Here is a 57,671-nt window from a genome sequence, read left to right on the forward strand (position 1 = left end):
AGTAAGTCGTCGCCATCAAAGCCCGACAGGATATTGATCGCCCCGTTGCCGGACAGGATATTGTTGCCGCCGTTGCCGGATCCGTTGATCGCAAGCCCGCCGGTCAGGGTGAGGTTCTCGACATCCGTTCCCAGCGTGAAGGTGACGCTGCTGTTGACGATATCGACACCGTCTCCGCCGGCCTCGTCCACGACATCGCCCGCATTGTCGACGCTGTAGACATCGTTCCCGAGACCGCCCGCCATCACGTCCGCGCCGGCACCGCCATCGAGCGTATCGGCGCCGCCGCCGCCCAACAGCCGGTCGGCACCGCCAGCGCCCTGCAGTGTATCGGCCCCGTCCAGACCGGTCAGGGTGTTGGCTCCGGCGTTACCGGTGAGGATGTTGGCATCCGCATTCCCCGTGCCATCGACCGCCGCCACGCCGGTCAGCGTGAGGCGCTCGACCCCGGTCGCCAGCGTGAAGGTGACGCTGCTGTTGACGGTATCCACCCCGTCGCCACCGGTCTCGTCCACGACGTCGCCGACGGTATCGACGACGTACGTGTCGTTGCCGAGGCCGCCAGACATCATGTCCGCGCCCGCGCCGCCATCGAGCGTATCGGCACCGGCCCCGGCGATCAGTTGATCGTCGCCGTCCAGACCGAAAAGACTATTGGCCGCCGCATTACCGGTAAGGACGTTGGCGGAGGCATTGCCGCGCCCGGTGATCGCCGCGGCCCCCGTCAGCGTGAGACGTTCGAAACCGACCCCGAGCGTGAAGTTGACGCTGCTGTTGACGGTATCGATGCCGTCGCCGCCGATCTCGTCGAGCAGGTCGGCAGCGCTTTCCACGACATACGTATCGTCGCCCAGCCCACCCGACATGATATCGGCACCATTGCCGCCATCAAGCAGATCGGCCCCCTCGCCACCGATCAGGCGATCGATGCCGCCGAGGCCGATCAGCGTGTCGTTCCCCGCCAGCCCGGTGAGCGTGTTGGCGCCCGCATTGCCGGTCAGGACGTTCGCGGCGGCATTACCGGTTCCGCTGAGCGCGCCGCCAGTGAGCAGCGTTAGATTCTCGAGGCCAGCGCCGAGCGTGAAGGTCACGCTGCTCCGGACGAGATCGGTGCCGTCGCCGCCCGTTTCGTCCACGACGTCGCCGACATTGTCGACCGAATAGGTGTCGTCGCCCAGGCCGCCGAGCATGACGTCGCCCCCCGCGCCGCCGTCGAGGCTGTCCGCGCCGTCGCCACCGATCAGCTGGTCGTTGCCGCCAAGCCCCGACAGGATGTCGTCGCCGGCAAGTCCCGACAGGACGTTTACGCCCGCATTGCCAGTCAGCGTGTTGCGGTCGGCGTTGCCGGTGCCGTTGATGGCTGCCGCGCTGGTCAGGGTGAGGTTTTCGACGCCCGCTGCAAGCGTGAAGGTCACGTTGCTGGTGACGACGTCGATGCCATCCCCGCCGATTTCATCGACCACGTCGCCGACGTTGTCGACGACATAGCTGTCATTCCCCAGCCCGCCGGACATCGCGTCCGCGCCGTTCCCGCCGTTCAGCACGTCGTTCCCCGCACCTCCGACCAGGGTGTCATTGCCATTCAGACCGGAAAGCGTGTTTGCCTCGTCATTGCCGGTCAGGATGTTCGCACCGGCATTCCCGGTACCGTTGACTGCGGCAGCGCCGGTCAGCGCAAGGTTTTCGAACGCCGCGGCCAAGGTAAAGGTGATGCTGCTGCGAACGGTATCCACGCCATCGCCGCCCGTCTCGTTCACCACGTCACCGAGGTTGTCGACGACATAAGTGTCATCTCCCAAACCGCCGGACATGCTGTCGGCACCCATGCCGCCGTCGAGCCAGTCGGCACCGGCATCGCCGTTCAGCGTGTCGGCACCATCCAGCCCGAACAACTGGTCCGCACCCGCCAATCCGCTGATCGTGTTGGCGGCATCGTTGCCCGTCAGGACGTTGTCCGCACCGTTGCCCGTCGCGTCGATCGCCGAAGCACCAGTGAGCGTCAGGTTTTCCACGTCCGACCCGAGCGTGTAACCGATGCTGCTGTGCACGGTGTCGGTTCCTTCACCGACTTTTTCCGTGACGCTGTCGCCGGCATCATCGACGATGTAGCTATCGTCCCCTGCGCCGCCGGACATGGTGTCTGCACCCGCGCCGCCATCGAGCAGGTCGTTCCCCGCGCCACCAATCAGCCGGTCGTTTCCGCTCAGGCCCGACAGCACGTCGTCCCCGCCAAGACCGAGCATGAAATCGGTGCCGGACGTGCCGGTCAGCATATTCGCGCCGTCATCGCAGACGATCGCGTCATCGGGGATCGCAACGGGGACCGTCGGATCGGAATAGACGATCCCCTCGGACTGGTTCGCCCCCGTCGAGCTGAACCCGCGGTTGTCGGTGTAGCTTGTCGCGACCCGCAGTGCCTCGCCGACATAGTCGACCGTGACCTGATAGCTGTCCCCCGTGGCACCGGGAATGTCGGTCCATACCCCGTCGACGAGATGCTGCCATTGGCGGGAGAAGGTCGACGTACCGTCGTAATCGATGAACGATCCGGTCGTCACCGTCAGGAGCTGGTTGACCTTCGGCGTCGTGTTGTCGATCGCGAACGTGCCGACGTGGTGACGATTGATCTCTGCCGTGCTGTCGGCGAACTGGATGCGCTCGATGTTGCGCAACATGTCGTCACCTTCGTCGCCGACATTGTCGACCACGTTGACGCGCCCGTCGGGGCGAAGCGTAATCGTGAAGTCGGACCGGTTTCCGATATAGACGGCAGTGTCCAGTCCCTCGCCGATCGTTGCCGCACCCGTTGCATATCCATTGACGGTCTCGCGATAGACGATCTCGCGCGACGCCACGAGCTGGCCGGGATTGATCGTTCGATCGATCAGACGCGCCTGGATTTCCCGCAAGGAGTCCACACGGAACAACTCTTCGCCGGTGCCATCCTTGTTGGCGCGCACGCTGATATAGACGTGCATATAGGCATCGCCGTCGATGATATCGTTGCCCGCCTGCCCTTTGATGACGTCGGCACCACCACCACCGATCAGCAGGTCATCGATGGTGTCGCCGTCGATCACCAGCGCGTCGGGGTTGCTTGCGTCCCAGGTCTTGAAGTCGAGCAGTTCGCGCAAGCCCTCGATCCGGCGGACCCCGTCCTCGTACAGATCATTGCCGAGGATGCGCGGGTTGGCGTCGCCAAGCAGATCGGAGAAGTTCGCGCCCGTACCGACCAGCCCAAGCGGGGTCTGCTTTCCGGTCAGGATGTCGTCATGCTTCCAGCCGGACAGCGCCTCGACCAGATCGTTCCGGTCGCGCAGCGTGAACGCCTGCTGGTTGACCGCTGCGCTCAAACCGAGGTCCGAATTGGCGTTGCTGGCATCGCCCTGATGGATCGACCAGTCGAAGCCCGCCATGCCGTTGTTGCGCTGGATCCCGGCGCCCTGGAGCATGATGTCGTCGCCGGTTTCCCCGTCATAGTCGGTATCGTTACCCTGCCCGTCCATGATGTCGTGGCCGATGATCGGGCTGTTGAAGAACAGGTTCGAATTCTCGCCCGTCAGGCTGTCGAAACCATCGCCGCCCTCGAGCCAGTCATCGCCCTCATTCCCCATTAGATTGTCGCTACCGCTCCCGCCGAGCAGGAAGTCGTTGCCGCGCCCGGCGAACATTTCCTTGGCGTCGGTGCCGCCGACCATGAAGTCGTTGCCCCCCCCACCGAACATGATGTCGAGGCCGGGGCCCGCACTGACGACGTCGTTACCCTCGCCACCGCGCAGGAAGTCGTCCCCGAACGGATCCTCGATGACATCGTCGCCGTCACCGCCGAAGACTTCGTCCGATTCCGATCCGGGGTTGAGGTAATCGTCGCCACCGTCGCCCCACAGCGTGTCGATCCCCTTGTCGCCATATAGCGAGTCGTTCCCCTCGGTGCCGCCAAGCGTGACATGCTCGCCGCCGCTGTACTTGAGCAGCCCGCCATCGCCGAAGCCGTCGCCGTTGACGTCTGCGCCGGGCGCAATGCGCACGACCTTGGGATCGATCGCCTGCTGGAAGCCATCGGACCATTGCGGGTCGTAGGTGCCGCCGGCCAGGAAATCGCCGTCCTCACCGATATGGGTGACCTGCCGCGTCAGCGGATCGAGTTCGAGCGTATAGTCGGCGGTATCGAACAAATGTCCGGGAACGTGCGTCGAATGAACATCGCCGAGGTTGGTGTTGCGCATGACCATGTCGGAAAAGGTGTTCTTTTCCAGCTCGTTGAGCAGGTTCATCCCTTGCGTCCGGCTGAGATAATACATCCGGTCGCCGTTCTGCAGATCCTCCATCTGATGCTCGAACACGTAGTTGAAGGTCGAACCCAGCATACCGCCGAATTCCATCTTCTCCTCGGCCAGACCGCCGATCCACAGGTCGACCAGGTTCAGCCCGGTTTCATGCGCGTTGACGCCGTTGACGCTGTTCGGCGCCCAGCTGCCCTTGCTCTGCAGGAAGTCGAGCCGGTCTGCCGGTACGTGGATCAAGTGTTCCTCGACGCCCATCGCGGCGTTGGCATGAACCAGGATGTCGGAACCGCCCATCACCAGCAGCGTCGCCGCAGCGCGCTTCCCTTCGAGCGTCAGCTCACCGGTGATCAGCGGATGCGTGCCATAGGCCGCGATGAAGTTGACGATGGAAAGCGGGGTCTTGATGTTCTGCGCGAAGTCCAGCCAGCTGGTATAGGGCTTCAGTTGGGAATCGTTCGTCGCCGCATAGAGTTGCGCGCGCACCACGTTGAACGCCGCGACACCGGCATCGCGACCGCGTGCGATGTTGAGCGCGGCCAGATCGAGCGGCAGACCGACGAGGAAATTCCGCAGCGAATCGACCACGAATTCGTCGATCTCATTCCCTTCAACGCGCGTCATCCCGCGAATGATGTCACCCGCCGCGGTCGCCGCGTCATAGATGCCGGTCGTCGGATCGAGGCTGGCCGATATGAACGCCTGGGGATTGAGGAACGCCTCGACCAGGGAAAGAGACTCGGTGGTCAGCGACGGATCCGAAATCTCGATCGTATCCGTCAGCATAGAGTGCCCGAAACGGTACACCGCGTGCGCGAACTCGGCCGTGATGGCGGGATCGACATCGGCCGTATTGCTGAAGATGAAAGGGTCGATGTTCGGCTGAATCTTGCGCGCGAATTCTTCGAAAACCATATGCTGATATTGCATCTCGGTGCTGAAACGCCCCGCCTGGAACAGCCTTTCGCCATCCCAGTTCAGCGCATCGATCGCAGCGGCCTTGGCGCTGCCGCTCAACGCGTTGATCGCGTCGAGTTCAGCCTGCGTGATCGCGTTGCGCGTGGTCCCCGTGGGCAACAGCCACTCGTTGACCACCGCCACGTCGCCGGAGGCGATGATCGTGTCCTTGTCGGCCTCGACCACCCGATTATGCTCGGAGTGGAAGACGGAGTGGACCGCAGTAAGCCCGATGTTCTCATTGCCGCGCCCATCGCCGGTGATGTAATGCGCGTCGAGCATTTCATTGTCGTACGTCAGCGGATTGTTGTCGTCCGCGACAAGGTCCCTGGCGTCGATGACGCCGTCGAGGTTGACGTCTGCAAGATCGTCGACGGTAATCCAGCCGTCGTGATTGGCATCGCCGATCAATGCGGCACACGCCGCCAGATCGGCCTCATCCGAAACGCCGTCGCCGTTATAGTCCAGCAGATCCGTATCCGCCGTCTGACGCACGGCCGGCGTGCCCGGATTGTGATCCATATCGACGAGGACGGGCTCGGCATGATGCGCGATGTCGTTGAGGAAGGCGGCGCCCGCAGAATAGGCATTGGCCGGGATCGATACCCCTTCGCGGGTGCCTTCGAGCAGCGTGCCGTCCTTCAACATGATCTGCGCATAGCCATTGGGCCCGGGAATGAACTTCCCGTACGGATCGGTCAGGAGCAACGGCACGTTGAGGACGTCGTAATCGTCGAGCTTGATCCCCAGCATCGACAGCGCCTGTGCCTTCGTGTCCGCCCAGGTCGCGATCCCGCCAATCGCCCCGTCGAGCAGGCGACCCGTCGCGATGGCATGCGAGTCCTTGATCCCGTCCCCGTCGCTGTCGACCGAAAACGTGTACTCGCGAAGGAAGACCTGATGCGATGCATGCGACGTATAGGTCTGGTTCTGGTCGATGAACGGCGTGGTGGTGTTCACCGTCTCCGTACCGCCCCGGACGGGATTGCCGTTCGCGTCATACTGGGTCGATCGCGTCAACGGCATGAAATTGGGCCCGCCGGGAACGTACGACGGATCGTCGGGCTGGAGCGGAATGAAGACCGTGCCGTTGCCGCCCTTGGTGATGAGATCGAGCCCGTGATCGAAGAACTGGCCGAACAAGGTCATCCACGCGTTGAACGAAGGCGAGAGACCGATGTCGGGCGATAGATTGGGGATCAGCGACAGCTCTTCGTTCGTCGGAATATAGCCGTTCGGCGGCGGATTGCCGTCATGCGCATCCGCATAGGCGGACTGTGCGTGCGCGTTGACGTACCACGCCGCGATCGCAGCGGGATTGGTGTTGGTCATATCGACGATGAGGTTGCTGATCAGCCGTGGATCGGCATCGACCACGCTGCCCGGTGCGCCATAATTCGTATTGGTCAGCGTCGGTGCACCCGGGCCGGGGGTGAACGTGCCCCCGTCGTTCAAATTACGGAACACCGGGGTGGTCAACCGCGGCAAGATCTGATCGGCCGCGCCAAGCAGAGCATTGCCCGGCAGCAGGCTGTTGAAGCTGCCATCGACCGTCCGCAAACCATAAGGGATGAGTTGCCCTTGCGGACCCATGATGCTCAGCAGCGATTCACCCGCGGCATGCCGCTCAGCGATTTTGATTTGCGCCAGAATGAAATTGAGATCGCCAAGATCAACAGTAAAATCACCGGACATAGCAGCACCTCTTCTAAAATGGTGCGCTTGCCGTACTGGCCTTGATCGAGTCGCCCCCGGGACCAATATTGCAAGACACCGTGGTCTTGCCCGGATGATCCTATCGTGGTGAACGAATGTTAATTGTGCAGATGGACATACGCTGTTTACCCGCGGTCTAAGCCGCCTCTTAGGCAGAACGTATTAGGCTGGCGGCGGAGGCCTGACGCCCGGACGAAGGATTTCGCGGGATGTTTTGTGGCGGCAAGCCGCGTGGCCCATCCTTTCGGAACGTCGGCTGCCGTTTTGCGGCAATCCGGCCATTGCCGTGACCATAACGATATTGGTGAGCGCCGAAACGGGGTCGAGCCGACGCTAATGGTTGCTCGATCGCGTGGTTTCGACGCAGTATTGCGGCGTCGCAAGCCCGTTGGAGGCGTTTGCGGTGCCGCCACCCGCCCCGCGATCGTCAGGCCAAATGCGCAAGTCGCCGTATCGCCTGTTCCAGGTCCGTCACCGACCAATCATGCATCGCATACCCTGCCACGCGCGTGTCGGGTGCCAGAAAGTAGATCAGCGACGAATGATTGATGCTGTGGCCAACTTCGCCGCGCCGTGGCGGAATATGCTCGCGCGCCACGACAAACGCCTGCGTTGCCGCGTTTAATTGCGCGCGCGTCCCGGTCGCGACGACGAGCCGACCGTCAAAGGCTTTGGCGAGCGCACGCATCGCCGCGATCCGGTCGAGGTCTCCGTGGCCATGGTGATGCCCCGAATGCCCCTCCATCGCCGCGGCGGCACCCGGCCGACGAAAGCGCATCACGCCCAACGGCGGCACGTCGATGTCAATGAACACGGCACGCGCGGCAATGCCCGATTGCCGCAGTTTTTCCGCCGTTCGCACCATCTTGGGAATGGCGACGGGGCAGCTGGCACGGCATCGGCTGTACCCGAAAAACAGCAGCGTCCAGCGTCCCCTGAAATCGCTTTGCGCTATGCGGTTCCCGGCAACATCTGAGAATTCGAATGCCCCGCCCATCTTCGCAACGCTTGGCATCACGGCGTGATCATGCCCGCCCGAAACGTCGCGCGCCTGCTTGTTCGAAGAGCTTGTCATGACACGACAATCTGCGTCTTGGCCACGCCGCGGCCGTAATCCTGCACACGGCGGGTAATCCAGTGCAAAAATTCGATCTTCACGCCGATCACCCCGGGCCGCGTAGCTTTGAACAGGAAATCCAGCCGCGCAGCGCTGGTAAGTTCGATCGGGGTGTTCGCGGGAAAGACGATCGGCGCATTCCACGCTTCTTTGCCGAGCCGGTGCCCGTCACAACTCACGCAGGTAACGGTTGTCTGGAACGTCACGCGCAAGATGCTGTAACTGGCGTTCAATAGTCTGATCAGGACGGTTTCGCCGATTCTAGCCGTTGCCGCGACTTTCTGATCGGTCAAAGTGTAGTTGTTGAACACGCCGTTGATCAGAAAATATTGCGGTTCGAAGCGGTTCATCCCGACATTTTCACCGCATTGCCCGGCATCGTGGTTTTGGCCGATCACATTGTGCCAGCGAATGTCCATGTCGTCGCACACCCAGAGCCGCTCGACCTGATAGCGCTGGTTCGGGGCATTCTGCACGGGGGACGAGTATAGATAACCCGGCCCCTCCGGCGGGTCGACGATAAGGCCGCCGAACATGCCCATTTCGAAATGCAGCGGCGTGTTGCGATGACAATGATAGAAGTATGTGCCGGGGTTCGAGGGCTTCCATTGATAGGTATATTCGTTCTTGACCTCGAACGAGACGTGACCGACGCCATCGTTCATCGTCGACGGCTCGATGCCGTGGTGATGGATCGTGTGCTGGTTTTTCGCCGTCAGCAGCTTGACGTGGACGACCTGTCCTTCGCGCACCCGGATCAGTGGCGAGGGATAGGGCGTCTTCACCGGGTTCGCCGGGTCTTCGAACGCCCAGTAGCGCAATCTCGCCCCGTTCGGCGCCGTCAACTGTCCGCTGCTCACAACCTGGCGAACGAAGCTGATGTCGGGCGTCAATCGATCGGGCGTCGGCGGGCTTTCCTGAAAGACGTTGCACCCGAACGTCTGGAAATTGGTGTCCCCCTTCACACCGGTCTTGGTCCAGTCGATCCCCGATGAACTCACGGTATCCGCGCACATGATCTGTTTCCACTGTCAGAAAGTGTAGATCGGGCTGGTCATTTTCCAATGCGTGACAAGCCCTTGCGGGTAGTTCCCGCCACCTGCGGTTTGCGACATCTCGGTATGGCAGTGCATGACGTAGCGCAGCGGGAACGGCTCCTGCTTCGGCGGCCAGACCGGGATGTCCGGCGGGCGTTCGAACGGCAGCAGCATGTCCTTGCGATCCATCGGCCGCATGATCCACACGTCGCGTTCGTAAACATTGGTCTCGCAATACGGCACGCCGCTCGCATCCGGCTCGGTGCATTCGAACAGGTGGTTGCCGTGGATATGCGCCGAATGCGTGCAGAGCCCGGCGTTCATCACCCGCAACAGCGTCGGCTGGCCCTGTCGCCCAACCGGTTCGATCGCCTCTGCGGCCGCCAGGTCGGCACTGGCGGTGCTGGTATGGACCGCCGTATCGAAGCCGCTCAAGCCGTTGATATGGAAATAGTCCGGCAGAAAGGCGTCGATCAGCGCCTGTCCGGAAATACGAACCCCCGCTGCTGCACGCGCGTTGATCGTCGAATCCGTCTGGGAGAACAGCCACAGCTTGTCGCGGGCTGGATCCTGCGGCTTCCAGCTGTCCCCCGGAAAGCGCGGATGGCGGCCGAAGGCGTCGAACACCGCGGCAATCTGCGGCGTATGCATGGCCCGACTGAACGGTGTGGGCGACCCCGCGACCGTCGTACCGAGCGCGGGATCGACGATGAAAGCGCCATGCAATCCCAGGATACGGTTGAGCGGCGCATCGTACGGGTCATGATACAGATAGGAGCCGCCAACCGGCGCGGCAAAGCTGGGGACCAGGCGGGTCTCCCCCGGTGGGATTGCCGCAATCGTCGCCTGCGGGATTCCGGTGATCGCAAAGCCGTGCGGGACGATGTCGTTGTTGGTGATACTGATCGAGACGAGATCGCCTTCGCGATACCGAAGCGGCGGCTGCGCCTGACCCGTGGTCAGGAAATAGAACACCATGTAGACCATCTTCCCGTCGATCATTTCCTTCTCGACGGGTTCGATCACCAGCTGGCGCTCGGCGACCGTGGTGGAGAGTGTCGACAGGGACATCGGCGACGGCGGCGGCGTCACGACGGCCAAGGGCGTCGCCTGTGGTGTGATGAATTGCTGCGCCGCTGCCGCGAGCGTTACCGTCGTGGCTCCAGCGCCGATCTTTATGAAATCCCTGCGATCCATCGTTGGCCCTCGCGGCGTGCGGAAGAGACGATGAATGATCGACCCGTCATCCACCCCCTCCGTGATGCGCCGCACGCCCCTGCCCGATCAATTAGGCCAACCGGGCTAGTCTACCGGTTAGATAACTAGGCCCGCATTCGTCTTCGTGCACCTCGCTGTCAGGCGCACGACCGCAGCACCAAACGGGTTGCGCCCTAATAGGCCCGGGCATGCACCGATGCCACGGCACCAGCCCGGCTATGCACGCCCAACGCTTTGTAAAGTCCGCATAAATGAACCTTAATCGTCCCCTCCGACAGCTTCAGCCGGTACGCGATTTCCTTTGTGGAAGCCCCGTCCACCAGAAGCTCGAGGACTTGTTCCTGACGCCGCGTCAGCAGGCCTTTGGACCGATCTTCCGATTGCTCGGGGACGGACAGGTTCGCAACACTGTCGGGCAGATAAATGTGACCTGATACGACCATATGAATCGCTCTGGCGATTTCGTCCATCGGCGTCGTTTCCAAAACGTAGGCGTGCGCGCCGGCGCTGACCAAGGCCAGGATCTTCATCCGCTCCTGGCTTTGGCCTATCACGACGATCCGCAACTGCGGATAGGCGAGCCTCAGGCTGCGCAACGTGGTATGGCACTGGCCTTTGATAACATCCGAGTTGACGATAATAAGGCTCGCCGCGCTGGAGTGCGCAAGACAGTATTGCGCATTACTCCAGTTCGACGCTTCATAAACCTTGTCTATCAATATCCTCCGACGCATCAGGTCGGATATTGCGAACCGGAATATTTCCGCTCCACTCGCGACGATTGCACACGGCAAATCGCCTTCATTTTGAAGCATCGCAACGTTTTTCATGGTGCCCCCATGGTTTATTGCTGCTGACACGCCCACCATAGCTGTGCGGGTTTGTATGCTAAGCAGGCGTACCGATTAATAGCGCATCGGGGGCATGAGTTATATATCGTCATAATGGCGTAAGGCGTCCAGCAGCTGGACGAAAACGTCTGTGGATGGCGCGCGCCCGCTGATGCCACCACGGTGCGGACGCATCCTTGTTCCGATCATGATCGTGCGGTTCGAAGTTCAGGCTGCGGAGACGCTCTGTGCTGCAAATATGATGTCCTACAGCCCGGTGTTGCTTATAGGATGAGCATTCGCATTGCGGAGTCCGGAGCGTGTATGCTCAAGCGCTTCCCGCAATCGATGCTGCGTCGTTCGATACGCCCGAAACTGCGGTTTTCGGGCGACGAAGCGACACCGATCGGCAGCAAACGGCCTGAGACTGGCGGCGATTTCACCATGAACGGACGCATTTCGACAGCAAACGCAAAAAGGCCCCGGACGCGGATGCGTTCGAGGCTGTGTGGTGTAGTTGGTTGCGGGGACAGGATTTCACCGCTGTAGAACCCGCTTTCGTCTGTTTGGCGAAGTTTTGATGCCGTTGCGGCTGTGACCAAAATCACAAAACCCGTTTCGCGTCAGATGCATACTTTCGTGCAGCAGGCTATGCATCATCATGACGTGGTACACGAGCTTCCTTTGGCACCTTGCGCTCAATTTTCGGCGCTAAGGGTGACGTTCCAGCGCTGCCTTCAGAGGCTTGGCGCCAAACCCAGCACCGAGTGAGATCCCACCACGGCTGCTATTGGCAGGTGTGCCAATCCGTATCCCAAAGGAGGATATTGGTCGGTGGCTTTTCGCAGCACCAATTGGGATGCGGTCGTCCACTGTCGCAGTCAAATGGGAACATCGGCAAAGCCAGTCGGCAAAGCGACCAAGGCGCACGTCGGCCATGCCGATCGCACAGGCCAGTCCATCGCACGACGGCTGGACAATCACGTCGATTGATCCGCTGACAGTATCACGTCTCGACACGTTCCACCGCTTCCCAATCGGAGGGGAATTGCCTACACCATAAGCGTGGCAGGGACGTGACGATGCGCCCCGATCCCGCCGGGGCAGGCGCGATCATCGGAGCCATGGCGTGTCGGACGCCCGCTCATCGACCGATCCCTAGGCAAGTGGATCGGTAGCTCCGCTGTGAGGCAACCGCCTTGCGACAGAGATAATTGGAAAGGGGCCGAACCTTCTCCTTCACCCGCAGCCGATCGGGCTGCTGCTGATGGAGCATCTTTGTGCCCGCTCATGTTGTCGCGGATCAGCGGTTGAATGCAACGGTAGCGTTGCCTTTTCCCCCTTCTCCGAAAAGTCGCATTTCCCTTCCCCACGCTTCCCAAAAAATAGGTGTCGAAATGTCTCAGGTGTCATCCGACACCTTTGACGCTCAACATGAGCGGTACAATTCAATATCTAATTTCGGGGAACATGCGGGTTTCCCGGGAGATAAGAATAAAAAGGCCTTTAGCTGCGCAATCATACTCGTAGCTGGCCCAAACTCCGCGCCAGACTCAGGTCTGGGGACATCGTGCCGGGGACCATGCGCCCGGCATGGAAAAGAACAGCAAGTCGTGTCGTGTCCACCGCGCCGTGCGCCGGGCCGTCTGTCGCTATGCTCTGTCCGGCCCTCGGTGGAACGACAGGACTTGGCAGGAGGGGGCATCCCCCTTCCCACACCCTCCCCCGGAAGAACGCCAGCATCCATCCCGGCTACTGCCCCGGCTCAATGGTCCCAACCTCAGGTTTGGGGAAAGGCTTGGCTGCCCCAGACTCAGGTTTGGGGAAGCCCTCGCTGGCCGCAAACTCAGGTTTGGGGAGATGCCCGATGAGCGGCACCTCCGGATCGGAATGCCGTCAGCGGCACCGCGACGTACGTATTCGGCTGCGGAATGAAGATGAACTGGGTCAGTTTGATCAATTGGTCGGCGACGCGGGTTTCCACGGTCCCCATGCGCGCGGCGACTGGCTTCGCCATCATCTGCCAGGCGTGGTGGTACGTCCTACGCCCCCCTCCCCCGCGCCAACGGTCCACAAGTGGGTAGATACGATCGCCGCCCTGGACGGATTAGCGAGCCAGATCGCGGCACTACCGGCGCTACTCGAGCGCATACAGACCGGCACGCTCCGCTTCGATGACGCGGATCGCCTCCGCGCGACCTTTCCGGCGATCGTCGCCCGGCTTCTCGAGAAAGCCGACAAGGCCATCGGCGACATTCACGCCCGGATCAACGAGCGATGATCATCAAGGTCACCCGTGGAAACTCCGCTGACGGGCTGCTCGTCTATCAGCGGCGGCTCGACCGTACACCTGCGGAACAGGCAGGCGTCCGCCTCTTCGACATGCACGGTATCTACAACATGGCGAACGCTGCCGCCGTTCTCGACCGTGCGGCAGCGCGCAGCGGTCGCAAGAACCCGATCGTCCATATCATCATCCGCGCGGAGCGCGGACTCAGCGATCCTGAGTTGCGTATAGCGATGATGGCTGCGCTGGAAGAAGCCGGACTGGCCACCAACGCCTGGATCGCCTTCCGTCACGACAACGATGACGACGACCCTGGTGACCACATGCATATCGCTGGGGTGGCGGCCGATCTTGAAGGCAATCCGCCACCCCGCTTTTTGAGATCCGTGTCGCTCGAACGAAAGGTAACCACCGAGGAGGCCGCCGGCCTACCATCAGGCGATGCACGTAGCCGTGCCTGGGACAGCCAACTGCGCCGACGACTGATGGCAACGGCGCGGCATCTCGAAGACGATTTCGACCTGCGGCCGCTTGCACGGGACCGTGCCACCTTGAACAGGCCGGTCCGCGACACGGCCAGGGTCAGCCGAGGCGCCGTCGATCGTGAACAGCGCACCGGCATTCCTGCGCTGGCCGACCTGCTCGATACGCCCGCGACACAGGCCGCATTGGATGAACCGGATTACACTGCTCGAGCCACGGCGCTCGCCAAGCTCGATCTCGAATTGCGGCCATTCTTGCGAAAGAATGGCGATATGGCGGGGCTTCGGCTTTACCGCATCTCCGACCCGAACCTGCATTGCCCAGTGTCCGCATTGGGCGGGGCCTTCAGCCACAAGGCACTCGATCGACGATCCCCTGTGTCTTTCGCAGACTGGTACCAGCACCACACACCCGCGGCAGAGACTGCTCCGGCACCAGCCATCGACAAACCCGCGTCCTTGAGGTCGCGCTACGCCGAATATACCCGTCAGGTCGCGGCACAGCAGATCCGTCTTCGCGAGGAGCGCATCGAGGTGATAGCGTGGCGCAAGCGCGAGCGCGCCAAGGCGTTGGCCCGGCGGAAAGCCGCTGCTCCGATGGCCGGAACTCGAAGCGCGCGTGTCCACCGCGCCGCAGCGGTTGCGAGCTATCGCCTGGAATGCCAGCAGATCGACCGCGAAGCCAGGGGACAACATGCCGCGCTGGATGATCGTCGGGTACGCCGACTGGACTATATCAATTGGCTGGCGGGGGAGGCGAAAACCGATCCAGAGGCGGCACGCAAACTCGCTGCTTTCCGAACACGCGAGGCGAAGACGCCCCTTGCCCCCATCCCGGCCGTGTCCACCGCGCCGATGCCAATCCAACATGCGGCTCCCATGCCGCTCTCACCGGCCGAGAAAGCGGTGCTGGTGGCAGAGCAGGAACGCCTCATGCGTGCCGCCGATGAATTCAGCGCAGACGGAGCGGTCCTGAGCCGGCACAGTGACATCGAAGCACTCGCCGCGCGGCTGGATGCGATTGGCGTCAAGATGATCGTCGATGCCGATCGTCAGGACCGCCGTGTCCGGGTCAAGCGAGACGCGGTACAAATCGACGGCGTGACGATGACGGCGAAGCCGAAGAGAGCGCGGGCATCCTCTGTGCTTACGCAGGCGAAGCTGACGGAGCAGGCGCAACTCGGCGAAGAGCGCGATCTCCCCATCGCAATACATTCCGTGCAAGGAATTGCCCCGCGCGCCGGCGAAACGCCGGCGTCCTTAGTAGACCGCTTTTATCAAGAGCGGCGGCTGACGCGCTGGATGACGCCAATGCAGGATGTCGCCATTCGAAACGAATGGGCGGCATCGAACGCTGAACTTGTCCGTCAATCCACGCCGCCTGCTTCAACCTCGGCGCCTGATATGACGTTCGACCGGCCGGCGATGCCGCCCAGCCCCCCGCCGGGCATGCCGGTCGAAGCACATTGCGCCATCATACCATCGACAACGCCGCAAACCGCTCTGCTCGCCGATGGGCGTTCTGTGGTGCCTGAAGCAATTGCAGCCAAGCAATATGCCCATGTCGATGATGCCATGGCGATAATAAATGCGCAGCGTCCGGTAACCACACCGGCACGACCGGCTACATCACCCGCAAAGGACGCCGCAACGGCATCGCCAGAACATACGCCTTCGTTGATCCCGCACGTCACCCAGCCTGCGCGCGTCGCAGCATCACCACAGGCGGCGAAGCCGATCGTGGCCACTTCGCCAGCCCCGCCCGGCATCATGCCGCCTGTCCAAGTGCACGTCTCCGTGCATGCCGCCCGGCCAGTCGACACACGCAATACCCAGGATGCTCATCTGATCGCACGCTGGCTCGTCGCCACGGAGGCGGCCAGCGCCGATCCAACCTGCCGACGGGAGAGCGAAACGCTCGCCGCGCGGCTGGTCGCTCGTGATCAGCTTGGGATTTTGGATGCGGAGATGCAGGCGCAGGCCGTACGGGAAGCCGACGCCTATCGGGCTCGACTGGCCGAAGAAGCTCAAGAGGCGGAGAGGCGTCAGAAAGAGCTGCTTGCCCTGCCCACGCCAACACCTCCGTTCGCCAGGACGCCAGCGGGGCCGGCATCGTCGCTGGCGGACGGGCCAGCAAAACCCACCAAACCGAGACGCCCCGCAAGGCTACAGCATATCGGCAAGATCAGCGATCCATGGCAACGATCATGATCGACCCCCGCCGTGCCAAGACGAGGGCGATGCGATCGTTACATGGTGATGTACCACTTGCCCTCGACGCGGCGGACTTTGCCCGAGTCCGCCTGCGTCGAACCGTCGCCATAATGGGTGACGGTGGTCACCACGGCATGATCGGCGTGGACTGTATCGACCTTCTCGACCGCGACCGATGTCACACCGCCCTTCGCCTGCGCTTTCCGGGCCTTGTCCTGCAGCAGCGGCGCGATGAGGATGCCGGCAGTCGCCTTGACCTCCGGGTCGACCTGCTCGAGCGCCTCGGTGGTCTGGCCGCGTCCCGCGGCTTCCCTGGCGGCGCGGGCAGCGTCACCCGGTCCTTGGCCACGAGCAGTCAACGCAAGCAGCATTTCCGCTACGACAAATGCACGCGTTCGCATCGCCGGCATCTCCTTCCTCATGTCGGCCATCACAGCGCCGGCTTCCTGGGGCGAGCGGCGAATAAGGCGTCGGCGGCCTGCTCGACGAGCCTGCCCGGCTGCTGGCTGGACCCTTCCGGCGGCGCGATTGAGACCGAGCCGCCCCGCGGGCCGAGGTCGGCGCTGGCGCGGAAGCCGCTGCTTCCTCTGCTCCAGCGCGCGGTGAACGTATCGCCCGTCTGCTCCTCTCCGGGCTTGCCCCATTTATCGAGCAGCATCCGCCGCCACTGGGCAACCGCGGTGCCCGACGGCGAGAGATAGACGATCGAGGACAGGTGCGCCCCGTCCGGCCAGACCAGCGTCCTCAGCATGTATCGCCCGCCCGCATCATCTTCGAGCGTCGCTTCACTCAGCACGCTGCGCCTGGTCGGCACACCGCCAGTACCGCCATGGATGTTGACGGCACTACGGACCTGCGTCTCGAAGTCGACATAGCGGAGCACGTTCCTGATCGTGAGGTAGCGGGCCGCAATCGCGGCTTCGGCGTCCGCCTGGGTCATGCCGAGGCGGAAGCCGCCTAGATCAAAAGTCGCGACATCACGGTGACGGTGCGGTCGGCCGCCCTGGTCAGTCCGACGACGGTCGGGGTCGCAGGCATGGCGATCTCAGGTTGCTTCGGCCCGTTGCCCAGCAGGCTCGGGACCTTGTCGAGCAATCTCGTCAGCGGCGCGCGTTGGGCAGCGACAGGCACGGCGGTCAGCCCGATGAGGAGCGCGATGGTCAAACGCATGTTTGGTCCTTTCTGTGTAGATGTCGGATGGGGTCAGAAGCCGGTTTGCCAGCCGACGAGCGCGGCGACGGAGCCGTCGCTGACGTCGTGCAGGACGCCAAGGCGCAGCGGCATCGCGGTGCGGCTGACATAGCCGGCGGTCAGTTGAACGCGGCGCGGTCCGGCAAGGCTGGCACGTGTGACGCCATAGGTGAGCGAGCGATTGGCAAGATCGTAGCCGCTGCCGAGCGTCAGCTCCGCCGCGCCCGCCTCGATCGCGAGCGGCTGCGCGATCCCCAGCGTCAGCGTGCCGCCGGGCACCATGCCGGTCGCCTGCACGCCGATGCGGGTGCCAAGGATCGGGGTCGCGCCGGTGACGAGCGAGGCGGCGTCGATCTTCAACCGGGTGACGCCCAGCGAGCCATAGCCCTCCAGCGTCCAGTTATCGGTCACGCCGATCCACTGGCGCGCCCTCGACCATGACCGTGCGGGCGCTGCGTCCCAGCCGCAGCCCACCGGCACCGGTCGGCATCCCCATCAGCGTGCCGTCCTCGTCGATGAACGAAGCGCGCAAATCGAAACCGCCACGGCTCCAGCCCAGTGTCATCGCCTGCGCCGCGCTGCCCGACGTGCGGCCCGCGGCCATCGTCAGCCGGAGCCGTCCGCTGCCAAGCACCCGGTCGACGCCGACGCTGGTCCCGGCCTGTGGCACATAGGCGAGCACGCCGTCCGCAAAGGGGGCCAGACCCATCACATCGGCCTGAAGCATGTCGGCAGTGTTCCATGCAGCATGCACGCCCGTGGTGCCGTCGGTGCAGCCGAATGTCCCGGCGGTCGCCGCGCTGCGGACCTGATCCGCCCCGGGACCGAAGCGGACGCTGGTAAAGCCCATGCTGCCGCTGAAACCGCCGAACGCCAGGCTCGCCTGCCGGCCCATCTGCTGGACGCGGCGCGCGATCCGGTGGTCGGCGGTAACCTGGGGCTGGACGACGAGCGCGGCGATCGAGTCGGCGAAGTCGCGGCCATAAGCATCGAGCACTGTGACATGCGATAGCGCGGTCTGGAGCGCGGCGGTGCCGAAGGCACCGGGCACGATCATCACCGATCCCGCCACGCTGGTCTGGGTGCTGCCGTTCGACAATGTCGGATCGACCGGCGCCAGCGCCGCCTTGAAGTCGACCAGCCCCATGCCGAACACCTCGTTGGATCCCGGCGCGCCCAGGTCCCAAGCGGTGTGGAGGATGACGTCGCCCGCCTGCTGCCCAGTGAGTTGCGGCCATTTCAACAGGATATCTGCGGCGAGCGCCGCCACGACCGGCGTTGCCGAACTGGTGTCGGAGAAAACGCCGACCGTCCCGTCGACCAGCGTCGTGACGTTCAAGCCGACCGCGACGACGGTGCGGTCCTTAATCGTGCCGACGCGGTTGGAATATTCCTCGATCTGATACGCATTGAGAACCGGCGACAGCGAGCCGACCAACAGCGCTGCCTTGCGATTGTCAGCGGCGATCCACTGCGCGTTGTAAGGATCGGCGCGAAATTGCCGGCCGAGTTGACGAGCAGACCGCCAGTCGCAGCGAGCCGTTCGGTCGCGGCGGTCCAGCCCGGGCTGCCGCCGACCAGCGACGAGCTAACGATCTTGATGCCCTTGTCCGCCGCGTAGCGGATCGCCTCGTCGGTGTGCGACAGAATCTCGGTTTGCGTCTTCTCTTCCCAGTCGGCGACGCGCAGCGCGACGATGGCGGCGGACAGGGCATAGCCAACCGTGCCGGAGCCATTTCGCCCGGCGGCGATGATGTTGGTGACCGCGGTGCCGTGGGTGATGGCGTTGGCGCGGGAGTTGGTGTCGGGCTGGGCGTGGGCGTCACGCCCGATGTCGGCGGTGGCGCCACGCTGCCCGCGCTGCCGACCCCGCCGCCACCGCCGCAGGCGGCGACCATCAGCGCCAGCATGCTTGCCGATGCTAACCTTATTCCCGGTCGCACCGCCTTCATCCCCCGATGAGGGATGCGCGCCGGACAGCCGGCGGCACACCGTGAAATGGCGGGGTGCCGGCCCTCTGGAGACTGGATGTTCGAAACCTGTAGTAAAACAGGCGCGGGCGCCTTTAGCGGGGTGGCCTGGACATACGCGTCCGTCACCCGGTCACAAAGAGCTTTGCGACCGTTTGTTGGTCTTGCGACCGGCTTTTACTGCGGGGTTTCGACGGCTCCGGTTCGCGGACAAACCTCCGCGAACCGCCTTAGGCTATAAGCCAGTCCTTAACGAATTGCGACAGTCGCGACGTGTTTGACGGAAAGGGCTGCCATGCCGGCAGCATGGAAAAGGCGCCGGCGGCGCCGATCCGTGACGACGGAGGAAGCGAAGGGCTTGAGAGAAAGGAAAAATAGATCGGCAACCGCCGGTCAGCCCCTTTCAACCTCTTCATAGTCGGCCGGTCGATCGCACCGGTTATCCCCAGCCTGCACGCCTGTCCGTCCGTTTGCATTAGCGGGCGGCGGGCAGGCGTGCGTCCGGAGTCATCCAATCATGCTACCCACACCTACGATCACTGCGTTGCACCTCGTCCCCCTCGACGTCGGCCATCATGTCGGCATCGAGCGACAGATGCCCGTCGGGGCGGCCGTTTTGACCGCAACGCTGCGCGGACCGCACGTCCACTTCGCCCTCGATAGCTGCATCCTGCGACCGTCCGACCCCACGGACACGCTGATGGATTGGCTCGACCGGTATGTGATGCGGGACGACGTAACCATCGCCGGCTATCAACTGAACGACGCCGTTGCCTTGCTCGACCGCTTGCCCGGGGAGGAATGGTCGCCACTCCTGCGCGCATTGGCAGGCTGCGGCCAGCAGCACGCGCTCGATATGACCGCCCGTAGCGGCGAAGAGCCGGTCACGTTCCAGCAGGCCTGCGCCTGTTCCGGAATCCTGTGTGCGCCTGTCGATGCCAATAGGCGCTTCGCCGACTGGATGCGCTCCGACGTGCGTGGCTTGGCGCACGACGCAGAGGTCGATGCGCTCGCGACCTTCCGTCTGGTCATCCGCCGTCTGGCGGTCCTGAACCCCATCGCGCGAGGCATCGTCGGCGCCATCGCCGACCATTTCGCCACCTGGCTCGAACACGCGGATCATCCCGCCGCGCAGGCCCATGTCGCCGATCTGCTGTCCGTCACCGACTGATCCCCACCGGCCGCCACGCGGCTTGTCTCCAAGGAAATTTCCATGTCTCTCATCGATCTATCGATCGAAGCGCGTGGCTACGCGCCCGCGTCGATCGCACTCGCCGTAAGAACTATCGGTGCCTGTCCCGCTGCCGGTCATCGACCGGATGCCCGCATCCTCTGCGGTCTCGGGCTGCTCTCCGTCACGCCAAATGATGGTGGCGGCTTTATCTTCACCACCGACGCCCGGTGTCTGGGCGAAGCCGACGCGGTCGCGGAGCTGCTCGACTGGCTGGAGCCGCGCATCCCTGCAAGCACCACCGTCATCAGCTGGGATAATTGGGGCAGCGTCCCGCGCCGCCTGCTGGCGCTCGCCGATCCGGCGCGGCATCCGAACATCATGTCCGCCGCCGCCGACACCGCTGGTCGCTGGCGGGACATGCCGCGTGGACACACGTGGCATCTTCGCCAGACACGCGCGGCGCTGCTGCCATGCCTGTGCCCGCTGGGCACCCGCGTCGATGAATGCGACGGGGCCATGCCGGCCTATCTGCTGCCGGACCCAGTCATCACCGCCACCGAATTGATCGGCGAGGCGATCGCGGGCTGGCGGACCTGGGCAGCTGGCTTCGGGGATTTCGACGATGCCGACCACCCCGCCCAGGCCACGCTGCGTGCGCTCGACCGCTGGCGTGCCGGCCAGCCCGCCACCCGCTGATCCCACACCGCCCGCCCCAACAATCCGGACCCCGCGTCCGACAGGAGACTGCTCATGCATATCGATCCCGCCCGCATCTGGAAGACCGACACCCCCGGCTATGTCGTCGTCCTCGATGCCGAATGCCGCTACGACCATCAGGTGCACGGCCGCTATCTCGCCGCCGAACGCTGCACTCCCGCCGAGATCGCCGATCTCCACCCGCGTGACCGCCGCCACGATCCCCGCGCCACGCCGCGCTGGCCGTGTCAACAGATCGTCGCGCTCAGTTGGCTGGTCCTGACCGACGGCGATGATGGCCTGCGTCCGATCCGCATGGAGACGCGGGGGTGTCCCGAGCATGACGAGGCCGGGATCGTCGCCGCCTTCCTCGACAACATGGAGCGGCTGGGCCGCGTCCAGCTCACGACTTGGGGCGGTTTCCACGCCGACGTGCCGCAGATCCTCCTCGCTGCCGCGGCGGCAGGACTGAAGCTGCCGACTTCCTTGACCGCCCTGCACGCGCCGTGGCGGCGCGAGGCGTCGGGCCACTGCGATCTCATGACCGAGATGTGTGCCGGCGCCAAATCCCCGCATCTCGCCGAGATCGCCGCCAAGCTCGGCGTGCCTGCCAAGCTCACCTGCCGGCCGGATCAGGTCAGCCGGCTTATGGACCAGGGCAAATGGTCCTCGGTCAAGGCGGTGGCGGAGGGCGACGTACTGACCACGACCATGGTCCTGATGCGCTGGAGACATCTGCTGGGCGGCAGCGTCTCAGCACTCGACGCGACACGGCGACTGTCCGCCTTCATCGCAGAGCATTGCGCGCACCGGCCCTACGCCGCCGACTGGCGGCGATACGGCGACGAAATCATGCGTGATGCCTTTGCCCGCGAGATCGCGAAGGTAGAAGACCAGCTTCCGCTTCCCTGCGGCTGACGGTGTCTCGCGCGCTACCACCCCATCGAATATTCAGCGCGCGCACTGGGACCAGGGTGGCTGATGCATTCAGCCACCCATGGCCCATAAACATATATAAAGGCATTTCCGCTGAATGCTGAATCCACACCGTCGCGCTCATCATGAGCACGACTATGGAGCGAAAGAGCGATCAGCATGAGCGCGGTGAACGGCAAGCAAAACGATCCGATGCATTCGGATCGCCGGACCGCAGCGGCGCAGGCGGCGCCGCCTAGACATTGGGACTCGCAGCCTGAGACCGACAAATGGCTGGCCAGCCACCATTTCGAGGACGCCACCCCGACGATCCCGTTCCGGATCGACGGTTGGCTGGCCGCGCGTGGTCCCGCTGTCTGGTTCGGCGCCGGGTCGACCGGCAAGACCCAGCTCCTTCTCTGGATGGCGGCGATGATCGCCAGCCGGCCTGAGCATCGCCAGCCGACCTGGCTCGGCGGCACGATCAACGGCACCGGCCATGTGCTGATCCTGACCGCCGAGGACGCGCGGTCGCAGATCGTCGGCCGCCTGCGCGACATCGTGCAGAACACGATGCACCAGGATACCGCAGCGGCGGCATCGACCTGTGCGCGGCTGCACGTCATGCCGTTCCTCAGCATGACCGAAGCCGAGTTCGGTCACCCCAACGCCAGTCTCCTGCGGTTCGGCGAGGACCGCGTGTGGCGCCCGTCCGGCGTCATGGAAGAGGTCCGCCGCTACATCACCGAGTGGAACGCCCGCCATGATGATCCGGAAGACCGGATCGTCGGCGTCGTCATGGATTCCGCCACCAGCATGGCGGGCTTCGACGGCATGGAGGGCGAGGCCACCACCAATTTCTTCTTCTACCTCGGTCGCCTGTGCGAGGCGCTCGGCATCTTCTTCACGATCATCGGCCATGTCCCCAAGGCCGCCTTCGTTCCACGGAAGGATCCGTGGGGCAGCGCCGCATCCCGCCTGCGCGGCGTCGCCATGTGGACGACGGCACCGCGCATGGCGGTCGAGGTGCGCCTTCTCCAGGAGTGGCGCGAGAAGGGCGGCCCCTATTACGAGGAGGAGGCCCTTCGTGATCTGTTCCCGCACCTCGACCGCAAGGACTTCCTCGTCATCTATGCCGCCAAGGCCAATCTGCTCGGTGTGTGCCGCGAGCCGCGCTATATCATCCGCGACGAGCAGGGCGCCTTCAGAGAGGTGAGCCCTCCGGTTTCCGTCGACAGTGATGCCGCTGGCGACGACAAGCCGTCGCATCCTTCGCTTAGGAAGAAGCCAAAGGCCCCGCGTCCGGCGTCGGCTCGCTCCGACCGATCCAAACGGTCCGACGAGGATTATGCACCGGGCACCGAGCTCGTGATGCGCGTCATTACCCTCACCTATCCCGACCTCGTCGCCGGTCAGTGCGTGGCAGCTGACCGCGTCATGAAGAAGCTGATCACGCTGCATGCTGAGCAGCCCTTCCCCAATCGTGAACTCGTCACCAGCGCCTCAGGCGGCGGCAAGAGAAAAGCACGTGACGGTAGCATCGCTTGGCACTTCCAGCGGCTCGAGAAACGCGGTGTCCTCGAAAAGCGCAACAGCCGACACTTCTTCGTCCATCGGCCTACAGCCCAGACAGACGGTCTGTAGGCCCCTCCCCTTCTTTTCTCAGCGGACTTCACAGCTCCAATGACGCAAGGTCCGCAAGGCTACGGACCTGTCCTCTTCCCTCTTTTCCTCTCCTCAACGTCGCCCCTCAATCGATCGATTTTTGAAGATTGGCGAAAGCCAAGGAACGGAAAAAGAGGAGTTAGAAAATGTTGAATTTCGCACGTGAACTGCTGGAAGCATCGCTGAGAGACAAGTTCGATGCGGCACTGGGTTCGTTTGATCTCGCCAATGGAACTCCCGTCGCGTCCGCTCTCGTTTCGGCGATCATGGTCGATCTTCGCCAAAGCCGGTATGAAGATGGCATCGAGATCATCGATGCCTTGGCTGAGGATACGATCTTCGACCTCGGTTTCTACCTGGCTGAAGCGATCGCCCATGAGGATCAGCAATTCACACTGCCACTTGGCACCAGGGTCAAATCGGACAAGCCCGGCTCGATCCACATGGGCGGGGAGATCTGGGTGACCGAGGCGGGCAAAACCGGCCTCTTTCCGCTCGAAACGGTACGACGGGGTGCGCACGGCCCAAACCTCGAACTGCTGCGCGCTTCCATATCGCAAGCCGTCCGCGGCAAGCCCTGGCAACGGATCGGCCTGCCTTCGCCTGTCCTCATCGCCGATAGCGAAGCCCGGCATCTGCTCAAATTCCCGCCCTTTCAGGCGGCCGGTGGCGTTGTCTTGCAACGCTGGGCAGATGAAACCGGGGCATCCCGCTTCGGCGCGGCGACGCCGGAGCAGATCAAGGCCTTCGCTACCTCGATCGTTGCCGACATGAAGACGCTCTGGAAACGCCGGAAAGCTGTCGCCGCACAGGCCGCGGTCGCGCGGGGCATCGCCGAAGCGAAGATTCCGAGTGACGCGGACGGAGTCGCCATTCGCGCCATCGCCATCGACTTCGAGCGTCATCGCAAGGATGAACACCTGTCCTTCTACGTCGAGTTCGACGGAATCGACGAGGCTCATCGGCCCGGCATCGTCCTTGATTACATTCCTGCCGTCATCGAAGGTCAGTGGCGGCGTGATCCCGTGCCATACGGCATCGATGGTCGCCGCGCCGAGCGCGATGCCTTGCGCGCCCTCGGAGCGGATGGCGAGATCGACCTGCTCGCGGAAGCGGTGGTCCGCTATGCACTAGAGGGTCCGGCGGCAGTTCTCGCGCGCCTGGCTGCCGACCTCGAAACGGATGTCGCCTTCACCACCGAGGCAGGCCCTGTCTACGCTGTCCTGTTCTGGCACGACGGCTGCATCAAGGCCGAGATCACGGCGCCGGACAGGATCGTGCAGTATGGCGACATACTCGAATGGTATGAGGGCGCATTCGACGACGCTGCCGCCCGTGCGTTGGTCGGTTCGGCGCTCACACCATTGGTGCCGCTCCCTTTCGATGTGACCTGCCTCATCACCGACGCCGCTCCCCTATACCGGGGCGGGGTCAAGTTGAACCTCAAGGGCGGGCGGTCACTCGTCAACTGTGCCACCGGGCATATCTGGGGACGCTGATCGAAAGGCGGGACCGGCGGTTGCGTCGGTCCCGCCTTCTTTATGGCGGCGGGCCTAAGGAGGCCACCCGCTGGCCTTCCTGCGGCAGGATCTGACCTGCCGCCGCATCACACGCTGCGCCGATCTTGCGAACATCAAGAACGGCCAGCACGTCGAGGTGGCCGGGATCATCCTCGTCCGCCAGAAGCCGGGATCGGCCAAGGGTCTGCTGTTCATCACCATCGAGGATGAGACGGGGATCGCCAACGGCATCCTGTTTCCCGACCGCTTCGAGGCACAACGCCGCACTGTGATGTCGGCCGCGATGTCGGGATGAAGGGGCGCGTGCAGAAGGAGGGACAGGTGATCCACGTCATCTGCGACCGAAACATCGACCATGGACCGTTGCTCGCGCAGCTCTGGCAAAGGGATTTTCCGCATGCGACCAGGCGTGATGACGGCGCGCGGCATGCGGGCTCGCCGGACCGTGGCGATGCCGGCTGGAAGCCCGGCCTTCGCGACGGCTATTGGCCGCCGCATAGCACGGGCATGGATCCGGAAGATGTCGTGCGGGTGAAGGCGCGCGACTTCCACTGATCGGTGTCTCGCCATCAGTGAATCATCATCGACCCGTCGCTTCATATCCTCCGCGCCACTGCTGCACAGTCCAATAAGGGGAAAGTCGACACGATCGAGGTGCGGCTCGTGCTGCGCTGCCTAATGGCGCATTACCCGGAACGATGGCCACTCGACATGTTCTGGAACTCGACCGGGACGGATCACGATATCGGGCGGGCGCAAGGCTGTACCGCGGCACTGAATGGCATAGTCCGGCAGATCGATGGCGGCAGTCGCCTGTCCTGCCCCACAATCGGTAATACAAAGCCTCCCGCCCGCCTCTCAGATTCGGACATCTGTTCATGTCTATCTTCGCGTCATCAGAGGCTCGGCTTGCAATGAGGGCGTTGAAGAGAGATTGAGTGAGCCGTCCACTTTAAGCGTCTGCAGACGTCATGAGGCGTTCAGGCGCAAATTGGACGTAGCTGTCAGCGGGACCTCGAAAAGCCCGGGTCCGGCGGAGGGCCCCTCCGCCGAACAATGCGCCCCTCAGTGCTTGTTAAAATAGCCGAGCGGTCCACACCTTCGGAAGGTCCCCGCCGACCGGGACTTAATGAGCGTGAACCCGTCACTGCCATTCTGACGCAAATTGAGGGTCCGCGTATATGGGTCAGTAGGGCTGCCATCGCCGGCTGCGCGACAGGTTTCAACAATCGTCATCACGCCAGCTTGCTTCCTCGTGATCCTGTCCGTGCATTTGCTGGCATGCGCATAGGAGAAACTTCGTCCATCAAAGCTCATCGTTGAGGCATTGGGCTGCTCGTCGCAGGCGAGTCCGGCCGCCCCATAATCGCCTGCCTTGAGCGTTATCGTCGCCGCATTTGCAGAGGCAGCAAGCATCAGGATTGTAGCTGTGGCTGCACAGGCGGACATTCGCATCAGTTACCCTCCTCATGGCCGCATGATAGTGGCCGATACACGCGGCGCTATACCGCACGATGATAGGCCGTCGCCATCGCTAGGCGAATGACTAAGGTATCATGCAGCGGGTGCGGCGGCTTTTCTTATCGAAAACGTCCGCCCCGGGCGGAAGCCGCTCAGCCCCGCCGTGACGACCTATATTCGGTTAGTCGCGACGCGTTAGTCGCTTCTCAAGATCAGCCGCTCATTCAGGTTCAGATTGTGGACCGGCTCGGGCTGATAGCGACTAAACATTTGCTAAATGACCACCATCTGACGATGGGGGACAGTTGCTTTGCGAAGCTCAGGGGTCGGCGTTGCGTCAGACTGGAGTTACCAGTTATCCCCATACTCGTGCGGTTAAAGCGTCATAAAACGCTACGGAAAGCGGCCACCTTTCCGATCGGAGCGAAGCCAGTGCCTCAGCACGCGCTATGATGACACCGTTCTCCGCTTGCAGCGGGTCCCCATAGATCCCGACGTATAGCTTCTTGAATCGACCCCGGCCAATACGGGTCAGTATGTGGTCGTCATTCTGCGCTAATGAGTGGCCGAAGACGAACATACAGTGCGTGCCAACCTGAACGTTTGCCGTGAACTGCTTGAAACATTGGTAGAGATACGCGTTGTGCCGGATCTTAGTCTTCTTTTGAGCACTGGTTCCCTCTGCGACAAAGAGAGGAAACGCATCATTTGCGAGCGCGTCGCGCGCTTGATCAATTAGGGGCACGCCTTTTCGCACCCATGTATACTTTACGAGATCCTTGCCGGTGTCGAAGAGGTGCAGAGCCCCGTGCAAAAACATCACGCAAGCGCCGTGCGCGTTGGTCTCCCCCTGCCACACTACATATTCGGCGTCGGGCTCGTCCTCGTCGTTGCCAAAGCCATCGCTGATCGCGAGCCTGATCGGTTCCCCGAACGGCATGTCGTCGTGCATCAACGTCCAGTAAAGCAGAAGGTCATAGTTGAGTGTGAAGACCGAGCCAGCCTTTGGGCCGGCCAGGAAGTTGGCCAAAAAAAGTCGACACGCCCAGAACTTATCATCGTCGATTTCCATCGGCACATGCGGGTGGTTGCCGGCGATGGTCTGTACGAGGATTTCCTTCAAGATTGCGGCGTGATCCAGCATTGTCGCGGGCGCGGCACTGCCCTTGCCGAGATAGGCGGGCAGAATATGAGCCGCGTTCTCGAGTGCGCGGATGGCCGCCTCGAAGTCCTGGGTCCGCAGGGCCTCAAACACCTCAACAACCTCGGGCGCCGTCGAGAAATCTGCCTGCGCGAACAGCGAACCGTAGTGAAAGATGTCGGCCCGACACGCGATGCTGAAGCCATTGCCGATCAGAAGATGACGCTTCGCAAATTGGTTCGAGTCGGCGATCGCTTCGGCGAACGTCATCAGCGGCATTACTTCTCCCCATCGTCGGCGCGCCGGCCCGTCTGCCGCTCACGCATGATTCGTTGCAAAAGCGGGCCAGTCAATGGCGTCGGTGGTAGGGCTAACTAATTCCCCTTCTTACCAATCGGACTGATGCGAGTTTTCCCCCGTCTTATGTCATTGTTGAGCTTCCCTGTTCAGTCCTGATTGCCATCGATGCGGTGCCCTACCACCCCGAATTTTTGAAGCTCCAGTGACCATCAGCACCTTCCGCCACGACCCACGAGTGGACATTCAAGTGCCCTAAGCCGCCTTCCACCTCCGGACATTCGTTCATCCGGTTAGACAGCGGTTTTTGGGAGTTTCCAGACCGGCAGCTTTGCCGCCCGATAGCTGCCAGTCGGGTTTGGAGAACAGCCGGCGAGCCGGCCGTGCCTAAACGTCGCGACCCGAGCGTCGGCGATCATTCCGTTGATCGCAGGCTAGATTGTCGCATTATGGTGGCGAGCGAATGTACAGCTTGATAGCATCTCTCATGCCAACCAACGCCACGTGCATCGTTTTCTCTCTAGTACTTGGCACGCTGGGCGCGTTGGCAACGGCCAAGGAGCCGCAGCAGGCGCGAAACGTCCGCTTCGCCGGGCCGGTCGAACGGGTGGCCGCCACTAGTCTGACCGAGTTATCGTCGAGCCTAGAGCAATTGGCGGCGATCGACCCAAGCAATCCGCCAAGCGACACTGGCACCAGGCAGACGCTCAGTCTGTTCGGCCGGGAAGACCTGATCGCAGCGACCAGCGCGTATTATAAGCCCAACGGATGCGCGCCGTCGAAGACGGCGGTGGACGTTGTGCCCGAGATCGAGCGACGCGCACGGCAGACCTCGATCGTCATCGTCACGGAAAGCCACGAGCGATCGGAGCATCGCGGCTTCAGCACGGTGCTCGCGACGCGCTTGCGGCCGCTGGGGTACAATACGCTGGCGCTGGAGGCGCTGTCGCCATCCATGCCCGACACGACGGCCCAATACCTGCCGTCATTCGTCCAACACCCGGCGCTGAAGTATTTTGAGGATGGCGACGGGCATTATCTGTCCGAAGCGGGATATGGCCGGTTAGGCCGGCGCGCCAAAAAGCTCGGTTATCATCTTCTAGCGTACGACTTCATCGACGAGCATCCGGCGGCTGATGCTACGACGGAGCAGCGGATCGCAGCGCGCGAGGAAGGAGAAGCACGCAACCTAGCTGCGTACGTCCACGATCATCCGGGCGCGAAACTGCTGATCCACGTCGGCTATGCGCATGCTGCGGAGGTGCCTGGCGCGGATGGCACACAGTGGATGGCTGCACGGTTGAAGAAGAAGACCGGGATCGACCCGCTCACCATCTCGCAGACTGCCTGTAGCGGGGGTGGCGGCACTGTGCGGCTATCAGCTTTGCCGGCCGATAAGCCGCCCGGAACCTTTGATCTGGTCGTCGATCATCCCAATGCGCACTTCTTTCGCGGACGCCCCGTATGGCGGCAGCAAGCGGGCGACCAGGCGGTGCGCATCCCGCAGAGGCTCTATCCGGCGCGCGGCTGGTGCGTAGTCGAGGCGCGCCCAGTCGATGAGCCGACCGCGTCGGTGCCGATGGACCGCGTCGCGATCCGCGCCGGCGACGATGTTGCGCTGATGCTACCGCCCGGACGCTATCGATTGCGGGTCATTAATCTCGAACCTACGCCAAGATCACCAGCATAGAGCGGACGGCGCTGAGCGGTGAGAGCGCCCATTTTAAATGTTAGTCGGATGGTCAATTTTGGTGGAAAGTTGACGTGCGCGATACAGTAGATGCGCACTCCATTTTGAGGAACTAAGGCGATGGAAGAGGGATACGACTGGTTAGGGTTGTATCACGATGCAGACGACCCCCGCATCGTTGTGCCCAAGCGAATGAAGGCTTTGGGATGGACCGTCAACGTCGGGCATCGAAGGGGGCAAGTGCTGTTTGCATTCGTAGGGCTCGCCATCGTGATCGCCGCCGCAATACAGTATAGATAGCTGAGCCTAAGTCAGCAGTTGGGCGCTAGCCGACGGTCCGTTTGTAGCTGTCAAGACCCATAAGTGGCCATTCGCGCACCCTTCCCCGCTTCCTAACTGAAGACATTCGTTCACCTGCGCTCTGACGGCGCCTGGCGCATGATCGTCCGTCATGAATGCCGTGAAAGGTGAGACGCGGTCGTTCGACGATCATGGCGCGCTTCCTCGCGTCCGGTTTCTGCTCGCTGCGGGCACAAGCAGGATCAACAAGACGATAACGATCGTGAGCGTTACTGTGGCCAGCGGACGATCGAAATCCGGTCCAGATTTTGGGACCGGAGAAAATAAGCCACCAGGCCGAGGCCCCGCCCCCCGAAGTTGCGACGTTCAGGCACGGCCAGCGCACCGACTGTTTCTCAAAGCGGACTTGCAGCTTTTGGGCGGCTAAGCGGACGGACTGGAAGCGCCCGAGGCATGAGCTTCCATCGGTAGCTCATGCCTCGGATTAAGACGGTTCCAGGACTTATGTAATCCGGGGCCAGGTTTTTGGCTGAGTCAATTTCGAGTGCGCAGCCAATTGCGTAGAAGCATCGTAACCTCGCCCGGACGTTCCATGGGCGCGAGATGCCCGCAGTTGCTGAGGACGTGGAAATGCGCATCTGGGATACGGTCGGCGAGCGCCTGGGCATCATCCGGCAGGCAAATCCGGTCGCGGTTCCCTACGGCGATCAAGGTCGGCATGCGCACCGCAGCGATCGCCGGACCGATATCCGGGCGCTCAAGCAACGCACGCTGCTGGCGCTCGAACACCTCGGTACCGACACGCTCCGCCATCGCCTGAACCGGGCCGGTCAGAATTGGCGTCAGCAGCGGATCGGCGTGCGGGGCGATCGCGAGCAACCCCTGCTCGGTCACGGTGCGCGGGCGCATCTGCATCGTGGCGCGCGTTGCAAACAACGCTACACGCTCGATCCGCTCGGGCGCCTGGCGGATCATCTCGAGCGCGACATAGCCGCCGAGGCTGACGCCTGCGACCGCGATCCGGGGCGGCGCATGTGCAAGGACGCGCGCCGCCATCGCCGCAAGCGTGTCGTCCGCGGTCAGATCCCCCAGTTCGGGATGCGCGACATTGCCAAGATCGACCACCTGCCGTGCCCAGAGCTGCCCGTCGCACCCCATCGCGGGCAGGAGCACGAGCGGGGTCTGCTTGCGGATCATGATCGTTTCTCCTGGTGAAATGGCCGGAAGCCCAACGGGGCACCGATAAGGACGAGCACCACGCGCGTGACATGGTGGAGGACGACGACACCCGATTCGAGCCCTAGGCTCAGCGCAACCATGCTCATCTCGGCGAGCCCGCCGGGAGAATACGCCAGCGCGAGCAGCGTCACGTCGAGCCCGGTGATCCGTCCGAGCACGAAGGCAAAGGCGAAGGTCAGCGACAGCAGGATCACGCTCGACCCCGCGGCAAGCGCGAGGATACCGAGGAACGCACGCACCCCGAGCCCCGCAAAGCGGCACCCGATCGTCGCGCCGAGCCCGACCTGCGCCGCGGCCAGCAACCATACGGGGACGCGAAAATCGGTGATGCCGGTCGCGTGGAGCACGCCGCTGACCGCGAGCGGCCCCATCAGATGCCACGCGGGCAACCGCAGCAGGCGACCCAGCACGCCGCCCACGATCATGCTCCCGCCGCCCCACAGCAGCAGCGACAGATCGGGCCAAGCGGAGGCACTGGTGAAGCCGCTCGCCGCCACCACGACCGGCGCATGAAACTGGCGGATGACGAAGGGCAGCGCGAACACGACGAGGAAAATGCGGGCAGCATGGATCAGCCCGACGGTGCGTTCGTCCGCGCCGCGTTCGCTACCTAGCAACACCATTTCCGCGATCCCGCCGGGCATCCCCGCGAAATAAGCGGTGGCGGGGTCGAACCCGGCGACGCGGCGGAACCACGTCGCGCACAGGACCGCCGCGATCGTCAGGAACAGCGGCAACACCAGCAGCGGCAACCACCAATCGGCGACCAGTGCGAACAACCCCGGGTGGAACGAACTGCCCAGCACCACCCCAATCACCGCCGCCATCGGCCGTCGCGTCGCCGCCCCTGCCGCGATCGGCAAACCCGCGATGCTGGCCAGCGCGCACGCCCCCATCGATCCCAGCACCCACGGCAGCGGCGCACCAAGCGCAGCAAACGCCGCGCCCCCCGCCGCCCCGATCGCAATCGCCGCGACGAAGCGCAGCGCGACTCGCGCCGCATCCCCGTCGCGCGGCACGATCATCCGAACAGGCCGAGTACGCCGCGGGTCGGATCGGTCAGGCCTTCCCAGATCATCCGCCCGGCGACGTAGACGATCACGAGCAGCCCGACATAGGCGAGCCAGCGATACCGTTCGATCACGCGCGCGAGCACGTTGGCGGCAAGCCCCATCAGCGCGACCGACAGGATCAGCCCGATCGCGAGGATCCCCGGATGATCGCGCGCAGCACCCGCCACCGCGAGGACATTGTCGAGGCTCATCGACACGTCGGCGACGGCGACCGCCCATGCCGCCGCCCAGAATTTGCGCGGCGCCCTGTTGGCGATCTCGTCGGTGTCGGTGCCGCCCTCTTCGGTGCGCAGCTCGCGCCACATCTTCCACGCCACCCACACCAGCAGCAACCCGCCAGCAAACACGAGGCCGACGACTTGTAGCAACTGCGTCACCACCAGCGCGAACACAACGCGCAAGATGAGAGCGGCGGCAACCCCGATCAGGATCACGTTGCGGCGCATCGCCGCGGGTAGCCCCGCTGCCAGCGCGCCGACGACGATCGCATTGTCGGCGGCGAGCATGATGTCGATCATTACCACCTGCGCGAAGGCGGCGAGCGCGGCGGGCGACCCGATATTGGCAAAGTCCGCGGCAATATGCTGCCAGAGTTCGGTCACGGTCGTCATCCTATCAGCGGGAACGCGAGCACCAGCATGCCAACGATCGTCATTACCGCACACACCAGCACGGCGGGGATCAGGGAAAAGCGTTGATGGTCGGCCAGGTCAATCCCTGCCAGACTGACCAGCAGGTAGGTCGAGGGAACGAGCGGGCTCAACAAATGGACCGGCTGGCCCATCAGCGAGGCGCGCGCGATCGCCATCGGCGACACGCCGTAGTGGCTCCCCGCCTCCGCCAGGATCGGCAGCATCCCGAAATAAAAGGCGTCGTTCGAGATGAAGAAGGTGAACGGCAAGCTCAGCGCCGCGGTGATCGGCGCCATATACGGCCCGAGCGCGGGCGGGATCATCGCGACCACTTCCTTGCTCATCGCCTCGACCATCCCGGTGCCCGAAAGGATGCCGGTGAAGATACCCGCCGCGAAAATGAGCGACACCACCGACAGCACGTTGCCGGCATGCGCGGCGATCCGCTCCTTCTGCTCGGCGATCTGCGGGTAATTGACGATCATCGCGATCGCGAACGCCAGCATCATCAGCACCGACAGCGGCAACACCCCGGAAACGAGCCCGGCAAGCAGCGCGACCGTCAGCACCGCGTTGAACCAGCGCAGCTTCGGACGACGCGCCTCGGGGAATTGCGAGACCGCCATGCCGGTGAAGGCAGTCGGCCCGGTCCCCTTGACCTCGCCGATGCGGCGACGCTCCTTGCGTCCGAAGAAGATCGCCAGCCCGATCAGGAACGCTAGCCCGGCGATCATCCCCGGGATCAACGGCAGGAACAGCGTCGCCGGATCAAGCTTGAGCGCGCTCGCCGCGCGCGCGGTCGGACCGCCCCAGGGGGTCAGGTTCATGATTCCGCTGGTGCTCATCAGCAGGCAGCACAGGTACAGCCGGCTCATGTCATAGCGCTTGTACAGCGGCAGCAGCGCCGAGATAGTAATGATGTACGTCGTCGATCCATCACCATCGAGGCTGACGAGCGCACACAGCACGACCGAACCGACCAGGATCAGCAGCGGATCGCCGTGCACCACGCGGAGCAACCGGTTGACCAGCGGATCGAACAGCCCGGTATCGGTCATGATCGAGAAGAACAGGATCGCGAACAGCAGCATCACGCCGGTCGGCGCGAGGTTCTTGATCCCGTCGATCATCATGTCGCCAACGCCGCCGGCAAAGCCGGCAAGCAATGCGAACGCGGTCGGCACGACGATCAGCGCGACCAGCGGGGTCATCCGCTTGGTCATGATCAGCGTCATGAAGGTGGCCACCATGAGGAAGCCGAGAAGCGCTAAATCCATCGATATTGTCCTCTAGGCCGCGTCAGAAGGTGACGGCGATGCGGGTGCTGACGGTCTGACCGTCGTCCTGCCCGGTGAAGGCACCGTCGCGATTGTCGGTGTTCCAGTGGATCGCGTTGAGCTGGATCCGGGTGAAACTGTTGAGATACCAGTTCGCGCCGATCGTCGCGGCCCAGCCGCGCCCGCCGGTAACGAGATCGCTGTAATCGAGGTTCTCGTAGCGCGCGGTCAGCTCGATCGCGCCGGCGCCACCCTCGAACAGCGGCTTGAGCACGCGCGGCTGGCCGAAGCTGCCAAGGCGCGGATTGTACGGCGGAAGGTCTCCGGTGATGAACCAGCCGCCCGACAGGCTCCATGCCTTGCTAACGAAATCAGGCCGTCCGGCGTTCAATCGCGCGTTGCGCTGCCCCGCCTCGCCCATCACCCATACTGGGCCGAGATAGCCGCCGAGTTCCGCGCCATAGCCGGTGGTGCCGGTGCCGCCGGTCAGCGGCCCCGACCCGACCCGCAGCGCGCCGTTGAAGCGCCCACCGATCACGGTATTGCGCGTCAGCGAGGTCGCCGCGCTCGACAGGCTTTCATCGAACCCCCACAGCCCGAGATGCAGCACGCCGGTATCGCTCTTGACGGGGTTCCAGTGTGCGCGTGCCAGCACGGTGCGGCTGTCGCTGACCGCCTGATAGCCGTCGACGCGGTCGCCCGTGACGGTGACCGAGGCATGGCCGGTCTTCCAGAACAGCCGCGGCATGATGCCGATGCCGTAGAAACCACGCTGCGGGATGATCGCGGTCGAGACCGTGCTGCGTTCCATGAACGGGGTCGAGTCAGAGCCGGTCGAGCCTTCGAACGCGCGGTCGTTGAACAGATGCCCCGCGCGCACGTCATAATCGAGCCCGGGCCTGATGCGGTTGCGCCAGCCGATGAAGGCGGTGACGATATCGACTTCGTTTTCGCTGAAGTCGGTCTCGAACTGATAGAAGAAGCGTGTCCCCACCCCGCCCTCGATCCCGAGCCGCAGCGCGCGCATCCCCGTGGTGGTGATGTTGCGCCCGTCGTAGCGCGAGCCAAAGGTCGAGCTAACGTCGGTGAGGATCCGTCCGCGCGGCTTGAACGTGTAGAGCCCATCGACCGAGTGGAACACGGGCAACCCCGATCCCCATTCGGTCGTCACGCCCGCGGCTCTGGCTTCGCCTGCACGCGCAACGTCGCGTTCGGCCGGACCGGGGGGGACGAGCTGTGCGGCATAAGGTGCGGTGACGATCGGGCGGCGGGGCGGCGGCGTGGTCTGCGCCATCTGGACCGGCGGGGTCGCGGCGACGGCTGGCGGCGTCGCCGGAACCGCGTCTTGCGTCGCAACGGCCTGCGTCGCTTCCAGCCGGTCGAGCCGCGCCTTCAGCGCCGCGATCTCGCTCGCCTGCGCACGCACCAGCGCACTCAAGTCCTCCTGGCTCGGCGTCTGCGCAAGCGCAGGCGTGGCGATGACGAGCGCCACAAGCGCACAGCCAGTTCGTAACAGGGTCATTTCGCAGTCAGTCCTTCGGCCAGAATGGCGGTCCAGTCGGCAAGGAAGCGCCGACGCTTGATCGAATCGAGATTGACAAGCAGCTGCGGGCCGACCCGGATCGGGCGCCCCTGATCGGCAGCGAGATGGGGCGCGGGAACGTCACCGCGAACCGGGAACAGCTCCTGTCGCGCTAGCAACGTCTGCCCGCTGCGCGACAGCAGGAAATCGAGGAACAGTTTCGCCGCAGCGGGGTGGCGGGCGTCGCGGGCGATGAACGCAACGCGCGACGCGACGATCGTGTAATCGCGTGGGAACACCACCCCGATCCGCGCATCGCGCCGCGCGCGTGCCAGCGCATACGGCCCGACGACATTATACGCGATCGCCGCGCGCCCGCTCGCGACCGCATCCAGCATCGGGCCCGTCGTCCGCGACAGCAAGGGACGCGTCGCAGCGATCGCCTGAAGCAGCCCGCGCGTGTCCCGCGTGGTGCCATAATCTTCGGTCAGGTACAGATAGCCCACGTTGGAGCGCGTCGGATCATAGGTCGCGACTCGCCCGGTCAGGGGACCGCGCCGGTCGCGCAGCAACCGCTCGAACGCTTCATGCGTCCGTGGGACCGCAGCGGGTGGGATCAGACGCCGGTTGTAGACGAAGCCGACCGGCTCGGCGGTGATGCCATACCCCATGTTCTTCCACACCGCGGCCTGCGGAAGCGCGGGCTTTTCGGGGCTTTGATAGGCTTGCGCGAAACCGTCGTTGATCAGCTTTGCCTGCAGATCCATCGCCGACGACCAGACCAGATCGGCGGAGGGACGGCGCGCGCGGGTTTCGCTGACGGCGCGGCGGTACAGGTCACGGGACTCGAGCTCGACATAATTGACACGGACGCCGGGAAAGGCCCGCCGGAACGCCGCGATCGTCGGCCCCATCGCCGCGGTATCCGCATTGCCGTAGACGTCCACCACGCGCTCGACCCGCGCCTCGGCGATCAGCGCATCGTAAGAGCGCGGATAGCCAGCCGGACGCTGCGCCGTTGCCGGCACGGCGACGCCCGTCAGTAGCATCAACAGAAAGATGGTCCGCATCATCAAGCTCCTCTCGCCTCCCGCCTCTACGTTCGGGTAAGCCGTTGAGCATGCGGTACGCGTTCAACCTGTCACCCACCTTTCACGGATCGGCACTGCCATGCGGATCCTGATCGTCGAGGATGACGCGGCACTCGCGCGCAGCATCGCGACCCTGCTGCGCGCCGCTGGCCACGCGATCGACCATGTCGCGACCGGCGAGGATGCGTTGCTGGTCAGCGAGAGCGAACCCTATGCGCTGGTGATCCTGGACGTCGGCCTGCCCGATATCGACGGTTTTGCCGTACTCCAGACGCTCCGCCGCCGTGGCGAGCGCGTGCCCGTGCTGATGCTGACCGCGCGCGACGCGCTGGACGACCGGGTGCGCGGGCTCGATCTCGGCGCGGACGACTATCTGCGCAAACCCTTCGCGCCTGAGGAACTAGAGGCGAGAATCCGGGCGCTCGGGCGACGGCGCGGGGGCGATCCGACCCCGGCGCTGATCATCGGTACGCTCGCGCTCAACCGCTCCACCAGCGAGGCGCGGGTCGGGGAGCGGCTGCTCGATCTGCGGCGGCGCGAATGGGCGGTGCTCGACGCACTCGCAACCCGCGTGGGTCAGATCGTCCCGCGGGACACGCTCCATGCCGAGGTGTTCGGGTTCGACGAACCGGTCGGCCCCAATGCGATCGAGGTCAACATCACGCGACTGCGCGGAAAGCTCGCGCCAGACGGACCGACGATCCGCACCATTCGCGGCGTAGGCTATCTGCTCGATGCCGGGTAACCCGCGCCCGCGTGCGCTGGCGCTGCGTACCCGGCTGCTTGCGGCGATGCTCGCGCCGCTGCTCGGGATCGCGGTGCTGCTGGGAGTCGCGGGCGCGACGCTGATCGCCGATGTCGTCCGCCGCACCAACGATCGGGTGCTCGGCGGGGCGCTCGGCGCGATTGCCGAAACGGTGCAAGTCGAGCGCGGCGCGGTGACGCTCGACCTGCCCGCTGCGGCGTTCGGGATGCTCGAGAACAGCGAGCGCGACAACGTCTATTACCGCGTCGCCGTGGGAGGGCAGTTGCTGACCGGCTATGCCGATTTGCCCGCGCCCGCGCTTGCGAGCCTGTCGGTCGATACGCCGCGCTTTCGTTTTGCGCGGTACAAGGACCAGGACATTCGCATCGCCGAAGTCCGCCGCGCGCTTCCGCGGATTCCGCAGCCGGTCATCGTTCAGGTGGCAGAGACGCTCGACGGGCGCACCGCGCTGCAACACCGGTTGCTGATCGCGCTGCTCATCGGGGAGCTGGTGTTGGTTGGGGTCGCAATGCTGCTGATCCGCCCGGCGCTGTCGTGGAGTCTGCGGCCGCTCGCCTTGCTGCGCGACGCGATCTCGTCACGCGATACCCGCGCCACGCCAGACCTGTCGCCGCTTGCAACCGGACCGTTGCCGATCGAACTTGGCCCGCTGGCGGATGCGTTCGATCATCTGCTTGCACGGCTCGATTCGGCCACGGCCGGCGTGCGCCGCTTCACCGCCGACGCCTCCCACCAGATGCGCACCCCGCTGTCGGTGCTGAAAGTCCAGGTCGCGCTTGCGCGTCGCGGCAGTCCGCAAGCGCTTGGCGAGATTGCGGATGCCGCGGACCGGCTGGAACGGCTGGTGACGCAATTGCTCGCGCTCGCGCGTGCGGAGGAAAGCGGAACCGCGCCGCCAACCGAGCAGGTCGATCTGCGCGAAGTCGCGGTCGCAGTCATCAATCGGCGGATCGCGCAGGCGATCGACGCGCACGTCGACATTCAGCTCGATGCGCCGGACGGCCGTATCCTACTTGCAGGCTATCGAACGTTGCTGTTTGAGATCCTATCGAACCTGCTCGACAATGCGATCCGCTACAATCGCGCGGGCGGCATGGCCGCGATCACGCTTGAGCGATCGGATAACGCGGCCATTGTCACGGTGCTTGACGATGGCCCCGGTCTAGCCGACGAGGATCTCGCCCGGATCGGCGAGCGTTTCGTCCGCCTCGCAACCAGTGCCGGACACGAAGGCAGCGGGCTCGGCCTTGCAATCGTCCGCTCCGCTGCGTTGCGGCTGGGCGCCGAGCTTGTTGTAACCAATACGCATCCAGGGCTACGAGTAACACTGCGCCTTCCAATAAAAGCCGACAACAGGCGTTAATTGGAAACTGCCCCACCTTTGCGGTGAAGTCTACTAATTCGCCGCCGGAGCCTACCCAGTCCACCCAAGCCTTACGCCAGTGTCTCGGAGAATTTTCACGGTGACGGGGTCCCAAACTCGTAGCCCTGGGGATTGACGAGGTCGGTATCGGGTCTGAGATGGATCATGCCCAATAGGGCTGCCGACGATCGCCCGAGCTACCCACGCTTCTTTGACCCAGTTGTGGACATTCACGAGCGACTCAGCGCTTCCCGAAATCGGTCATCCGTTCATGTGGGTGTCCGGCCTGTTCCGGGAACGGACTTTTGACGCTGGGAATGACCTGAGCTGGGACGAAGCCGTCGTTTGCAGCTCAAGCAGCGAACGTCGGCTTTCGGCTGAATCGGACAAGAGATGCGCGTCGAGCATCGAACGGGGAACGACCAAGATCGGGCCGTCAGCGCAATGACCGGTTTGAAGTGACAACACGGTCACATTTAACTGCCTATCCCACTTACCCGCCGCACATCAGCTGGCATGGGACTGAGGCCAAAAACGGGTCGCAGTTCGGAGAAAACCGGAGCTACGACCCTGGCCGCCTGCGTTGCTTGGGGCACTTTTAGCGGTTGCCCGCACGATACATCACAGACTTCGGATTGCAGCATATTTTCGAACGTCACCGATCAACTGTTACACGATGCATTGTATCAAGGTTTACAGTACCCTTGCCCGTCGTGTCGTACATTTTTGATAGTGTCGCATCTTGCTAGGGTCAGGACCCGTAAACCGGATTTCCTTGGCGGCGCGAATGTGATTCAAGCTCGGCGACAGCAGTAGCGTGGGTTTGAGCGAGTTCTAGTTGAGCGAAGAACAGTTCGAGCGGCTTCGGCCGTTGCTGCCGGACAAGGTTCGAGGGGTTGCGCGGTTTGATGACCGGCGTGTAATCAGCAGCATCAACCATATGGTGAGACCGGGCGGTCGCTGGGCCGATGCACCGGCCTGTTACGGTCCGAGGAAGACGCTCCACAACCGGTTCGTGCGGTGAGCGGCGAAAGGCATCTGGCAAGAGATATTCGTCACGCTGGCGGCAGCGGGTGGACCGCCTGCCGAGGTCCTGATCGACAGCACGCATATGAAGGTGCACAGCTTGGCAGGCGGCGGAAAAGGGGCGCGCTCGTCCAAGCGATCTGGATCAGCCGGGGCGGACACATCAGCAAGCTCCACGCGCTCACCGACGGCGAAGGGCGCCCGCTTCGCTTTCTGCTGACCGGCGGCAACGTCGCTGACTGCCGTGCTGCTGATGTCCTGCTCGACGATCTCGCGCCGCGCACCATCGTGCTGGCCCACAAGGCATATGACAGCAACGCGATCCGCGACCTGATCGAGCGCAAGGGTGCCGTGCCCAACATCCCTTCGAAGCGAACCGCTAGAAAAGCTGCTTCTCGCGCTCGCTCTACAAAGACGAAACGCGGCGGAGCGCATGTTCTGCCGCCTCAAGGATTATCGCCGAGTCGCCGCGTCGCCACTCGCTACGACAAGCTTGCCACAAACCTTCTTGGTGCGATCTACCTCGTGGCAGCCGTCACCTGGTGATTACGAGTCCTGACCCGAGCTCAATGTTACGGAGCGCGACACCGGACACTTCTCTGTAGAGGTGTCCAGGCGTCCCGGTCCTGCATGTCGTTCTAGCGTTGTTGCTCCGATAAAAAAGCCTACGATGGGCCAGTCGATTGTAATTCGGCGTTCAAGGACGGGATACCGAATGACCAACAATATAACCGTTGTCGAACTTGCGGTTGAGATGACCATCGCTTGGCTTGAAAACGACAAAAACCGGGCCAGCGTCCACGATGTGCCATTAGTCCTCAGGGCTATGCACGATGCAATCGCCAATCTTTCGACGAATGCGGGAGGTCGCGCAGCAACGAGGTCAGACGAGGAATATGTGCCTATGGTGTCAGTCAAGAAATCGCTGGCGGACAGGAATCACATCATCAGCCTGATAAATGGCAAGCCATATAAAACCTTGCGACGCCACCTTACAGACAACGGCCTGACGCCAAAGGAATATCGCGAGCGTTACGGTCTCAGGGCTGATTATCCTATTGTCTCGGAAGCATACAGGGAGTTTCGTAGCGCCATGGCCAAAAAGATAGGCCTTGGTCGGAAGCCGGATGCGCTCTCCCTCGCCGTTCCGGAACCAATGAAGGCGAAGCTCGGTCTGAGGATTGAGGACAGCGAGCCTCGGGAGTCGGAGTAACCAACGCCGATGTTACCCTCTGGCTTGTCGCGTCAGAAGGCAGGCCAGAGCTAGGAGGGCTCGGCATCGCGATCGTAGACGGCATCAAGTTTCGGACCCGCGTCGCGCCTTCCGAGCATGCTGCACAAGGTCGGTGACGTGCTCTCACCTCCGCCCGAGTCCTCAGAAAGATGCAGGCGGCCGGTGTCGTAGCTTTGGTCTCATCCGAACTGCGACCCGCCTTTCCCCACTTCCGCTCCGCCTTGCTGCACTTATCGGTTATGAGGTATTCAGTATGGCAGTTGTCCTCACCCCAAGGTCGCGCGTCCGGAACCGGCAGCGTCATGACAACCGCCGCAATGGGCTACGCGATCGCACCAATCACCGACGAGGTGAATTCTAGGCGGCCGATCCCTTCGTCAACCTTTCCGGCTTCCCCACGACAAGCTGCACTACCTGAAGCGTTTGCACGGAGGGAAAAGCGGCCTTGAGAGGGACAGCCAACTTGACCGGCGCGTGCACTTGCTGATTGGCCATAGTTCTTACCAAGCCCGCCAGTACATCTTCGCCAGCCAGGGATCGACGGCCAACTCGCCCTCATCATTATCGCTACCCGGCACCATCATGAGCTTTTTGCCTGACGGATGCATGAGGAAGACAGGGTTGTAGGAACCGCCCTCGGGCCGATCCCAATAGCGGTGCGTCTGGACGAACAGATAGCCGCGATACGGCCCGGTCCGCATCACGCGCAAAGCCCAGCCTGGACAGACGGCCTTGATGACGTTCAGCTTGAGGTCGAATTTATGGACATAGCCCGAGTTGGGCGAAGCGTCGGCGCTGTTGAAATAGACGTAGCCGCCATCAAGCGAGAACAGGGGGCGCGAGAGGCTTGCGAGGTTGCGCGAGTAATCGCCATTCCATTTAGAGACGAGTAAGCGTTGCTGGACTTTGCCCTTGGTGCCGTGGAGGACGAGCGCCTGCGCGCCGGAGCCGTTTTCGTCTCCCACGCCATTGGGAACGACCGAAACGGTGTAGAGGCCATCAGGTGACTTTGCGGTATCCTGCGCTTGAGCAGCACCAGCCACTACCATCGCTACCGCGCTGAACGCCCTCTTCCACTTCATGCTTGCCCCGGGTCTATTCGGGATCAATCTAGCACAATGATACAGAGCGCGAAGTTAGTTCTCGTTGTTGTCGATATCGCGGCACTGCGCACGACGTACAGGTTCCCGGACCATTGGTTGCGGAGACAGATCGGACGGTACGAAACTGGATGTGTTGGGATTGGCAACTATCGTCTAGATCGGACATTAGCCGGAGGGAGCGCGAACGGCTGACTCTGGTCGGCACCTGCCGCGGCGGTCACGTCCCAAAAGACGGCATTCGCGCGCTCTGCGCTGCATCCCAACTTCGGCCGCTTGTTCATCTGGAAAGACGACCGTTTTCTGCGAACCGAACGGACCGTTCGATCCCGTAGGTAGTAGTGACCCTAGTGGCGCAGAGTCCGCCTATTGCGGCCGGGCTTCGAGGAAGCGCAGGATGCGTTTGCGATCGGAGCTACAATAAGTCGCCGAGCGTGAAAGGACATCGGACATGAGTCGCATCGCACATTGCTTGTTCAACATCGCGCTTACCAGTGCCCTGCTTGGCACCGCAACAATAGGCGGGACTCAGACGCTGCCCGATCAGGCGGGCATGACCGCCGCCAACGAACGGCTTCGCGTCAACGAAGCGCGGGCGAGGACCTTACCGTATACGAAGGGAGACGGCGAATTCCCGGCCGTCATGGAACAAGCAGCCTCCTTGCCTGATCACGTGATATACCGGCCGGCCGACCTCTCACGGCTTAGCGCGCGCAAGCTGCCGATACTGGTATGGGGCAATGGCGGCTGCCAGGCCGATGGAGCGGGTCGGCGCCTGCACCTCGCCGAAATTGCGAGCCACGGCTATCTGATAATCGCCAACGGAACGATCGAGTCCGGCCCCGGCGTTCCTCCGCCGCCCAAGCCGGCTCCCTCGGCGCCGGGCACCCTGCCCGCATCTGGCACGCACACGGCGCAACTAACTCAAGCGATCAACTGGGCGATCGCACAGGACGGCAGTGCAAGCAGTCCGCTGCGCGGCAAGCTTGATCCGCGCGCTATCGGGGTGTCCGGCTGGAGCTGCGGGGGCGTTCAGGCGCTCACCGTTGCCACGTCCGACCCTCGCATCAAGGCGGTGGTAATCCACGATAGCGGGCTGTTCACCGGCCGTGCGCCAGGGCCGGAAATGGATCTTCCGAAGACCGCACTGGCGCGATTGCACACGCCGATCCTGTACGTCCTGGGCGGTCCAACCGACATCGCCTACGCCAACGACATGGACGATTATGCGCGGATCGATCACGTTCCTGCCGTGGTCGTCAACCTGCGCGACGCGGGCCATGGCGGCACCTTCTTCGAACGCAATGGCGGCAAGGCAGCGCAGATCGCGATAGCTTGGCTCGACTGGCAGCTGAAAGGGGATGCCCGCGCGAAAAGAATGTTCGTGGGCGCCACCTGCGGACTGTGCACCGATGCTGTCGTGACGTTGCAAAGCAAACGACTTAACTGACCCACAAACGGACGTTCACGTGCCCCTCCCCGCCTCCCAACTTCGGACGTTCGTTCAGCGTGATAGGCGAACAATCGCATCATGCGTCTATGGAGGTTCCGATCGCGGGCAAAATCTGTGCGTTGCCCGTTTGTAGGGAGATGATAATGCACCGCGGGCGCACCTTTCAGTACAGAAACTAGACCATTGGCAAACCTCGACGAGTTCGAAGATCGTGAGCAGCACCGGCTGGCGGCGTTGGCATGCTACGACGTGATGGACTCGCCGCGCGAACGGTCGTTCGACGAGCTCGCGGCGCTTACTGCCAAGCTCTGCGACACCCCCATTGCCGTCGTAAACCTAGTCGGGGATGGACGGCAGTTCTTCAAGGCCGAAGTCGGCCTAGGCGTGCGCGAGACGCCGCTCGAGAGTTCATTTTGCGTCAAGGCGTTGCTGGAAGACGATCTCCTCGTCGTTCCCGATCTGACCAAGGATCCCCGGTTCGACTGCAATCCCCTGGTCACTGGGAACCCGCACATCCGTGCCTATGCCGGCGCGTTGCTCAAGACGGAGGACGGACTGGCGATCGGGACACTCTGCGTCCTGGACCACCGAGCGCGGGAATTTACCGAACTCCAGCAGGAGACGCTGCTCGTCCTGGCGCGGCAGGTCATGGCACAGCTCGATCTGCGGCGCACCGTCGCGGACCGCGATCGCCGCTACGACGAGCTTCAGGTCAGCCGGGAGCAATTGACCCACAGCGACGCGCGCTATCGTACGCTGTTCGATTCCATCGAATCCGGGTTCTGCATCGTCGAGGTCGACCTTGGCGATGCAGCAGCACCGATCGACTACCGCGTCATTGAGGCGAACCCGGCCTTCTATCGCCAGACCGGCTTTGTCGAGGCGATCCGGGGCCGTTGGTTGCGCGACACGGTCCCCGATCTGGAGGAGCATTTCTACGACATCTACGGACGGGTCGCGCGGACCGGCGAACCGGTTCGCTTCGAGGAGGGCTCCGCGGCGCTAGGCCGCTGGTTCGACGTCTACGCCTTTCGCTTTGGCGATGCGGTCGATCAACGGGTCGCAATCCTGTTCAACGAAATCTCCGCCCGCCGTGCAGCGGAGGAGGCATTGCGCGACCTCAACGAAACGCTCGAAGATCAGATCGACGAACGAACCGCTGAACGCGATCGCATGTGGGATACCTCGCCCGACCTGATGCTCGTCATCGATTTCGACGGCGTCTTCCGTCGGGTAAACCCCGCGTGGACGACGGTGCTGGGCTACGAGCCCGACGAGTTGGTCGGACGTCATGTCAACGAGTTCGTCCTGCCGGACGATCACCGCAATACGGTCGACGCCTATCAGGCTGCGAAGGCCGGCGAGCGGCCCCATGTCCAGAACCGCTATCGCCACAAGGACGGCTCGTTCCGGTGGATCGCGTGGGTTGCCGCACCGGCTGGCGATCTGACCTATGCGACGGGTCGGGATATCACGGCGGAGAAAGCGCGCGAGGCGGAACTTGCCGAGACCCAGGATCAACTTCGCCAGGCGCAGAAGATGGAAGCGGTCGGTCAGCTTACTGGCGGGCTCGCGCATGATTTCAACAATCTGCTGACCGGCATGATGGGCAATCTCGAGTTGCTCCAGATGCGCGTCGCTCGCGGGCGGCTCGACGATCTCGACCGCTTCGTGCTGGCGGCACAGGGCGCAGGGAGGCGTGCAGCGTCGCTCACGCAGCGCTTGCTTGCATTCTCACGACGCCAGACGCTCGATCCGAAGCCTACCGAGGTGAACCGGTTGATTGCAGGCATGGAAGACCTGCTCCGCCGGACGGTCGGGCCGGCAATCGATATCGAGGTCGTCGGTGCGGGCGGTCTGTGGCCTGCATGTATCGATGCGGGCCAGCTGGAAAACGCTCTCCTCAACCTTAGTATCAATGCCCGCGACGCCATGCCCGACGGCGGGCGGCTGACGATCGAGACGGCCAACAAATGGCTCGACGATCGCTCGAGCCGCGAGCGCGATCTGCCGCCCGGCCAATATCTCTCGATCTGCGTCACCGACACCGGCACCGGCATGAGCGCAGAAACCATCGAGCGCGCTTTCGAACCATTCTTTACGACCAAGCCGCTCGGCGAGGGTACCGGCCTGGGCTTGTCGATGATCTACGGCTTTGCCCGCCAGTCCGAGGGTCAGGTCCGAATCTATTCAGAGCTGGGGATCGGAACGACGATCTGCATTTATCTGCCGCGCCACCACGGCGATGCCGGTCAGCCTGAGCAGGACGTGGCAATCGCTACCGCGACGACTGTCGGCAGGGGAGCCGTTCTGGTCGTCGACGACGAAGCGACTATCCGTCATCTGATCGACGAGGTTCTTGGCGAATTTGGCTACACCGTAATCGGTGCGGCCGATGGCGCAGCCGGGCTCAAGATACTGCAGGCAGGCACGCAGGTCGAACTCCTCATCACCGACGTCGGGCTGCCCAACGGTATGAACGGACGCCAGGTCGCCGATGCCGCGCGATCGTTGCGGCCCGGTCTGAAGGTGCTCTTCATCACCGGCTATGCTGAGAACGCCGCGGTGGGAAACGGCCATCTGGAACGCGGCATGGAGCTGTTGACGAAGCCGTTCACGCTAGAAGCGCTAACGGCCAAGGTCGCCGGGATGATGAAAGACGCCGCACGCTAGAGCTAGGATCGTGCGGGCATGCCGCTATCGTCCGGCTGCGATCGCGCGCGCCGCCTCACCGACGTCGTACACAACCAGCGTCGGCTGGGGAATGCCGTCCAGGACGAGAGGCGCGTTCACGCCGCGCGTGACCAACGCGGCCTTCCATCCGAACGCCTGCGCGCCGATGCCTGTGTAGTCGAGCGTACACGGATGATCCGCGCTCCAGTAAAGCCGCAGCCGATCTTCCAAATGGCGGACGCCACCGTGAAGTTTGCAACGACCGATCATGCGGTGCTGACCGCGGACATCGCAGCAAGCTGCAATAACGGGAATGCAGCATAACGTCCGTCAGGGCCAAACGACCGAAGCTCAGGCCACTTTCCGGCCGAAGCTCGTCCGCGGCTTATGCATCGTCGCCCGGTCCGTCCGCTGCGCCGCCAGCAGCGCCTCACGTTCTGTCATGTAGCGGGCCATGATCGCATCGGGGTCCAAGCTTGCCTGATCGACAAGCGGCGGTGGGGCTGGCACCGGCGTGGGGGCCACAGCACTTGCGTCCGGCAGCGGCGCGCCTGCGCAGAGGAGCAGCATGCGGCTGATCAGACTCGTTAACGCCGGTGTGTCGAGCGCGAGCAGGTCGATCGGCAGGTACAGCGTGTCGGGACCACCGAGCCGGTTGATGCGGCCGACGATAAGCAGGTTGTGGCGTCCTCCGCTGGTGAACAGCACGCGCAGGTTCCACCAGGCCGATCGACGTACCGTCACATCAGCGACATCGGCCCAAAGCATGGTCGCATTACCAAGCAGCCCCTTGGCGGTGATCGACTCCGCGTCGTAGACGAGCAGCGTTCGATCGCCGAAAAGCTTTGCTACGATCATCATCGCGAGCGCCAAAGCCACGATGCCCGCAAGCATGAAAGGTGAGGAGAACGGTAGGATCGTGCTGGCCGGGAACAAGATTAAAGCCGGTACGGCGATCTTGGTGGCGGCGCGGCCGGCGACGCCCGCGGTCAATTCGAGTCGTTCGGGTGCGATTGACGCAGGTGCGATCACCCGCGAAGAGGCCGGCGTCGTCGGATTATGGAACTGAACGGCGTGGTCGTAAGCGTTGCGGCGCTGACGCTTGCCCTTCCACCACAGGAACCACGTGAGGCCGATGCCGCCGACGATCAGCATGCCAACGGGACCAGTCATCAGCGCAGATGTCAGGAAGCCGAAGCTGGTCGTACCGATCAGCCACCATTTGACGGCGCTCCCCACGCCCTGCCGCGCGCCCCTGGCGCCTTCCACCGTGAGCGACCGCGCATCTCGGATTACCGTTACGGCCGTGCGCTCGCGGAAGTCGCGCGCGTCGGGCTTGCGGATCATCTCAGGCGGCTTTCGGCGACGCCTTCAGCGCGGCAAGCCGCTGCGCCACCGTGGCACCCTTCTGCAGCGTATCGATCTCCGCCACGCGGTTGATCGCGTCTGCGTCCCCGCGCGAGAAGCCGACGCCGCCCGCGCCGGTCATAGCCCGGTCGAACGCAGCTTCGGCCTGTTCGACCTGCCGCTCGTGGCGTCGAGCATTGTGAAAGCCGCCGTCACCGCCCAGTGCCGCATCGCTGCGCGCGACGTCGAAAGCGCTGAGCGCTTCGGTCATTTGCGCCTTGCGCGCCCGCAATGCCGCCAGCGAATCCTCAAGCTTCGCTTCCTCTTGCCGCGCGAGCAGCTGCACGTCCTCTAGGCGACCGGTCTGGCCTTCCAGATCAACTTGCCGGCTGAGCGCCCCCTCGGCCAGGTCGTCCCGGCCACTTTGGACCGCGAAGCGTGCCTTGGCGGTCAGTTCCTCCAGCTTCTTGCCGATCATCTCTGCCTGACGTGCGGCTTGCAGTCGGCGGGTCATCGCGCGTTCCTGATCGGCACGCACCGCGTCGATCGTGCGGTCTACTTCCCGAATGGCTTCGCGCATCACGCCATCATTATTGGCGCGCTCCATCGCATCGACGCTGTCCTCGATGCGCGCGGACAACAGACGTCCGACGCGCGAAAAGATTGATTCTGCCACTGAGGTCCTCCCGATTGCGCAGGCAGCTTGCCGATCGCTGATTAAGAAGCGATGAAGCCGCGCGCTAACGGATTGGCAACGCACCTCCAGCTACGTTCGGCTCGGATGGGAGTGATGCGATGCTGGTGATGCTATTGTCGGTCGTGATCGGGTTGGTGGTGTTCGCGCTGCTTGCGCTGCTAATCGTGTGGAAAGGTTATACTCGAACGGTCAATACGCTGGTGGCGCTCGATCAGCGCTGCGAGACGGCGTTCGCAGACATCGACGTTTACCTCAAACATCGGCACAATCTGATTCCAGGGCTGGTAGAAGTCGTGAAGGGCGTGGCGGGGCACGAGAAGACGCTGGTGCTTGGCATCGCCGAGGCGCGCGCGGACGCACTCGCGGCCATGGCGCCGAGCGCCAAGCTAAAGGCCGAACGCGACCTTAGCAACAAGGTGACGACGCTGCTCGCCACCGCCGAGACATATCCGGAACTGCGCGCGATTCCCGAATTTGCGCAACTGCGCGGGCAGCTTGTCGAGTGCGAGAACCATATCACGGCGTCGCGGCGCTTCTTCAATCTCGCGATCGAGGAGTACAACGTCTCGCTCCGGCAATGGCCGGGCAGCTATGTAGCGACCAAGCGCCGCATGTCGAGCCGCCAGCCGTATGATCTCGGCATCGAGCGCGTGCTGGTCGACGAACCTCTTGCCTTCGCGTTCTAATGGCGGAGCCGACGGGCCTGTATGGCTGGATCCGCAGCAATGACGGACGCTCGACTGGCCTGTTCCTGGCGTTCCTGCTTGCGATTCAGGTGATTGCGCCGCTGGCGCTGGTCGGGCCGCTGCTGTTCATCGACAGCGATCACGCGCCGTTTATCGGCTGGGGCGGCTATCTTGTCCGCTATGCACCGCTGGTGCTGGTGGCGTCGGTGATATGGTTCACGAGCCAGCTGTGGTGGCATGTCGAGACGGTGAAGAAGGCGGTCGGATTCCACTTCGTGGACGCCGACGACGAGCCGCGACTGTGCGCGGTCATCGAGCCGCTCATTATCCTGACCGGCCTGCCCGTGCCGTTCGTCGGGATCATCGAGAGTGAGGGCCGCAACGCGTTCGCCTGCGGCGTCGGCCGCAAGAAGGCGGTGATCGTGGTCACGCGCGGGCTTCTCGACGCGTTGAGCGACGCTGAGCTAGGCGCGGTGCTCGCGCACGAGCTGAGCCACATCAAGCATGGCGACATCCGGCTGATGGCCGCCGCGAACATCTTCATGCGGGCGCTGATAGGACTGAACAAGCGCAATGCCCTGCGCTTCTCACCCGTGCATGGCCTTCTCGCCATCGCAGTTCCCGCTGTGCTGCCCCTGTCTCTGGCGGGCAGTCTGCTGGGGCGCCTGGGCTTACGCGCGGGCCAAATCTCGCGGCTGCTGATCTCCTCCAGCCGCGAGTTCATCGCGGATGCACAGGCAGCACAATGGACGCAGGATCCGGGCGCCTTGGCTGCGGCGTTGCTCAAGGTCGACGGGCGCCACCGTGTGCGAGGCGCGCGCGACGAGGACGACGCGATGATGATCGCTGGGGCCAGCGAAGGACCGGGCGCGACCCACCCGACGATCGCACAGCGCGTTGCGGCATTGGCGCGGGTCACGGGTTCCATGGTCTTTAACGCGCCGAATGCACCGCACGACGACGATTGGACGGCCGCCACGCCGCGCAGCGCAGTAGTGCAAGCCAGTTTCGGACGACGCGGACTCGCAGGCACGGGCGCGACGGAGGCTATTGCCCGCGTCCGACAGGGCGACCGCCAAAATTGGCTGGGACTTTCGCGGCTCGACACGGGTGCGCTGGTCGTCACTATCGGCGCGCTGATCGGTATTCACGGGCACCAGCTGGGCGACGTCCGCGCCATGGCGACAATCTTCGATCCCCGGCCGCTCGGCGACGTCATCGGCACCGCCGGCGCCTGCCAGCTCAGCCCCTTCACTTACACGCTCAAGCTGCGCTGCGACGCCGGCACGCGGCGCAGGTCGCTCCGGGCGTTCGAGGGGCAGGAAGGAACGGTAGGCGGATGGCTCGCCGACATCGGACGCAAGAGACGCGAACAAGGGGTGAAGGGCGATGGCACGCTGATTGATTCCCTCGCCGGCAACCCGGTGCAGCCCACCTACGAGACCTATCGTGGCCAGAGCGGGCGGTTGACTCCTATCCGCGTTCGGCGCGGCGACGACGGTCTCTATCGCGACAGCGACGGGCGCGCGACGATTGCGCTGCCCAAGCGGCTAATCATCGCCGAGATCGATCAGGTCGGCTGCTTCGTCCGCGACGCCAAGTCGATGGAAGCGACCGGCCCGCTCCCGATGGGATCGGACCAAGTGACGCAAGACAACATTGCCCGCATTCGCTCCGACATCGCCAGGGTAGCCAACGAGACGAGCGCCTCGACCGATTGGGCGGGGATCGCCTATTATCTGGACCGCCGGGAGGTGCAGATGGACCAGGCCTATATGTACTACGGCCAGCCGGGTCTCGCGATGGCGAGAGCGACGTTCAATGGCCTGAAGGAACGCGCGGCACTGGACCATGTGCGGGCCGTGGCGGCCGCGATCGTGATCCCGGCTGACGTGGATGCCATCGAGCGCGCCAAACTGCGCGCGCTGCTGCGCGATCCCGACGCCTTTGTGCCGTGCCGCAGTTTACGGTCGGCTCATTAATCGCGCGTCTGTTCTCTGTTGGACGGGAGACCGAAGCGGCGGCCTCATGACCCATGTGTGGACGGCCCTCCGTTGGCAAGCTCGAACAGTCGCGTTGCAATGCTGGTTGGTGCGGCCATGTGTCCGACCTGTTAGCGCGGCTCATATCGCCGCTGGCCATAATGCCATTCGCGCGGTTCGGGTCCCGATCAAAAGTTCGCACTCGAGGGTGCTTGGGTCATTGTGGGTTTTCCCGATCCGGCGGTTCAACCGGCTTGTTGCATTAGCTCCTATCCGCCCTTCCCAACCTCGTCCGGTGCGGTCTCCCGCACCGTATCCTATTATGCGATCTGCGGCTCGCGATACCGTTCGCCGCTGGCCATCATCGCCCAGATCATGCGGGCGTTCTTATTGGCGAGCGCGACCGCGGCTACCTTGACCTTTCGCCTGGCAAGGAGTTGTACGAGCCACGGCCGCTTCGCCCCGTTCCGCTCGGCATAGCGCACGACTGCCATGGCGCCGACGATCAGCATCTGACGCAGGTATTGGTGGCCCGCCTTCGTGATGCTGCCTAGCCGCTCCTTTCCGCCGCTCGAATTCTGCCGCGGCACCAAGCCAATCCAAGCAGCCAGATTGCGGCCCGAGCGGAAGATCGCGGGGTCAGGAACCGTGGCAACGATGGCGCTGGCGAGCAGCGGACCCACGCCGGGTATCTCCAACAGTCGGCGACCAAGCTCGGTCTCGCGTGCGCTCGCCAGGATGCGACGATCGTTCTCGAGGATCTGCTCCTTTACGATGCGCAGCTGGGCTGCCAGCATCTCCAGGCAGAACCGCGCATCTGCCGGTACGCGATCATCGGTAGGATCAGCGATCACGTCGAGGAGCTGCTCGATGCCGTGTCTGCCAATCGGCGCCGCAATCCCGAACTCGGCCAGGTGCGCCCGCATCGCGTTCGAGAGCTGCGTGCGTTGGCGGTTGAGAATCAGGCGGACACGATGGAGCATCATCGCGCTCTGCTGCTCGGGCGACTTGATCCCGACGAAGCGCATGGTCGGCCGGGTCACCGCCTCACAGATCGCCTCGGCATCAGCCGCGTCGTTCTTACCTCGCTTGACGTACGGCTTCACGTATTGCGCCGGCATCAGCTTCACGTCATGCCCGAGCGCGACCAGCTCGCGCGTCCAATAGTGTGATGTCGCACAAGCCTCAATGCCGATTAGACACCGGGGCAGCTTGGCGAAGAACTTCAACATCCGCCCACGCGTCAGACGCTGGCGAACAACCGCTGCGCCATCAGCATCCACTCCGTGCACCTGAAACACGTTCTTCGCGATATCCAGACCGATCGTTGTGACGTTTCCCATCGTGACTCTCCTTCGACTCTCCGCAGGACATCCTGCTTGAGGGTTGGAGAGCCGTCCACGTCATCACAAGTGGACACTCGAGCGCCCTTCCTCGGCTCCCACTTTCGGCCGTTCGTTCATCGGATTGAACGGCAGTTTTTCGGCGATCAGTCGGCCCCCTGTACGGCCTAAATTGGTGGATAGGCGGACCAGCTGCTTTCGGCGCCGAACGGGATACGGACTAGCTGTACTTATCGGATGACTTGGCGCACCTAGATACAGCTGAACTGTTGGCGGATACGTTCGCCGGCGCCAAGGGCAACTACGATACCGACGCTTGGCGTCACAGCTTATAGTGGCCGCGCTTGGGCCGGAAAATCCGACGCGGGATAGTGCAGTCCGAGAAGCGGGTTTGCCGGCGACTGGGCAGCTTCAGCGACAACCTCGCCAACCCATAGTCATGCAAGCGATAGATCATCGCCTGGTCGAACCCTGTACAGGCGCCCTTCACTTGAGGCGAAATTTTGGCTCAGCGCACCGTTTAGGTGCAGGTAATCAGGGTTGAAATCCGCTACACCAGACAGCGCCTTCCAGTTCCCGATCGTGATGGCACGCTTGTCACGGGTAATGAGGCCATCGCATCGCAATTTCTGAAGCATACGGTTGACGTGAACAGTCGTAAGGCCAGTAGCATCCGCCAGTTGCTCCTGCGTCATAGGAAGCTCGTATCGGGTTCCATCGATCAACCCTGCAGAATGTAGGCGGACGGCAATTTCGCACAGCAGATGCGCAACGCGGCTCAGAGCATTGCGTCGCCCAATGTTGGCGATCCACTCCCGAAAGATAGAGCTTTCTGCGAGCGTTTCGAGCCACATGGCCCGACCTATTGCGGGATGCGCGACGGCGATCTCGTGGACGGCCTCTGCAGGGACAAAGGCAACATTCCCACTGCTCAACATCTGAATGCTGTGATCGGCAATTCCCAGGAAGGCATGCTGGAGATCGAGCACTTCCCCTGGAATATGGACGGACAGGATCTGTCGAGCGCCATTGCCGACGATTTTACTTCGAAAGGCAAAGCCTGAAAGAAGGACGCAGCAGTGTTTTGTCAAATCCTGTTCGCGAATTATATAATTAGACGCTGACATACTCTTGATATTGAACGGCATTCCAAGAAATGCGGCGCGGTCTGCTTCTGAAAGTACAGATCGCTGCTCCAGTTTTTTTAAAGCTGGCGCGAGGATGTTTTTGGATAGAGCGAGCATGACGGTTACACCGTTGCGGTAACGCGCAACCCATGCAGTTCAATATTTGGCTGCAAAAAGGGATTTAGCGAGGTTAGGCGGGAAGTCTCTGCGCTAGATCACACTATGATCACTTTCTTTGCCATCGTACGTGCCCCAATTCCAAAGCCGACGATTGCGGTGATCGCTTCCGAATCTGCCGTTTAGCGCCGGCAGCCCCGCTTGTGCGTTTCATCAGTGATGGTTGGCATTTCACCACGACTGAATCGAGGCGGAAATGAGTAATCCCTGGGCGACGAAGATGGAGCAATTTACCGCATTTACCGCGGGCGAACGTGAACGTCTCGATTCCTTATTAGCGTTCAAACAGCGGGGATTTGAAGCACAGGAAGACATCATCGCTGACGGCGCGCACTCGGACTACTGCCATATTCTGCTGACCGGGCTAGCCTGTCGGTATAAAATCCTACCGGACGGTGAGCGCCAAATCATGGCCTTCCTAGTTCCGGGAGACCTCTGTGACGCCGAGATTTTTATTTTGAAAAAGATGGATCATGCAGTGGGAACACTGACCGCGAGCACGACAGCAATGATCCACTCCAGCGTGATGAAAATGCTGTTGCGAGAAGCCTCGCCGATTGCCGAGGCGTTGTGGTGGGGAACAATGACGGACCTTGGGGTTCTGCGTGAACGGATCGTCGACCAAGGTAGGCGCGATGCGACAGAGCGCCTCGCTCACTTGCTCTATGAAATGCTGGTTCGCTACCGCATCAGCGGCGCAACAAAGACTAACGCCATCGACTTTCCAATCACCCAGACCGACCTCGCCGATGCGACCGGAATGACGCCGTCTCACGTCAATCGCCTCCTGCAGCGCTTCCGCGAAGATGGGCTGATCGAACTGCGCAACCGAACGCTAACCGTCACGAACCCGCTACGCCTGAGATCACTTGCACAGTTCAGCGCAACGTACCTGCATCTGGACAGGACAGAGGCCAGAGATCCTGCGGTATATGACCGGGCCGGGGAATTGATATGAGTTCCGCATAGACCCACAAGTGGACATTAAAGGGCCCTTCCCCGCCTCCGGCTTTCGGACATTCGTTCATCCGGTTTGACGGCAGTTTTTGGGCGTCTAAATCAGCTGCCTGTACGGTCTAAACTGATGGATTTGCGACCGTCCGCTTTCGGCGCTAACGTAACTTAAGCAGACATTCTGAGGTGATCGTGGAGCGCGAGGTATATTTCGAGAAAGTGGCTTGGAGCTACATGCCTTGCCACTGGAAGGGCTTCGCGGTCATGGGTGCCATCATCCTCCCTACCATCGGAGCGATCATTCTGGCGCAGACGCTATTGAACAACTTTGGCTACGGAAATGCCGAATGGTTGCCATTCGTCATGTTCCTTACCCCCGCTCTTCTGCGTCTACTTGGCGTATCCAAGGGAGATAGCTGAACGAACGACAGCTGTCCGGCGCGGCAAGCGCCAGTTTCAACGACCGGGTTTGGGCGGGAGCAGAACGGCAGCTTCGCAGCCAAAAGACCCAATCTCGCCGTTCTCGGCAGGCCACTGGCTGCCCAACTCCGGCCTTTGGTTCATGCCGGCCGGCAGCTAAAGTTTTCTGAGATGGTGAAGGCCTGCCATCCTCGGTCCGGCCAGAAAGCTTCATTCCAACCGTTGCGTAGCTCTGAACCGCAAGAACGGCCGGTCGTTGTTGAAGACGAGCGACACATCGATCCCCGCCGCGAAGAGGACGCCATCACGGCTTGTCTCCGTTCATTCGCCTCAGCTCCGCCGCCTGATCCCTAAGCGGAGATACGTTGTTCGCCTCCCGGATCGCGTCCGACAGAATGTCGCGTGCATAAGGCCCTTGCGTGACACCCACTGTACCAGGGAAAAACTGCGTGCCGTAAATCTGCGGTTTGCCAATTGACGCTAAATAGCGATCGAGCGAGGCCGCTGCGATCCACGCGCCGTTGCGGCTGCCCCGCGCCGTAGCGATTACCGCCAAAGCGTGCGCTAGCAGATAGTCCTCTGGTCGATCACCGTGCTGGAAGATAAAGGCCGCGTGCTCGTAGTCATCGCCGCTGGCGACGTGATCCTCGGCAAGTAGCACCCGCATCCGCGCGCGCCGAGTTGCATCCCCCGCTGCAACCTTCGACCAATCGATCTGCGAGCCACCACTCCGCGCTGCTTGATCCGCTTGGTAGATCGCTGTTACTTCGGGATCACTAGCGCGCTCAAGATCGGCTTTGTAGGTTCTGCTGATGTTCCATGGCCCGAGTGCGGCAGCCGTCTCAACGCGCGTAAGTCGATAAGGCGTGCCTGCGAACGCCGTCCAGACCATCCGCGCAGTGCCGTCGTCATGCGGTCTGACGGTAATACGGTCTGACGGCCAGCCCGGCTGCGCTGGCGGGAAGCGAAACTCAATGCCGCCATCAGGCAAGTTGCGCGCCCTACTCGTCTCGCGTCGAACGACCGGACCAGCAACATTACAGAACTCCTCGCCGCGTGTCGGAGAGACGACGTAGGCGGTCGGCTGATTCCAGACGGCTTTCCAGCCGGAAGGCGTCCGATTGACCTCGACCAGCATCAGCGTTGTCGCGCCCGCACGCAACGCCCAGTCACCGACAGGGTCTGCTGCAACGGCGGGGGCGGCCATGATCCCGATGATCAGCGCGCAAGGCAAAGTCCAGTTTGTCATTGGGCAATCATGCCACCGTCAGCCTGATCGGCAAGGTGCCGTCTCCTGCAGCTGGGTGGCGTATCGGTGTTAGCGTTGCAGCCGCGACAATGGACCTTGCGGACGGAGTCCATCACCCGGGTCGACACCAATCGCACGACGGCAAGGACACAAGCGGTCGCGCGATATTTGCCATTCGCACCAGAAGCAACTTGCAACATGAATAGCTGAACTTATTCGGCTCGAGATTTGGCCAAGCCGCTCAGCGTGCGCGGGCATCCGCGAGCGTTTGGAGCGTCGATCCGAAGTTGCTGAACCGTCACACTTTCATGCCCCTGCGGCAGATAGCGGATCGTACGCTGTTTACCGTTATCCTCCACCAACAAGGCGTAGGGTATCAAGGCATTGTCCGGTTCACCTTCGGTGCGAGCAAGAATTTTCATCCCGTCGCGCAGACCCGCCGCAAAGGCTGGAAGACGGCGATCTACCCCGGTCGCTACGTTGCCGGCACCAGCGGTTGCCTCTGCGTCGAACCCTCTTGAAAAGGATGGGCGCTGTTCGGTGACGACAGTAGCACACTGGCCGAACGTGTCTGCTGGCAAGACAATCGGCTCACCCTTGACGAGGTAGCGGGTCTCATCAGGGGCGATATTTAATCCCCGGTCCGCGGCTAGCGCACGGAACAGCGAAGTCGCGGACATCTTTGAAGCACGCGCCGAGGCTATTTGCGCGTGCAGTACCGTATCGAGGCTTGTCGCACCTCGGCTGCCGCCCAGCAACCGCGCGTTCCACATCGCCGCCAGCATCGCACCTCGCTGATAAGGTAGCTTCTGCGCCATCTCATCATTCCAGAAGGCTGCGGCCGCCCGCGCGCCGGTCATGGTTCGCACCGGTGACCCCGCATACCCCGCCAGCATCTCGTTCCATTGCGCGGCGAACTCCGTGGGCGAGATCAAGCCGGCGCGCACCATGAGTACCCTTGCATAATAGTCAGTGATGCCCTCGCTGAACCAATAGTCCGCGGGGCGGGCTGCCTGGTCCTCTGACGTGGCGCCAAGCAGCACCGGGTTCCAGGTATGAAAATATTCGTGAGCGAGCAG

48 protein-coding genes and 1 pseudogene (1 of these 49 running past the window's edge) are annotated in these 57,671 nt (G+C 63.0%); 22 read left to right on the forward strand and 27 right to left on the reverse strand.

The features are described 5' to 3' along the window. The 5 genes from QBJ92_RS13450 to QBJ92_RS13470 form a co-directional block, all read right to left on the reverse strand. On the reverse strand, positions 1–6,935 hold a 6,935-nt coding region (locus QBJ92_RS13450), incomplete at its 3' end, for a peroxidase family protein (RefSeq protein ID WP_277970216.1). A 448-nt stretch (positions 6,936–7,383) separates the two neighbouring features. Beyond that, positions 7,384–8,031, reverse strand: a complete 648-nt coding sequence (locus QBJ92_RS13455; protein ID WP_277970217.1) for an SCO family protein — start codon at positions 8,029–8,031, stop codon at positions 7,384–7,386. Continuing rightward, positions 8,028–9,089, reverse strand: a complete 1,062-nt coding sequence (locus QBJ92_RS13460) for a multicopper oxidase domain-containing protein (protein WP_277970218.1) — start codon at positions 9,087–9,089, stop codon at positions 8,028–8,030. The genes QBJ92_RS13455 and QBJ92_RS13460 overlap by 4 nt, the downstream gene beginning before the upstream one ends. Before the next feature lie 15 nt (positions 9,090–9,104). Further along, positions 9,105–10,307, reverse strand: a complete 1,203-nt coding sequence (locus QBJ92_RS13465; RefSeq protein ID WP_277970219.1) for a multicopper oxidase domain-containing protein — start codon at positions 10,305–10,307, stop codon at positions 9,105–9,107. Positions 10,308–10,501: 194 nt separating this feature from the next. Continuing rightward, on the reverse strand, positions 10,502–11,158 hold the full coding sequence (locus QBJ92_RS13470; RefSeq protein ID WP_277970220.1) for a response regulator transcription factor: 657 nt from the start codon (positions 11,156–11,158) through the stop codon (positions 10,502–10,504). 834 nt (positions 11,159–11,992) lie between these two features. On the opposite strand from QBJ92_RS13470, the gene QBJ92_RS13475 reads away from it, so the two are divergent. The 3 genes from QBJ92_RS13475 (at position 11,993) to QBJ92_RS13485 (ending at position 16,138) form a co-directional block, all read left to right on the forward strand. Further along, complete coding sequence (locus tag QBJ92_RS13475; protein WP_277970221.1) at positions 11,993–12,151, forward strand: hypothetical protein; 159 nt, start codon at positions 11,993–11,995, stop codon at positions 12,149–12,151. A gap of 874 nt (positions 12,152–13,025) precedes the next feature. Then, positions 13,026–13,439: a hypothetical protein gene (locus QBJ92_RS13480; protein ID WP_277970222.1), complete on the forward strand. Its 414-nt coding sequence runs from the start codon at positions 13,026–13,028 to the stop codon at positions 13,437–13,439. Continuing rightward, positions 13,436–16,138: a hypothetical protein gene (locus QBJ92_RS13485; RefSeq protein ID WP_277970223.1), complete on the forward strand. Its 2,703-nt coding sequence runs from the start codon at positions 13,436–13,438 to the stop codon at positions 16,136–16,138. The genes QBJ92_RS13480 and QBJ92_RS13485 overlap by 4 nt, the downstream gene beginning before the upstream one ends. Before the next feature lie 38 nt (positions 16,139–16,176). Here the strand turns inward: QBJ92_RS13485 and QBJ92_RS13490 are convergent, their stop codons facing one another. From QBJ92_RS13490 to QBJ92_RS13515, 6 genes are read right to left on the reverse strand one after another with little or no spacing between them, the layout of a single operon-like run. Next, on the reverse strand, positions 16,177–16,542 hold the full coding sequence (locus tag QBJ92_RS13490; protein WP_277970224.1) for a DUF4878 domain-containing protein: 366 nt from the start codon (positions 16,540–16,542) through the stop codon (positions 16,177–16,179). Between the two features lie 29 nt (positions 16,543–16,571). Continuing rightward, positions 16,572–17,081, reverse strand: coding sequence for a hypothetical protein (locus QBJ92_RS13495; RefSeq protein ID WP_277970225.1), 510 nt, complete (start codon positions 17,079–17,081; stop codon positions 16,572–16,574). A 17-nt stretch (positions 17,082–17,098) separates the two neighbouring features. Further along, a complete protein-coding gene (locus QBJ92_RS13500; RefSeq protein WP_277970226.1) occupies positions 17,099–17,311 on the reverse strand; it encodes a hypothetical protein in 213 nt (70 codons plus the stop codon). 33 nt (positions 17,312–17,344) lie between these two features. Next, positions 17,345–17,743 carry a hypothetical protein gene (locus QBJ92_RS13505; protein ID WP_277970227.1) on the reverse strand — a complete coding sequence of 133 codons (399 nt, stop codon included), beginning with the start codon at positions 17,741–17,743 and terminating at the stop codon, positions 17,345–17,347. Then, a complete protein-coding gene (locus QBJ92_RS13510) occupies positions 17,733–18,770 on the reverse strand; it encodes a S8 family serine peptidase (protein ID WP_277970228.1) in 1,038 nt (345 codons plus the stop codon). Before QBJ92_RS13510 ends, QBJ92_RS13505 begins: the two co-directional genes overlap by 11 nt. After that, the gene (locus QBJ92_RS13515) at positions 18,668–19,324 is read right to left on the reverse strand and encodes a S8 family serine peptidase (RefSeq protein ID WP_277970229.1); all 657 of its coding nucleotides are present in this window, start codon (positions 19,322–19,324) and stop codon (positions 18,668–18,670) included. Before QBJ92_RS13515 ends, QBJ92_RS13510 begins: the two co-directional genes overlap by 103 nt. 522 nt (positions 19,325–19,846) lie before the next feature. Between QBJ92_RS13515 and QBJ92_RS13520 the strand changes: the two genes are divergently transcribed. The 7 genes from QBJ92_RS13520 to QBJ92_RS20655 all read left to right on the forward strand — a co-directional run bounded on the left by QBJ92_RS13520 (position 19,847) and on the right by QBJ92_RS20655 (position 25,827). Then, positions 19,847–20,473: a hypothetical protein gene (locus QBJ92_RS13520; RefSeq protein WP_277970230.1), complete on the forward strand. Its 627-nt coding sequence runs from the start codon at positions 19,847–19,849 to the stop codon at positions 20,471–20,473. 42 nt (positions 20,474–20,515) lie between these two features. Further along, positions 20,516–21,172 (forward strand): hypothetical protein, encoded by a 657-nt coding sequence (locus tag QBJ92_RS13525; RefSeq protein WP_277970231.1) that lies wholly within the window; start codon positions 20,516–20,518, stop codon positions 21,170–21,172. 54 nt (positions 21,173–21,226) lie between these two features. Next, the gene (locus QBJ92_RS13530; RefSeq protein ID WP_277970232.1) at positions 21,227–22,090 is read left to right on the forward strand and encodes a hypothetical protein; all 864 of its coding nucleotides are present in this window, start codon (positions 21,227–21,229) and stop codon (positions 22,088–22,090) included. 177 nt (positions 22,091–22,267) lie between these two features. Next, the gene (locus QBJ92_RS13535) at positions 22,268–23,731 is read left to right on the forward strand and encodes an AAA family ATPase (protein ID WP_277970233.1); all 1,464 of its coding nucleotides are present in this window, start codon (positions 22,268–22,270) and stop codon (positions 23,729–23,731) included. Positions 23,732–23,898: 167 nt separating this feature from the next. After that, positions 23,899–25,251, forward strand: a complete 1,353-nt coding sequence (locus tag QBJ92_RS13540) for a hypothetical protein (protein WP_277970234.1) — start codon at positions 23,899–23,901, stop codon at positions 25,249–25,251. 157 nt (positions 25,252–25,408) lie between these two features. Beyond that, positions 25,409–25,567 carry a hypothetical protein gene (locus tag QBJ92_RS20650; protein ID WP_431358403.1) on the forward strand — a complete coding sequence of 53 codons (159 nt, stop codon included), beginning with the start codon at positions 25,409–25,411 and terminating at the stop codon, positions 25,565–25,567. A 26-nt stretch (positions 25,568–25,593) separates the two neighbouring features. Further along, positions 25,594–25,827: a hypothetical protein gene (locus QBJ92_RS20655; RefSeq protein ID WP_431358404.1), complete on the forward strand. Its 234-nt coding sequence runs from the start codon at positions 25,594–25,596 to the stop codon at positions 25,825–25,827. A gap of 510 nt (positions 25,828–26,337) precedes the next feature. Here QBJ92_RS20655 and QBJ92_RS13550 read toward each other — a convergent pair. Both QBJ92_RS13550 and QBJ92_RS13555 read right to left on the reverse strand, forming a co-directional pair. Continuing rightward, entirely contained in the window at positions 26,338–26,727 is a 390-nt protein-coding gene (locus QBJ92_RS13550) for a hypothetical protein (RefSeq protein ID WP_277970235.1), read from the reverse strand. Between the two features lie 361 nt (positions 26,728–27,088). Then, positions 27,089–28,153, reverse strand: a complete 1,065-nt coding sequence (locus tag QBJ92_RS13555; RefSeq protein WP_277970236.1) for a DUF4917 family protein — start codon at positions 28,151–28,153, stop codon at positions 27,089–27,091. A 505-nt stretch (positions 28,154–28,658) separates the two neighbouring features. Between QBJ92_RS13555 and QBJ92_RS13560 the strand changes: the two genes are divergently transcribed. Then, positions 28,659–29,861, forward strand: coding sequence for a hypothetical protein (locus QBJ92_RS13560; RefSeq protein WP_277970237.1), 1,203 nt, complete (start codon positions 28,659–28,661; stop codon positions 29,859–29,861). Between the two features lie 120 nt (positions 29,862–29,981). Beyond that, a complete protein-coding gene (locus QBJ92_RS20660; protein ID WP_354290767.1) occupies positions 29,982–30,161 on the forward strand; it encodes a DUF5808 domain-containing protein in 180 nt (59 codons plus the stop codon). Positions 30,162–30,695: 534 nt separating this feature from the next. On the opposite strand, the gene QBJ92_RS13565 is transcribed toward QBJ92_RS20660, so the two are convergent. The 6 genes from QBJ92_RS13565 to QBJ92_RS13590 are packed head-to-tail and all read right to left on the reverse strand — an operon-like array spanning position 30,696 to position 36,974. Next, complete coding sequence (locus QBJ92_RS13565; protein WP_277970238.1) at positions 30,696–31,358, reverse strand: alpha/beta fold hydrolase; 663 nt, start codon at positions 31,356–31,358, stop codon at positions 30,696–30,698. Continuing rightward, positions 31,355–32,425 carry an AbrB family transcriptional regulator gene (locus QBJ92_RS13570; RefSeq protein WP_277970239.1) on the reverse strand — a complete coding sequence of 357 codons (1,071 nt, stop codon included), beginning with the start codon at positions 32,423–32,425 and terminating at the stop codon, positions 31,355–31,357. The genes QBJ92_RS13565 and QBJ92_RS13570 overlap by 4 nt, the downstream gene beginning before the upstream one ends. Beyond that, positions 32,422–33,075, reverse strand: coding sequence for a YjbE family putative metal transport protein (locus QBJ92_RS13575; RefSeq protein WP_277970240.1), 654 nt, complete (start codon positions 33,073–33,075; stop codon positions 32,422–32,424). The genes QBJ92_RS13570 and QBJ92_RS13575 overlap by 4 nt, the downstream gene beginning before the upstream one ends. A 5-nt stretch (positions 33,076–33,080) precedes the next feature. Next, positions 33,081–34,382, reverse strand: coding sequence for a CitMHS family transporter (locus QBJ92_RS13580; protein ID WP_277970241.1), 1,302 nt, complete (start codon positions 34,380–34,382; stop codon positions 33,081–33,083). Positions 34,383–34,404: 22 nt separating this feature from the next. Next, positions 34,405–35,904, reverse strand: a complete 1,500-nt coding sequence (locus tag QBJ92_RS13585; protein ID WP_277970242.1) for an OprO/OprP family phosphate-selective porin — start codon at positions 35,902–35,904, stop codon at positions 34,405–34,407. Beyond that, complete coding sequence (locus tag QBJ92_RS13590) at positions 35,901–36,974, reverse strand: ABC transporter substrate-binding protein (protein WP_277970243.1); 1,074 nt, start codon at positions 36,972–36,974, stop codon at positions 35,901–35,903. The genes QBJ92_RS13585 and QBJ92_RS13590 overlap by 4 nt, the downstream gene beginning before the upstream one ends. A 100-nt stretch (positions 36,975–37,074) precedes the next feature. Between QBJ92_RS13590 and QBJ92_RS13595 the strand changes: the two genes are divergently transcribed. From QBJ92_RS13595 to QBJ92_RS13610, 4 genes and pseudogenes are all read left to right on the forward strand, one after another. Further along, positions 37,075–37,740, forward strand: a complete 666-nt coding sequence (locus QBJ92_RS13595) for a response regulator (RefSeq protein WP_277970244.1) — start codon at positions 37,075–37,077, stop codon at positions 37,738–37,740. Then, positions 37,730–39,124, forward strand: a complete 1,395-nt coding sequence (locus QBJ92_RS13600; RefSeq protein ID WP_277970245.1) for a sensor histidine kinase — start codon at positions 37,730–37,732, stop codon at positions 39,122–39,124. Before QBJ92_RS13595 ends, QBJ92_RS13600 begins: the two co-directional genes overlap by 11 nt. 838 nt (positions 39,125–39,962) lie before the next feature. Further along, positions 39,963–40,696 (forward strand): annotated as a pseudogene (locus tag QBJ92_RS13605) (IS5 family transposase). Between the two features lie 169 nt (positions 40,697–40,865). Further along, positions 40,866–41,363, forward strand: a complete 498-nt coding sequence (locus QBJ92_RS13610; protein ID WP_277970246.1) for a MucR family transcriptional regulator — start codon at positions 40,866–40,868, stop codon at positions 41,361–41,363. Positions 41,364–41,884: 521 nt separating this feature from the next. Here the strand turns inward: QBJ92_RS13610 and QBJ92_RS13615 are convergent. After that, positions 41,885–42,466 carry a hypothetical protein gene (locus tag QBJ92_RS13615; protein ID WP_277970247.1) on the reverse strand — a complete coding sequence of 194 codons (582 nt, stop codon included), beginning with the start codon at positions 42,464–42,466 and terminating at the stop codon, positions 41,885–41,887. Between the two features lie 469 nt (positions 42,467–42,935). On the opposite strand from QBJ92_RS13615, the gene QBJ92_RS13620 reads away from it, so the two are divergent. Beyond that, on the forward strand, positions 42,936–43,934 hold the full coding sequence (locus tag QBJ92_RS13620; protein WP_277970248.1) for an alpha/beta hydrolase family protein: 999 nt from the start codon (positions 42,936–42,938) through the stop codon (positions 43,932–43,934). A gap of 186 nt (positions 43,935–44,120) precedes the next feature. After that, positions 44,121–46,610, forward strand: coding sequence for a PAS domain S-box protein (locus tag QBJ92_RS13625; protein WP_431358405.1), 2,490 nt, complete (start codon positions 44,121–44,123; stop codon positions 46,608–46,610). Between the two features lie 24 nt (positions 46,611–46,634). On the opposite strand, the gene QBJ92_RS13630 is transcribed toward QBJ92_RS13625, so the two are convergent. From QBJ92_RS13630 to QBJ92_RS13640, 3 genes are all read right to left on the reverse strand, one after another. Next, the gene (locus QBJ92_RS13630; protein WP_277970249.1) at positions 46,635–46,841 is read right to left on the reverse strand and encodes an HAD hydrolase-like protein; all 207 of its coding nucleotides are present in this window, start codon (positions 46,839–46,841) and stop codon (positions 46,635–46,637) included. A gap of 120 nt (positions 46,842–46,961) precedes the next feature. Then, entirely contained in the window at positions 46,962–47,957 is a 996-nt protein-coding gene (locus tag QBJ92_RS13635) for a PH domain-containing protein (RefSeq protein ID WP_277970250.1), read from the reverse strand. Between the two features lies 1 nt (position 47,958). Next, positions 47,959–48,633, reverse strand: a complete 675-nt coding sequence (locus QBJ92_RS13640; protein WP_277970251.1) for a PspA/IM30 family protein — start codon at positions 48,631–48,633, stop codon at positions 47,959–47,961. 119 nt (positions 48,634–48,752) lie between these two features. Here QBJ92_RS13640 and QBJ92_RS13645 point away from each other — a divergent pair, with 119 nt between their 5' ends. Beyond that, complete coding sequence (locus QBJ92_RS13645) at positions 48,753–49,340, forward strand: LemA family protein (protein WP_277970252.1); 588 nt, start codon at positions 48,753–48,755, stop codon at positions 49,338–49,340. Beyond that, positions 49,340–51,322 carry a M48 family metalloprotease gene (locus QBJ92_RS13650; protein ID WP_277970253.1) on the forward strand — a complete coding sequence of 661 codons (1,983 nt, stop codon included), beginning with the start codon at positions 49,340–49,342 and terminating at the stop codon, positions 51,320–51,322. The genes QBJ92_RS13645 and QBJ92_RS13650 overlap by 1 nt, the downstream gene beginning before the upstream one ends. Before the next feature lie 320 nt (positions 51,323–51,642). Here QBJ92_RS13650 and QBJ92_RS13655 read toward each other — a convergent pair whose 3' ends face one another. Together QBJ92_RS13655 and QBJ92_RS13660 are read right to left on the reverse strand one after the other, a co-directional pair. Beyond that, positions 51,643–52,665, reverse strand: coding sequence for an IS110 family transposase (locus tag QBJ92_RS13655; protein WP_277970254.1), 1,023 nt, complete (start codon positions 52,663–52,665; stop codon positions 51,643–51,645). Positions 52,666–53,102: 437 nt separating this feature from the next. After that, positions 53,103–53,909 carry a Crp/Fnr family transcriptional regulator gene (locus QBJ92_RS13660; RefSeq protein WP_277970255.1) on the reverse strand — a complete coding sequence of 269 codons (807 nt, stop codon included), beginning with the start codon at positions 53,907–53,909 and terminating at the stop codon, positions 53,103–53,105. A 256-nt stretch (positions 53,910–54,165) separates the two neighbouring features. Here QBJ92_RS13660 and QBJ92_RS13665 point away from each other — a divergent pair, with 256 nt between their 5' ends. Both QBJ92_RS13665 and QBJ92_RS13670 read left to right on the forward strand, forming a co-directional pair. Continuing rightward, a complete protein-coding gene (locus QBJ92_RS13665) occupies positions 54,166–54,927 on the forward strand; it encodes a Crp/Fnr family transcriptional regulator (RefSeq protein ID WP_277970256.1) in 762 nt (253 codons plus the stop codon). 182 nt (positions 54,928–55,109) lie between these two features. After that, the gene (locus QBJ92_RS13670; protein ID WP_277970257.1) at positions 55,110–55,343 is read left to right on the forward strand and encodes a hypothetical protein; all 234 of its coding nucleotides are present in this window, start codon (positions 55,110–55,112) and stop codon (positions 55,341–55,343) included. A gap of 304 nt (positions 55,344–55,647) precedes the next feature. Here QBJ92_RS13670 and QBJ92_RS13675 read toward each other — a convergent pair whose 3' ends face one another. Beyond that, positions 55,648–56,592, reverse strand: a complete 945-nt coding sequence (locus QBJ92_RS13675) for a hypothetical protein (protein ID WP_277970258.1) — start codon at positions 56,590–56,592, stop codon at positions 55,648–55,650. Between the two features lie 212 nt (positions 56,593–56,804). After that, positions 56,805–57,671 carry the 3' portion of a hypothetical protein gene (locus QBJ92_RS13680; protein WP_277970259.1) on the reverse strand. It continues 867 nt past the right edge of the window, so the window shows 867 of its 1,734 coding nt (coding positions 868–1,734); its start codon lies beyond the right edge, outside the window; its stop codon occupies positions 56,805–56,807.

The sequence above is a fragment of the Sphingomonas echinoides genome (assembly GCF_029623395.1).
Lineage (GTDB): Bacteria > Pseudomonadota > Alphaproteobacteria > Sphingomonadales > Sphingomonadaceae > Sphingomonas > Sphingomonas echinoides_A.

Excerpts from the sequence above, each read along its gene's own strand:
- QBJ92_RS13455 (WP_277970217.1), bottom strand. The coding sequence starts at position 8,031 with ATGACAAGCTCTTCGAACAAGCAGGCGCGCGACGTTTCGGGCGGGCAT.
- QBJ92_RS13460 (WP_277970218.1), bottom strand. The coding sequence starts at position 9,089 with ATGTGCGCGGATACCGTGAGTTCATCGGGGATCGACTGGACCAAGACC.
- QBJ92_RS13465 (WP_277970219.1), bottom strand. The coding sequence starts at position 10,307 with ATGGATCGCAGGGATTTCATAAAGATCGGCGCTGGAGCCACGACGGTA.
- QBJ92_RS13470 (WP_277970220.1), bottom strand. The coding sequence starts at position 11,158 with ATGAAAAACGTTGCGATGCTTCAAAATGAAGGCGATTTGCCGTGTGCA.
- QBJ92_RS13480 (WP_277970222.1), top strand. The coding sequence starts at position 13,026 with ATGAGCGGCACCTCCGGATCGGAATGCCGTCAGCGGCACCGCGACGTA.
- QBJ92_RS13485 (WP_277970223.1), top strand. The coding sequence starts at position 13,436 with ATGATCATCAAGGTCACCCGTGGAAACTCCGCTGACGGGCTGCTCGTC.
- QBJ92_RS13490 (WP_277970224.1), bottom strand. The coding sequence starts at position 16,542 with ATGCGAACGCGTGCATTTGTCGTAGCGGAAATGCTGCTTGCGTTGACT.
- QBJ92_RS13495 (WP_277970225.1), bottom strand. The coding sequence starts at position 17,081 with ATGACCCAGGCGGACGCCGAAGCCGCGATTGCGGCCCGCTACCTCACG.
- QBJ92_RS13500 (WP_277970226.1), bottom strand. The coding sequence starts at position 17,311 with ATGCGTTTGACCATCGCGCTCCTCATCGGGCTGACCGCCGTGCCTGTC.
- QBJ92_RS13525 (WP_277970231.1), top strand. The coding sequence starts at position 20,516 with ATGTCTCTCATCGATCTATCGATCGAAGCGCGTGGCTACGCGCCCGCG.
- QBJ92_RS13530 (WP_277970232.1), top strand. The coding sequence starts at position 21,227 with ATGCATATCGATCCCGCCCGCATCTGGAAGACCGACACCCCCGGCTAT.
- QBJ92_RS13535 (WP_277970233.1), top strand. The coding sequence starts at position 22,268 with ATGAGCGCGGTGAACGGCAAGCAAAACGATCCGATGCATTCGGATCGC.
- QBJ92_RS13540 (WP_277970234.1), top strand. The coding sequence starts at position 23,899 with ATGTTGAATTTCGCACGTGAACTGCTGGAAGCATCGCTGAGAGACAAG.
- QBJ92_RS13550 (WP_277970235.1), bottom strand. The coding sequence starts at position 26,727 with ATGCGAATGTCCGCCTGTGCAGCCACAGCTACAATCCTGATGCTTGCT.
- QBJ92_RS13555 (WP_277970236.1), bottom strand. The coding sequence starts at position 28,153 with ATGCCGCTGATGACGTTCGCCGAAGCGATCGCCGACTCGAACCAATTT.
- QBJ92_RS13560 (WP_277970237.1), top strand. The coding sequence starts at position 28,659 with ATGCCAACCAACGCCACGTGCATCGTTTTCTCTCTAGTACTTGGCACG.
- QBJ92_RS20660 (WP_354290767.1), top strand. The coding sequence starts at position 29,982 with ATGGAAGAGGGATACGACTGGTTAGGGTTGTATCACGATGCAGACGAC.
- QBJ92_RS13565 (WP_277970238.1), bottom strand. The coding sequence starts at position 31,358 with ATGATCCGCAAGCAGACCCCGCTCGTGCTCCTGCCCGCGATGGGGTGC.
- QBJ92_RS13570 (WP_277970239.1), bottom strand. The coding sequence starts at position 32,425 with ATGATCGTGCCGCGCGACGGGGATGCGGCGCGAGTCGCGCTGCGCTTC.
- QBJ92_RS13580 (WP_277970241.1), bottom strand. The coding sequence starts at position 34,382 with ATGGATTTAGCGCTTCTCGGCTTCCTCATGGTGGCCACCTTCATGACG.
- QBJ92_RS13585 (WP_277970242.1), bottom strand. The coding sequence starts at position 35,904 with ATGACCCTGTTACGAACTGGCTGTGCGCTTGTGGCGCTCGTCATCGCC.
- QBJ92_RS13590 (WP_277970243.1), bottom strand. The coding sequence starts at position 36,974 with ATGCGGACCATCTTTCTGTTGATGCTACTGACGGGCGTCGCCGTGCCG.
- QBJ92_RS13595 (WP_277970244.1), top strand. The coding sequence starts at position 37,075 with ATGCGGATCCTGATCGTCGAGGATGACGCGGCACTCGCGCGCAGCATC.
- QBJ92_RS13600 (WP_277970245.1), top strand. The coding sequence starts at position 37,730 with ATGCCGGGTAACCCGCGCCCGCGTGCGCTGGCGCTGCGTACCCGGCTG.
- QBJ92_RS13610 (WP_277970246.1), top strand. The coding sequence starts at position 40,866 with ATGACCAACAATATAACCGTTGTCGAACTTGCGGTTGAGATGACCATC.
- QBJ92_RS13615 (WP_277970247.1), bottom strand. The coding sequence starts at position 42,466 with ATGAAGTGGAAGAGGGCGTTCAGCGCGGTAGCGATGGTAGTGGCTGGT.
- QBJ92_RS13620 (WP_277970248.1), top strand. The coding sequence starts at position 42,936 with ATGAGTCGCATCGCACATTGCTTGTTCAACATCGCGCTTACCAGTGCC.
- QBJ92_RS13635 (WP_277970250.1), bottom strand. The coding sequence starts at position 47,957 with ATGATCCGCAAGCCCGACGCGCGCGACTTCCGCGAGCGCACGGCCGTA.
- QBJ92_RS13645 (WP_277970252.1), top strand. The coding sequence starts at position 48,753 with ATGCTGGTGATGCTATTGTCGGTCGTGATCGGGTTGGTGGTGTTCGCG.
- QBJ92_RS13650 (WP_277970253.1), top strand. The coding sequence starts at position 49,340 with ATGGCGGAGCCGACGGGCCTGTATGGCTGGATCCGCAGCAATGACGGA.
- QBJ92_RS13655 (WP_277970254.1), bottom strand. The coding sequence starts at position 52,665 with ATGGGAAACGTCACAACGATCGGTCTGGATATCGCGAAGAACGTGTTT.
- QBJ92_RS13660 (WP_277970255.1), bottom strand. The coding sequence starts at position 53,909 with ATGCTCGCTCTATCCAAAAACATCCTCGCGCCAGCTTTAAAAAAACTG.
- QBJ92_RS13665 (WP_277970256.1), top strand. The coding sequence starts at position 54,166 with ATGAGTAATCCCTGGGCGACGAAGATGGAGCAATTTACCGCATTTACC.
- QBJ92_RS13675 (WP_277970258.1), bottom strand. The coding sequence starts at position 56,592 with ATGACAAACTGGACTTTGCCTTGCGCGCTGATCATCGGGATCATGGCC.